We start from the raw sequence: 57671 nt of genomic DNA on the forward strand, positions 1-57671 counted from the left end.
TTAGAACTCAATCTGTACGAGTGCCCACACAGATGATTGCTTTATATTGTTAAAGAACGTTTTGAGTCGCTTTAGCGTCTCAAGGGATGCGAATAATACACCCTTTATTTTTCGAGTCAACACTTAGTTTTAAACTTTCTTTTTGGAAGATTTAAAACCGAAGTTTTACTTAACTCTCTGAGTAGTTCGTGCCTCGCTATGCGTTGGCGTTTCCTGCCTCAGTGGGGTCGCATTATAGGGAGATTCGAGCGGGGGTCAATGTTTTATTTCAGCTTTTTGACAATTAAATGAATTTAGTATGAAAGCTATACAAATAAAGGGCTGCAGGATACTTTTAGTTTAAAAAACACTCATAATTTATGTATCAATTGATGATGTATTAGTAAGGTTTAAACTAAGCTGTATGTTAAACAAACAACACACAGCTTTATTTAAAATTAAAGATTTATTTAGATGCTATTTCCCATACGGCAATAGAGCCTGATATTTCATTTCCAACAATTAAGAGTGGATTTCCTGTTGCACTTTGCTCTGCTGAAACGAATACCATTCCTTCAGGTGCTAAATCGCCTGTAATATTCGCTCCTTTAATTAAGCCTCTATTATAGAAGTAGTCTTCAAATTGCACATTGTATGGATTAGTAATGTCGTAAACCATAATACCGCCCATACGTTCTAATCCAACAAAAGCAAATGTACGATCGTCAATTTTACCAATAGTCAGCGCTTCAGGCTCTGCGCCTTTATCATCTGAACGTGAGTCACCTTTGTTTTCATCTTCATTATTGTTAAATGATTCACCATGCACCGATGCTGTTATACGTGCTATATCGTCACCTGAATCAAAAACCACCAGCCCATTGCTATCCCAAATAGTAAAAGAACGTGCGCCATAGCCGTAAAGCGATTCGTATTGTCCGTCGTTATTGGTATCGCCTTTTATTGTTGTTACTTTTAAGCGACCAATATCATCATCGTCATTATTTAAGTAATCAAAATTAGTAGCAAGAGTTAAGTCTTCAACGCGGCTTTCATCTATATAAGCTAAGCAGCCATCGTCTTTATCGTAATCAAGTCCGCCCTTTGCTATACAGTCTGCTTCATCCGTTGTATCAAAAAAGTATTCTCTTGCGTCACCTTCGTTGGCAGTGACTATAAAGTTAGCGCCTTTCCAACTAAAGCTTGAGATAGTGTCGGGCTGGTACATACCATAGAGCCCTGGGTATGATTTAAAATTCACGCCGCCGTCTTTATCTGAGGCATCAAGTTGTAAGCTTGACCAATCTTTAAAGCCTAAGCCCTTTAGCTCAAGACTGTTGTCTTGTAGGTTAACTATTGCAAGTGCGTTGTTTTCTTGAATAGATACATAAGCATATTTGTTATCTTTAGAAATGCTAACGTACTCGGGCTCTAAATCCATAGCTACGGTGGTATTTATTAGATTACCGTTAATAGTACGACCATTTGGGTTTGCAAAAACTACCCCTTGCGCTTCTAGTTCGGTTTGTTTGTTGTTATAGGCTTTAAAATCAATATTTATTGCTGTATCGGCTATTACATTATTTGTTATATCGATAATACTAATAGAACCTTCAGGATCTACGCTGTAGTCATCACTTGGTTCACCTTCGTTAGCAACCACTGCTTTTGCGCCATCATGGGTGAACGTCACCATGTCTGGTAAAAATCCGACTGTAACATTTTTAATAAATACAGGTGAGTCGCCGCTTATATCGTAAAAAGCAATTTGACCTGTATCACCCGTGCTTTCAGCAGCCATTGCCACTGCAAGTAGATTGTTATTTTCATCAATAGCAATGCTGTTTGCATCGCCTTGGGTGAACTCGTTTAAAGGCAACGTAATAACGGATGTTAAATTTGTGCCGTTTATAACCCCTTCGTTATCTTTAACGAGTGCGGCAGTATCAAAGGTGTCGGCGGGTAAAATATTAACAACAGCGTCATCACCTGAACTGTTAATAGCGTAAATCCATTTTTTAGACGCTTGATATGCAACTATTTCAGCTGCTCCTTCTGGGCTTTGTGCATTTAATACACCTCTTCCTACAAGGCTAATATTTAATGCTGAATTTTCATTTATACCATTTAGCCCATTAGCTCCATCTATGCCTTGTTCTCCCTGTAACCCTTGAGAGCCGTTTTGACCATCGTCACCATCAAATGAGCAGCCAGTAAGAACAGATATAAGTGACAGCGCAATAATTGATTTTTTAAACATGTGATTTTCCTTAGTATTGTATTTGCTAAATATCAACACACAGGCATGACAAGATTATGGCAATTTCAATACAGCCCCTTAGCCTAAGTAATTAGCTTATACGCTAGCGGCGTTATTAAAATTAAAGCGGCCGTATAGCCAATCGTTTTTACAGTCGAGGAATACTCTCGTTTAATTGCAACCCCTAGCAAAGGTCTAAGTACATCAATACGTGTAATACCCCATGTAATAACACCGCAAAAAGACCAAGTCCCTGTAATAATGATGAATGGTTCAGCAACAGGCCCTAAACTTAAAGGCTGTAGAAAAAAACACAAAATAATCAAAATGCTTTGATGCAATAAATAAAAGGGAAACACCCATACATTGAGCTGTTTTAAATAGTAAGTATTAAAATTTAAAAATCGGTGAGCGAACGCGAGTACAAAAAATACACCTACAACACGTTGAATATTGTAGCTAGCGCTTAAAATAAAATGAGGAAGAGTAAACACCTTCTGATAACTTAATATTATAAGTACAAACAAAACCGCAAAACTCAAAGCTAGTAATACCAAGTTTTTATTTAAGCAGTTCCAAAAGTAAGTGTTTTTGGCAAGTATGTATCCTGCGAGTAGCAGTATTAAGCCGTTAGTCTCTCTGATTGAATCACCAGTTAAGTAATGGCTTGTAAATAGTACGGCAATAGTGAGCAAGGTAATTAAAAGCCCAAATGACATATCCCCTTTAACAAATGTTTTTAAAGGCGTAATAAAAGGCAAGCGTGCAAAAAGAGTTAAAACAATAATGATCAGCATAAATTGCCACAACGAGCGCAAATACCATAAGTGATTTACATCCACATTCGGCCACACTCCAGACTGATAATTAATAAAAAGCGTATTGTTCGTCTCTATAAAAGCTAAATAAAATTGCCAATAGCTAATATCAATAACACCTTGCTGCGACATTTCTGCAAACAGCTGTAAAGGCACTATTAACCATAACCCCACCAGCAAGGGTAATAGTAAAAAAATAGAGCGGTATAAGGTGAAATGTAACCAAGACTTAAAGCTGCGTACTTTATCAATCATAAAACGCAGTGCTACGCCCGATATAAACCAAATGAGCAACATGCGCCAAGGTGAAAACACCAACATTAAATATTCAACATACTGTGATGTATAATTACTTTTAAAATGAAATCCCCAGTTTTCGCTATACAACATGCCAATGTGATAAAAAATTAGCGACGCAAATGCGATTACCCTAAGCCAATCAAGATAATATTTACGCGAATTAACTAATGAAGGTTGTTGTACTTGAGTGCTCATGCTTTTACTACTTTATGTATGTTATGCGTTATTCATACCTAAAGCTCTCGCTAAAACTATCTATAAGTGCTTATATTACAAGCAATAGTGATAAAAGGTGGTATACAGGGATAAGCGTGCCACGTCAGCAATAAGCATACATTTATGAACCTACAGCACTTTCAACGTTTTCAAAGCATTTACGCATCAGTATTACTGTGTGCTTACGTATTAATTAATAATACAGTAAACGCTACAACCCAAATAATGGAAGCCCAAAGAGAAGGGGCTTTAACTTTTTTAATGTGGGAGCCATTTGTTTGGGAGTATTCAAGTGCCTTGAGTACTTTGCTTATATTCCCTATTTTAATTTGGTTTTTAAGACACTTATCTTTTAATTGGCAAAATATTACGGCTTCATTAGGTATGTACTTTGGTGCCTCTATTATATTTAGCGTGTTACACGTTGGTATTATGGTAGGGGTTCGTAAATTCATATATTTGTTGAATGATGGGTCTTACAACTTTGGACTTAGCTGGTTTGAGCTTATTTATGAATACCAGAAAGACGCTATAAGCTTTGTCTTTTTCATCGTACTTATCAAAGTATATCAATATGTGGTGCAGCAGTTACTAGGTGAAGCCTCTTCAATTGAAGAAAGTGAGCAGCAAACAACATCGACCATAAACCGCCTATTAGTTAAAAAGCTCGGAAAAGAATTCATTATAAAAATAGAGGATGTTGATTGGCTTGAATCGTCGGGTAATTATGTAAACCTACATATAGGCTCACGCATATATCCTTTAAGGGCAACGCTTACAGCATTGAGCAAACAACTTGAAGTACAGGGATTTTGTAGAATTCACCGCAGCCATGGCGTAAAACTCGATAAAGTGGAGTCCATTACAGCACTCCCCAGTGGCGACAGTGAAATAAAACTAACAACAGGTAAAGTACTTAACTTGTCTAGACGCTATAAAGAGCAATTTAAACTTCAACTAAAATAAAAAAGGCTACCTAAGTAGCCTCTATTGTTATTTTTTAACTGGGCGTTTCCAACCCGTTAAATTACGCTGTTTAGAGCGTGCAATTGCTAATTGGTCATCTTCAACGGTACTGGTGATCACAGAGCCTGCACCAATTGTTGCAGTTGCGCCTATATTTACTGGGGCAACGAGTGATGAATTAGAACCAATAAAGGCATTATCGCCAATAATAGTTTTTGCTTTGTTAACACCATCGTAGTTACAGGTAATAGTGCCAGCGCCAATATTCACTTTTTCGCCAATTTCAGCATCACCTAAATAACTTAAGTGGTTGGCTTTAGAGCCTTTACCTAGTCGGGTTTTTTTCATCTCAACAAAGTTACCAATGTGTGAGTCTTCTTCCATTACAGCGCCTGGGCGAAGGCGAGCATAAGGACCAAGCGTACACTTATCTGCAACTGTCGCATCTTCAATCAGCGTATTAGCTTTAATAATAACGTTATCGCCAATGCTACAATTTTTAAGGACACAGTTAGGGCCAATTTGTACGTTGTTACCAAGCGTGACTGTGCCTTCAAAAATAACGTTTACGTCGATAAGTACATCTTCACCGGTGGTAACTGTTCCTCGCACATCAATACGCGCAGGATCAGCAAGTGTTGCACCATTTAACATTAACTCTTCTGCTTGCCATGCTTGATAAGCGCGCTCTAAGCCTGCAAGTTGTACGCGGTTATTTGCGCCTTCAACTTCCATTGCATGGTCTGGCTGAGCTGAAGTGATTTCTACGCCTTCACTGTGAGCCATTGCAACGATATCTGTTAAGTAGTACTCGCCTTGTGCATTATTGTTAGATAAGTTACCTAACCATGTTTTTAATAGCTTACCGTTAACAGCCATAATGCCTGTATTTACTTCGTTAATAAGTAACTGTTCTGGGCTTGAATCTTTTTGCTCAACAATACCAACTAACTTACCACCGGCACGAAGCATTCGACCATAGCCATTTGGGTTTACTAAATTTACCGTTAATACAGCTAAACCATTTTTAGGTGTTGCGGCTAATAAACGCTCTAGTGTTGATTGCTTTGTTAGTGGTACATCACCGTATAAAATTAATACCGTGTCTTCATCATTAACATGAGAGTTGGCTTGCGCTACTGCGTGGCCAGTACCAAGTTGTTCAGCTTGAAGTACCCAATTTACATTGTTATCGGCAAGTTGTTGTTGTAATAGTTCGCCGCCGTGTCCGTAAACTAGGTTTGTAGTCGTTGCACCTAATGCCATCGCATTATCAATAACGTGCTGCACCATTGGTTTACCTGCAACTTTGTGCAAAACTTTAGGTAAAGCAGAGCGCATACGAGTACCTTTACCCGCAGCAAGAATAATAGTTGTTAGAGCCATTAAAACAATTTCCTTTTTTCGTTGTTTTAGCTAAATAAGTCTTATGTTTGATCAGAAGATTACGTAAATCACTTCTTGTGCAAATACTCAGTAGGTTAGTTTATTAGTACTGAATCTTGACTGAAAAAACACACTTAATTGGATGACGTTATTGTAGCGAGGATTCCGGCAGGATATAAGTGTAAAAGTGTAGATAATAATCGGACTAAGGTATTTAGTGTAAATACAAAAGTAACAGGCACAAAAAAGCCCACTTACTAGTGGGCTTTTTACAAACCGGATAGGCTTACTTGTGACGTAATTGCTGAATTACGCGTAACTGAGCAACTGCTTCTGCCAGTCGCGTAGCCGCTTGCTGATAGTCAAACTCAACAGCTGACGAATTCGCCATATGTTCTTCAGCTTCACGTTTAGCCTTTTGTACAGAATCTTCATCTAAATCTTCACCACGAACCGCAGTATCTGCAAGAATCGTGATGTGATTTGGTTGAACTTCTAATGTACCGCCAGCAACATATATCACATCTTCGTGACCAAATTGCTTAACTAAACGTACCATACCAGGTTTAAGGGCAGTTAGTAGTGGAGCATGGCCTAGGTTTACACCCAGCTCGCCTTCACTACCAGATACTTGAATCGATTCAACAAGACCAGAGAACAAACTCTGCTCAGCGCTTACTACGTCAAGATGTACAGTCATAGCTGTCATACTACCCTCCTAGTTACATGCCTTTGGCTTTTTCTTGAGCTTCTTCGATAGAGCCAACCATGTAGAACGCTTGCTCTGGCATATCATCAAATTCACCGTTTAAGATGCCTTTAAAGCCAGAAATTGTATCTTTTAGTGATACGTATTTACCAGACGCGCCTGTAAACACCTCTGCCACGAAGAATGGCTGAGATAGGAAACGTTGGATTTTACGTGCACGAGATACAAGTTGCTTATCTTCGTCAGAAAGCTCGTCCATACCTAGGATTGCAATGATGTCTTTAAGTTCTTTATAACGCTGAAGAACTGTTTGAACGCCACGTGCTGTATCGTAGTGCTCTTGACCAATTACTTGTGGGTCAAGTTGACGTGAAGATGAATCAAGTGGGTCTACCGCTGGGTAAATACCAAGTGATGCGATATCACGTGAAAGTACTACTGTTGCGTCTAAGTGAGCAAAGGTAGTTGCTGGAGATGGATCCGTTAAATCATCCGCAGGTACGTATACCGCTTGGATTGATGTAATTGAACCCGTCTTAGTAGAAGCGATACGCTCTTGAAGCACACCCATTTCTTCAGCAAGTGTAGGCTGGTAACCTACCGCTGATGGCATACGACCAAGTAGTGCAGATACTTCTGTACCAGCAAGAGTATAACGGTAGATGTTATCTACGAAGAAAAGTACATCGCGACCTTCATCACGGAACTTTTCAGCCATAGTAAGACCTGTTAACGCTACGCGTAAACGGTTACCTGGAGGCTCGTTCATCTGACCGTATACAAGCGATACTTTATCAAGTACGTTTGAATCGTTCATCTCATGGTAGAAATCGTTACCCTCACGTGTACGCTCACCAACACCTGCGAATACTGAGTAGCCGCTGTGCTCGATTGCGATGTTACGGATAAGTTCCATCATGTTTACGGTTTTACCAACACCGGCACCACCGAATAAACCAACTTTACCACCTTTAGCAAACGGACATACAAGGTCGATAACCTTGATACCAGTTTCTAAAAGTTCAACTGAACTTGATTGCTCTTCGTATGAAGGTGCTGCACGGTGAATAGACATACGGTCTTCTTCGCCGATTGGACCCGCTTCATCGATTGGCTCACCAAGTACGTTCATGATACGACCAAGTGTTGCTTTACCAACTGGAACTTGAATCGATTCACCTGTATTCATAACTAAAGCACTACGACGTAAACCATCAGTAGTACCCATAGCGATAGTACGCACTACACCGCCACCTAGCTGCTGTTGAACTTCTAGAGTCAAACCAGCTAAATCGCCATCTGTTACTCTTAGTGCGTGGTATACCGCTGGCACGCTATCTTGTGGAAATTCAATATCCACAACGGCGCCGATAATTTGGACGACCTTACCTAAACTCATGTCTATTCCTCTCGTTAATCTTTACCCGAAGCATTAAACTGCTGCTGAGCCAGAACAAATCTCACTAATTTCTTGTGTGATTGCTGCTTGGCGAGCCTTGTTATAAACAAGCTGTAGCTCGTCCATAAGGTCACCTGCGTTATCAGTTGCAGCTTTCATTGCAACCATACGAGCAGCCTGTTCAGAGGCAGCATTTTCTACCACACCTTGGTATGCTTGAGACTCAATAAAGCGTACTAACAAAGACTCTAAAATAGCCTCTGGATTTGGCTCGTATAAGTAATCCCATGTGTGAGCAGATACTTCTTCTTCAGCTTTTGGCAAAGGGAGTAACTGATCTATAATTGGCTCTTGCCTCATGGTATTAACGAATTTGTTATATACCAAGAATAAACGGTCTATTTTGCCTTCAGAAAATGCATCAAGCATAACTTTTACAGGACCAATAACGTCTTGTACTGAAGGTTTATCTCCTAGGCCCGCTTTTTTAGCGAGTAGTTGACCACCAAAACGTTGAAAGAAGCCAGCTGCTTTACTACCTAAAGTAGCAAATTCAGCATCAACACCTTTTTCTTTCCACGCTTTGACATCAAGTGCAACTTTCTTAAACTCGTTTGAGTTTAGACCGCCACACAGACCACGGTCTGTAGAGATAACAATATAACCAACTCGTTTCACTTCACGATCTTTTAAGAACGGGTGAGTAAAATCAAGATTTGCTTGAGCAACACGACCTATTACTTCACGTAATTTGTCAGCGTATGGACGGCTTGAAGCAACGCGTTCTTGCGCCCTTTTCATTTTAGACGCAGCAACCATTTCCATTGCGCTAGTGATCTTTTGAGTATTTTTAATACTCCCGATCTTGCTTTTAATCTCTTTTCCGCTGGCCATGACTCTCTCTCCGAATCAAGGTGTGCTTTAGTTTCCTAAAGCGCACCATTAATAACTAAATTACCAAGTTTGCGTAGACTTGAACTTCGTTAGAAGTTCTTTAAGCTGCGCTTCGATCTCGGCATTCAAGTTACCAGTTTCATTGATTTGAGCCACAAGCTCTGCGTATGTGCTATTTGCATACGAAAGTAAAGCTGCTTCAAAGTCACCGATTTTCGCGATTTCGATGTCTTGAAGGAAGCCTTTTTCAGCAGCAAATAACGACAAAGACATATCAGCAACAGACATTGGCGCGTACTGTTTCTGCTTCATTAGCTCTGTTACACGCTCACCATGCTCAAGTTGAGCACGAGTTGCATCATCAAGGTCAGACGCGAACTGCGAAAACGCAGCTAATTCACGGTACTGAGCTAGGGCTAGACGAATACCGCCACCTAGTTTCTTAACGATTTTAGTTTGTGCAGCACCACCAACACGCGATACCGAGATACCAGCATTTACTGCCGGACGGATACCTGAGTTGAATAAGTCAGTTTCTAAGAAGATCTGACCATCGGTGATAGAGATAACGTTAGTCGGTACGAACGCAGAAACGTCGCCGCCTTGAGTTTCAATGATTGGCAATGCCGTCAATGAACCAGTTTTACCTTTCACTTCACCATTAGTGAACTTTTCAACGTAATCTGCGTTTACACGCGATGCACGTTCTAAAAGACGAGAGTGAAGGTAGAATACGTCACCTGGGTATGCTTCACGGCCTGGTGGACGCTTAAGTAGTAATGAAATTTGACGGTAAGCAACTGCTTGCTTAGACAAATCATCATATACGATTAATGCGTTTTCACCACGGTCACGGAAGTATTCACCCATAGTACAGCCCGCGAACGGTGCTAAGTACTGAAGTGCCGCAGATTCAGAAGCAGATGCAACAACTACGATAGTATTTGCTAGTGCACCATGCTCTTCTAATTTACGAACTACGTTTGCAATAGTAGATGCTTTTTGACCAATCGCAACGTACACACACTTAACGCCTGTGTCTTTTTGATTGATGATTGCATCGATTGCTAGTGCAGTTTTACCTGTTTGGCGATCCCCAATGATAAGTTCACGTTGACCACGACCAACTGGAATCATCGCATCAATAGATTTATAACCAGTTTGAACTGGCTCATCTACAGATTTACGCTCGATTACACCTGGTGCAATTTTTTCTACAGGTTCAAACCCGTCGTTATCTAGAGCGCCTTTACCATCGATTGGAGCACCTAGTGTGTTTACAACACGACCAAGTAAACCAGGACCAACAGGAACTTCTAAAATACGACCAGTTGTATATACTTTTACGCCTTCAGTAAGGTCAGCGTACGGACCCATTACTACTGCACCAATTGAGTCGCGCTCAAGGTTTAGTGCGATAGCATAACGGCTGCCAGGAAGCTCAATCATTTCACCTTGCATACAGTCAGCAAGACCGTGGATGCGGATGATACCGTCAGTAACAGATACAATAGTACCTTCGTTACGAGCTTCACTTACAACTTCGAACTTCTCAATACGTTGTTTGATCAGATCTGAAATTTCAGTGGAATTAAGTTGCATGCTCTTTTTCCCAATTACGATTGTAGTGTTGTAGCTAAGCGGTTTAATTTACCGCGAATAGTACCGTCGATTACAGTGTCGCCAGACCTAATAATAAGTCCACCAACCACTGACGCGTCTTCACTACAATTCAGCTTAACTTTGCGTGCGAAACGTTTTTCAAGTGCCGCTACCAATGACTCTTGTTGCGCAGCAACAAGAGGAGTTGCAGAAATCACATCTACTTCGATTTCTTTATCGTATTCTGCTTTAAATTCAGCAAATAACTGTGCAACTTCAGGTAGAGCTGTCAAACGTCCATTTTCAGCCATCACCTTAACTAGGTTCTGACCTTGTTCGTTGAGCTGCTCAGCACAAAGTTGAATAAATAATTCAGCTTGTGCAGTAGCTGTAGGCATACTCGCTAAAACAGACGAGGCTTGCTCATTGCTGGCTACATGGCCTGCAAAGAACAACATATCATTCCAGCTTTCTAGAGTGCCTTTCTCAACGGCAAGTTCAAAAGCCGCTTTAGCGTATGGGCGAGCGATAGTAGTCAAATTAGACATGCTCATACCCTCCTAATTACAGCTCAGCGACAAGTTTTTCAACGATGTCACTATGTGCGGCTTGATTAATTTCACGCTCTAAAATACGTTCTGCGCCAATCACTGCCAGAGTTGCTACTTGCTTACGTAGTTCTTCTGTTATGCGATTACGTTCAGACTCAACTTCAGAGTGCCCTTGAGCAATGATACTTTCACGCTCTTGCTGACCACGAAGTGTTTCTTCGTCAACAATTAGCACTGCACGCTTTTTAGCTTGATCAATGATATCAGCCGCTTGAGCTTTTGCATCTTTAAGCTGTTCAGCAGCTTTCTTTTGCGCAAGTTCTAAGTCTTTTTCGGCTCTATCAGAGGCAGCTAAACCATCTTCGATTTTTTTCTGGCGAGCTTCAATTGCACCGTTTAGTGGTGGCCATACGTATTTCATACAAAATAATACGAACACCGTAAACGCAATCAATTCACCGATAAGAGTGGCGTTTAAATTCACAACCGCTCCTCCTTAAATAGTAAGCTGTTCAAAGAATAAAATTAAAGTACGAACAACAATACCATAGCGATACCAACACCAATCATTGCTACAGCATCGATTAGACCAGCAAGGATAAACATTTTAACTTGTAGCGAAGGTGCAAGCTCAGGTTGACGCGCACATGCTTCAAGGAATTTACCGCCCATGTTACCAAAACCGATTGCTGTGCCGATTGCACCAAAACCGATTAGTAAAGCTACTGCGATGTATTTTAAGCCTGTTAATAATTCTAAAGCTTCCATTTATTTCTCCAAAGTTTCAATTGTAAAGTTAAAAGTAAAAGTAAAATTGTAAATCTAAAAATTAGTGATTATCTGAACTTGCCATGCTTAGGTATACAATCGTAAGCATCATGAATAAGAATGCTTGTAATGTAATAACTAGAATATGGAATACAGCCCAAACAAAGTGCAACGGTAGTTGCATAAAACCGATAGCGCCGATCAAGATGAAAATCAACTCACCAGCATATAAGTTACCAAACAAACGTAGTGCTAATGAAAACGGTTTAGAAACGAGTGCAATCAGTTCAAGTAATAAGTTAAATGGTATCAAAATAATTTGAACAAACATGTTATTTGAGCTGAACGGATGAAGCGTTAACTCTTTAATAAACCCGCCAATACCTTTTATTTTGATTGAAAAGCCAACCATTAGTATAAATACACCCAGCGCTAGCGCTGAAGTCATATTAATGTCAGTCGTTGGTACAATTTTCATGTACACATCGTGTGAATCCATACCAAATGCAGTCTCACCAACGAAACCTGCAAGTGCTGGAATGAAATCAACTGGTATTAAATCCATTAAGTTCATTAAGAACACCCAAACGAAAATCGTTAAGGCTAATGGTGCAATAAGCTTGCTTTTACCATGGAAAGTATCGCGTACGTTGTCGCCAACAAATTCTACGATTATTTCAATAAAACACTGAAATTTCCCAGGTACACCTAGTGTTGATTTTTTAGCGGCACTACGAAAGATCCATAAAAATATAAGACCTAAACCGATAGACCATGCAAGGGTATCTATATGCCATGTCCAGAATCCACTGTCCGTACATGCTTTATTGAAGGCGAGACCTGTATCGGTCGAACACATCTTAGCATTGGTCAAATGGTGCTGGATATGGCCAGATAGAGTAACTTCTTCTGCTGCCATGTTATATCCCAAAAGTTAATGTTTAAAAAAAACGGGTGCGAACAATCCAGTAAAGAGCGCCAGTATATAAGTACTAAAAAAGGGTAATAAAATTACCGGAAAATGCTTCAGTACTAGCGCAAACAATACAATTGTTAGCATAAACTTTAATCCGTTGCCGCGTTTCAACGAGGCATACGCTTGATTTGCTCGACTTGCACCCATATATCTGAATGCATAAAGTGCAAATACAAAGTGCGGAAGTACTGCTACAGCTCCACCAGCGAGTGATGAAAGCGAGGCATTGACTCCCGAACTAAAAAAAATAATTACAGCAGCAACTAATGCTACAACACCCTGAAGGCAAATTAACTTTAATACGGCAAGTCGATATGGACTCGCTAACTTATCAGTCACGTTTAGTTAACCTTTATTGCGTTCTAATTGTTAGGGTGTGAAAACTGGCGAAATTATACTTAATCCTGCCAGTTTTGCAACTTGAGTAGATGCTTTGTAACACGAAATAGCTACAAATGTCCCTTTTTAGACATGTAGAAAACTAATGGTGGGTATTGTCGTGATTGATACGATTTAAAATGCCGTCAAGTTCATCTAGGTTAGTATACGAAATAACCAGTTTACCTTTGCCTTTTTTATTGTAGTTAATCTCTACTTTAGCACCTAGATTTTCAGCGAGTTGTTGTTCTAATTGCTTAACATCTGGATCTTTTTCGGTTATTTCTTTAGCAGGTAAAGGTTCTAAAATTGAACGTACGAGCTTTTCAGTTTCTCGAACTGTTAATGCTTTAGCTACAGCTAAACGAGCAGCATCTGACTGCGCTTCACCTTCAAGGGCTAACAGGCAACGAGCATGCCCCATTTCAATATCGCCATGTTCTAACAGAATTTTTACATCACTATTTAAGTTATTTAAACGCAATAAGTTAGTTACAGTCGTACGTGATTTACCCACCGCATCTGCTACTTGCTGATGTGTTAATTCAAATTCTATTAGCAAACGATTAAGTGCAACTGCTTCTTCCATGGCATTTAAATCTTCACGCTGAATATTTTCTATCAGTGCAATAGCAACAGCTGCTTCATCAGGTACGTCTTTAATAATACAAGGTACTGTTTCAAGCTTAGCTATTTGCGCTGCGCGCCAACGACGCTCACCAGCAATAATTTCAAAGCTATTATGTGCAATAGGGCGCACAACAATGGGTTGAATAATACCTTGTGAGCGAATAGAACTAGCAAGCTCTTCTAGCGCCTCTTCAGACATGTCTTTACGAGGTTGGTATTTACCAGAGTGTAAAAACTCTATTGGGAGTTTTTGTAATTCACTATTATTAGCCGCGGCATTTTGCACAGCCTCAGAAACGTTTGATGTGTCTTGTTCCTTGCTTGCGCTCGGTGCAGGCTTTGACGAACTTAAAAGTGCATCGAGTCCTCGGCCTAAACCTCGTTTTTTAGCAGACATGTTATTTTTTTACCTCAAAGTTAGGCGACAACGGACGCTGTTTTTTCTTTTCTGCGTAACATTTCACCAGCGAGTGCTAAATATGCTTTAGCGCCACTTGATGCCCGGTCATAGTACATAGCAGGAGTACCAAAACTAGGTGCTTCAGCTAAACGAACATTACGCGGGATCACCGTACGGTATACTTTATCGCCAAAATGTTGTTTTAATTGTTCTGATACATCATTTGCCAAACGGTTACGCGGGTCGTACATAGTACGAAGTATGCCTTCAATTTGTAAGCTAGGATTCACTAACTTAGCAAGCTGCGTAATCGTATCCATTAATGCGGTTAACCCTTCAAGTGCATAATACTCACACTGCATTGGCACTAAAATAGAATCAGCTGCGGCCATTGCATTAACAGTTAACATATTTAGAGAGGGTGGACAGTCAATAAAAATAAATTCGTACTGGTCCTGAATTTTTTCAAGTGCATTACGTAAACGCACTTCACGGGCAAATAATTCCATCAATTTAACTTCTGCAGCGGTTACATCACCGTTTGCAGCAATCATATGGTATTCACCAGACGTTTCTTTAATGATAACGTCTTCTATAGGTTTATCTTCAATAAGTAGGTCGTAAATAGTTGGCACGTCGCCATATTTATCTACGCCACTACCCATAGTCGCATTACCTTGCGGATCGAGATCAATTAACAGCACTTTACGTTTCGTTGCAGCCATAGACGCAGCGAGGTTAACAGCGGTTGTAGTTTTACCCACTCCACCTTTTTGATTTGCTAATGCGATGACTTTTGCCACGGTGTCTCTGATCCCTAGTCTTTAGAAAGAATAATTAAATGTCGTTGTGCATCTAAATTAGGTACTTCTAATGCAATTTTTTGCTCAAACTTAACGCCTGCAGGTAGTGACTCTAGCTCTTCGCTAGGGAACACGCCTTTAAGTGCTATAAATTTACCCGAATGATCGATTAAGTGCGAACACCAGTCAACCATATCTTGTAATGAAGCAAAAGCACGACTTAGTACGCCGTCTAATTTAACACTTGGTTGATATTCTTCAACTCTTGACTGAACCGGGGTTACATTATCAAGACCAAGCTCATGTTTAACATGCATTAAAAATCGTACACGTTTACCTAAGCTATCTAATAACACAAAATGTGTATTAGGTAATGCAATTGCTAATACGATACCCGGTAATCCAGGACCCGTTCCAACATCAATATAATGATGACCGGGTAAGTGAGGCGCAACAACTAAGCTATCCATAATATGCTTAATCATCATTTCTTCAGGTAAGCGTACTGAGGTTAAGTTATAAGCCTTATTCCACTTATTCAATAACTCGACGTAACGAACTAGCTGTTGCTGTTGTTTTTCTGTTAGCGCAATATCAGTTTGCGTTAACAATGTAGTTAATTGTTGCTGTAACACTATGTACCCTTACCGTTACGCGGATTTGCGTAATAAGCCTTGCTTCTTCAGATACACTAATAATAGCGAAATCGCCGCTGGGGTGATACCAGAAATACGCGATGCTTGACCAATAGTGTCAGGACGCGACTCAATAAGCTTGGCAACTACCTCATTTGACAAACCAGATACGGTTTTATAATCAAACTCTTTTGGTAAAATTGTTTGCTCATGACGAAGCTGTTTGTTGATCTCATCTTGTTGACGCGCAATATAACCTGCGTACTTAGTATGGATCTCAACTTGTTCAAGTGCCGCTTTGTTTGTAAATTCAGATCCTAATCCTTCTATAGCCATAAGATCGTTATAACGAATCTCTGGGCGACGAAGTAATTCTTCTAAACTTGCTTCACGTGTAAGCGGTGTTTTCAGTAATGCATTTACTTGTTCTACAACGGCGTGATCTTTATGAATCCACGTATCTTTAATGCGTTGCTTCTCTTTTTCGATTACTTCCATTTTTTCGTTAAATGCCTGCCAGCGTTCGTCATTAACTAAACCTAGTTCACGGCCTTTTTCAGTTAAACGAATATCAGCATTATCTTCACGAAGTAATAAACGGTATTCGGCACGACTGGTAAACATGCGGTATGGTTCTTTTGTACCCAGTGTTGCTAAGTCGTCGATTAATACACCAACGTAAGCTTCATCACGACGTGGTGTCCAAGAATCTTTGCCTTGTACTTTTAGTGCAGCATTCATCCCTGCAATTAAGCCTTGTGCACCCGCTTCTTCATAGCCGGTAGTACCGTTAATTTGACCCGCAAAAAATAAACCTTCAATAAATTTAGTTTCTAAAGATTGTTTTAAATCACGTGGATCAAAGTAATCATATTCAATTGCGTAACCAGGTCGACAAATATGTGCATTTTCAAAACCTGTAATCGATTGCACAATTTCAAGTTGTACATCAAACGGTAAACTAGTCGAAATACCATTTGGGTATAATTCGTATGATGTTAAACCTTCAGGCTCAACAAATATTTGATGTTTATCTTTATCTGCAAAACGAACAATTTTATCTTCAATTGAAGGGCAGTATCGTGGACCAATACCTTCAATAACACCTGAGTACATAGGTGAGCGATGTAAGTTTTTACGAATAACATCATGTGTTTTTTCGTTTGTGTAAGTTATGTAACACGGTATCTGTTGTGGGTGATCTGATTGTTTACCCATAAATGAAAACACAGGAGTTGGTGTATCACCTGGCTGTGCTTCCATTTTTGTAAAATCAACAGTACGTGCATCAATACGTGGAGGTGTACCTGTTTTTAAACGATCAACTCTAAATGGATGTTCACGTAAGCGATCAGCTAAAGCGATTGAAGGAGGATCGCCTGCACGACCGCCTTTATAATTTTCTAAACCAATATGAATTAAGCCGCCTAAAAAAGTACCCACGGTTAAAACAACACTTGGTGCACTAAAACGTAAACCCATTTGAGTTACTACGCCAGTAACACGATCGTTTTCAACAATAAGATCATCACATGATTGTTGAAAAATCTTAAGGTTATCTTGGTTTTGTAATGTTGTTTGAATAGCCGCTTTGTACAAAGCGCGATCTGCTTGTGCTCGAGTAGCACGAACAGCAGGTCCTTTTGAAGAATTTAGTGTACGAAATTGGATCCCGCCTTTATCAATGGCCTGTGCCATTGCACCACCAAGAGCGTCGATCTCTTTTACCAAATGACCTTTGCCAATCCCACCAATTGCTGGGTTGCAAGACATTTGACCAAGGGTATCCATATTGTGAGTCAGTAGCAGGGTATTCATCCCCATACGGGCAGCTGCTAATGCGGCTTCAGTGCCAGCATGTCCACCACCTACTACGATAACGTCAAAATTTTCGTGAAAAATCATTAATGGGATCCTACTTAAATCAAACCGGTAAACTTCAAAAGGGAGCGTATTCTACCTAGAAATTGGCAGAAGATAAATGATTAAACAAAGGGCAAGATCTAAGTATGTGATCTCTAATAATATAAAGGATCTTTTAAAGAGATCTTTTATTACTATTACTACTACTGATCGACTTTTCTGTTGATAAGGTTTAGATCTTCATTTAAAACATGAAATTAGATCAGATCTAAAGGTGTTAATATGATCGGATCATCCAGCAAATAAGCTCTGATCAAAAAGGCACTTTATACACAGGGTTGAATCAGTTGGATCTTATCCAATGGATAAGCATGCTTTAAAACGCAGTTTATTCAATCTTTATCCACAAAACCTATTAAATTATTAGTAAATTGTGGGTAACTTTATATATAACTTTTTACTTGATCTATCTATTTTATGCCTGTTTGAGCTATCCAAGAGTCTAACCATGTTAATGCAGTGTCTTCTGGTAGTGCTTCATCGAGAATATTAAGCTCTAAACGTTCTGCTACTTTTATAGCGCCTTTTTGAGTTAATAAGGCATCTATATTACGTCCTGCTAGGTTATAAGTGTCATAACTAGTGTCGCCTAAAGCGATTACTGAATATTTTAATTCAGATAAATCATCTGCTTGAGTTACATCTTCAACAAAACTAATAAGATTTTCAGGGTAATCACCTGCACCATAAGTTGATGTGCAGATTAACCAAATGGTATTTTGCTGATCAATATCGCTAAATTCAGGTTGATCATGTAGTTGCGTAGTAATACCAAGGTTATTAAGCGCGTCGCTTAATTGCTCTGCAACATACTCGGCTGATCCCATTTGGCTGCCGACAATAAGATTTACTGAACTCATGAATATTAGTGATCACATTGGTTTTAATTGCCGCCTATGATAACTGAGTGAGGGTAACAGTAAAGTTAAGAGTGCTTTTTTGTATAACTATTTTTGCGGTAATTTTACACTCATTCAAAATTGTGTCTTTAAGTTGTTGATAATATAGTGTTTAACAAATTATCTTTAAATGTAATCTTCTGATCAAGTTGTTGATAACAGTGGGGAAAGCTCTGCTTAAACTGTTTTTTTAGGTTGTTTTATATTCGCTAAGTTATTGATATTACTTGTCAGTAAGGAATTAAATTGTAAATATCTCAATTAAAAATACATGTTGATCATAATGTGGATATAAAGCCTGTTGATAACCTTAAATTTAGATCGAAAATAATTTTTAAAAATGATCTAATAAAGCAGATCTAATGAAATTAATTAAAAATAAGTTCATAAATAGATAAATTACAATTGATCATGAGGTTTTTGCAGCTGATTTACCTAGTTTTGGTATTTATTTGAGCTGAAAATTAGGTATTGTGGATAAGTGATCTCGGTATTTTTAATTTTATGCGAATTTAGAGCTGCTATTTTTATTAATTTTGCTGGTGGAGTAAGCAGATCAAAAGTTTTGAATACTTAGCAGTTGAGTTATTTTATTTAAAAATCACAGTGATCATCAAATTATATGTTGTCAAAAGTAAGCTTTTTAGAGTACTAATCAGTGTTTTTTAGCTCTTTAATTGAGCGAATAGCATCATCTTTTGCGTGTATGAGGTGTGTTTTAGTGCATTTTTGTGAGCTAAAGTAAGTATAAGGAAGCCATTTATAACTACTTTTTGTATGACATATAACGCTATTAAAGCGCGCGGTTGTTTGAAAAGGCATTGGTTTTAGTCTTAATAATAGGTGTAATTTGTGCTATTAATTCCCCCAATAAGCACTCTCAGTATTGCCTACTCTATATAATCTGACCTCTCTTAGCACGTAACAAAGGTAGTTTTGGATATGATTTTATTGGCAGTAATTTGCAGGCATCAGGTGTATAAATATATATTTTACAGCTGAATATTTTACATAAAAAAAGAGCACCTAAGTGCTCTTATAATAAAAATATATCTGTAATAGGGTGTTTATTTACCAATACAAAACGAGCTAAATATTTTGCCAAGTAGGTCGTCTGAGGTAAATTCACCTGTAATTTCATTTAAATGCTGTTGTGTTAAACGCAGTTCTTCAGCGAGTATTTCACCAGCAATGTGCATTTCTAATTGTGTTTTACCCGTTTCTAAATGATACGCAGCACTTTCTAGTGCATCTAAATGACGACGGCGCGCCATAAAGCCACCTTCTGTTGCGCCTTGAAAACCTATACACGCTTTTAAATGCTCGCGAACAAGTTCAATACCGTCAGCATTTTTAGCACTTAAGCTGATTACCGGGTATTGTTGCTCTTGCTCCATTCCGACTATGTCGCCCGATAAATCAGCTTTATTTCTGATGACCGTAACCCCCATACCTTCTGGTAATTTTGCCATAAATTCAGGCCAAATTTTGTGCGGGTCAGTATCTATAGTATCAGTGCCATCAAGCATAAATAAAACGCGGTCGGCTTGGTTTATTTCATCCCATGCACGCTCAATACCTATTTGTTCTACTCTGTCTGGGCTTTCGCGTAGGCCTGCTGTATCTATAATATGCAGTGGCATACCATCTATATGTATATGCTCTCTTAGTACGTCGCGAGTGGTACCGGCTATTTCTGTTACGATTGCGGCTTCACGACCGGCTAGGGCGTTAAGCAGGCTTGATTTACCCGCATTAGGGCGACCTGCAATAACAACACGCATACCTTCGCGCATGATGCTGCCTTGCTTCGCTTGGTTGGTTACAGTGTTAAGCTGAGTAATAATCGCGTCTAAGTCTCCTGACACTTTACCATCGGATAAAAAATCAATTTCTTCATCAGGAAAATCTATTGCCGCTTCTACATACATACGTAAGTGAATTACTTTTTCTACGAGTGTTTCTATGTGTTTAGAAAATTCACCTTGGAGAGACTGTAGGGCGCTTTTAGCGGCTTGCTCGCTGGTAGCATTAATTAAGTCGGCGATGGCTTCTGCTTGTGTTAAATCAAGCTTGTCATTCATAAATGCGCGCTCTGAGAACTCACCAGGCTTTGCTAAACGAACGCCCTCTATTTTACTAATTTCTTTAAGTAACATATCCAGTACTACAGGACCGCCGTGGCCTTGTAATTCAAGTACGTCTTCACCAGTAAATGAGTTAGGACCTGCAAAGTAAATGGCAATACCTTGATCAAGTTGCTCGCCAGCAAGGCTTTTAAATGGCACATAATCGGCGTAGCGAACTTTAGGTATTTTACCTACTACTTTTTCAGCGACACTTTTAGCAAGGCTACCTGAAACGCGAATAATACCAACACCACCACGTCCAGGTGCTGTTGCTTGTGCTGCAATTGTATCTTGATTGATCATGCTATTAATTTGCCAACGATGAGTAACTTTATGCCCGTATTGTAACCTATCGATTTATTTGTAGCGAATAGCTGTGGTGAAAAACAGGCAATAAAAAAGGCGACCGAAGTCGCCTTTATATAAGTAGGAGCTTAGTTAGCCTCTTACTTTAATTCCTTTCTTTTCCATGCCACGGTAGATGATTAACATCTGGACAATAGAAATAAGGTTAGACACTAACCAGTAAAGAACTAAACCAGATGGGAACCATAAGAAGAATACAGAGAAGATAACCGGCATAAAGGTCATCATTTTTTGCTGCATTGGATCAGTAACCGTCATAGGTTGTAGCTTTTGCGTCACAAACATACTCGCACCAAATAATATTGGTAGTACGTAGTACGGGTCTTGTGCAGAAAGGTCAGTTAACCAAAAAATGAATTCAGCATGGCGAAGTTCAGTAGACTCTAAGAATACGTAGAACAAGGCTAAGAAAATTGGCATTTGTAGCAAAATAGGGAAACAGCCACCCATTGGGTTAACTTTTTCTTTTTTGTACATTTCCATTGTTGCTTGGCCGAACTTTTGACGGTCATCACCAAACTTTTCTTTAAGGGCTGCCATTTTAGGCTGTAGGGCACGCATTTTTGCCATTGAAGTGTATTGCGCTTTAGTAAGTGGGTACATTAACGATTTTACGATAATAGTGATGGCAATAATTGCTACACCCCAGTTACCTAAAATGCTGTGTAGCCATTTTAGCAATACAAATAAAGGTTGCGAAATAAACCATAACCAACCGTAATCTACAGTTAGGTCTAGGTCTGGGTGAATAGCTTCAAGAATATCTGACTCTTTCGGGCCCATATAATAAGTAGCAGTTAGTATTTGCTCACTACCAGCTTGAATATTTACAGCAGGGTCTTTAGCACCAATAATAGCGGCATTACTTTTTGTAATTAAGCTATAAATTGTATTTGATTGATCTTGCATTGGAACCCAAGCACTTACAAAGTAATGCTGAATAAAGGCAACATAACCACCTTGTGTACTTTTATTTAGGTTTTTGTCAGCCATATCTGAAAAACTATACTTTTCGTAAGGTTCTTCATCAGTACCGTATGCAGCACCTAAATAGTTTTGATCAACCATGCTGCCTTTTTCTTGTACGGTACGCTTAATTTGCGTGTATAGCTGTACTTGAAGTGGTGTGCTTGTTGTATTGTTAACTTTGTATTCTAAACCAACATCATATTGACCTTTTTTGAATACGTACGTCTTAGTAAAGTTAACACCATTACTATCAGTAAACTGAAGTGGAACGCGAAGCTCATCACCCGTTAAGGTATATGTTTTTTGTTCGGTACTATAAGTAGGGCGACCATTAGCTGATGCATCAGGGCCATTTAAGCCAATTAAGCCACTTTGTGAAAAGTATTGTCTACCTTCAATAAGCTCACCAAGAAGCATATAAGGTGTGTCGCTACCTTTGGTATCTTCATACTGAAGAAGATCTGCTTCAACAATATCACCGCCTTTGGTGTCAATTTTAACTTTAAAAACGTCAGTAGTGATATTAATTACAGAACGTTTAGCTAAAGTTGCTGAAGCGGGTAAACCTGAATCTGACGATGAAGGGATATAATCATCCGACTCTGGTGAATTTGCTTGTAGTGTTTGTGTTGTGGCACTTGGATCGACTTTAGGCTTGTTGTAATCATTATCCCATTCTTGGAACAATAAAAACGACACTAGCATTAGGCCAATTAATAAAAACGTGCGTTGCGATTCCATAACAGCTCTTATTTCTCGTGTTGGTGGTTAATATGGGTTAATTTTTCAGGGACGGGGTCTTCTCCACCTGAATGTAAAGGATGGCATTTTAATATGCGTTTTAAAGCTAACCAACTACCTTTTATAAATCCATGCAAATTAATTGCTTGAATTGCATAATGTGAGCAGCTTGGATTAAAACGACAATGCGGACCTAACAGCGGGCTAATCCACTTTTGATAACCGCGGATAAATAACACTAAACAAAACCTCGGTAAAGCAACAAGTGGTTTAAGTAACCTCATGATGTTTATGCCCCTACTTAAGTTTAGTGAGATAGATATCATGTATTTAAAGACTCAATTAGAAAATTTAAATGCATGATTAAAAGGTGAGCTAAAGATACATTAATTAACCCTGCAATTCTATTGCAATTAGGTTTGTTTATTAGATTTAGCTGATTTGTTTGGGCGTTTCTTAAAAGGTGGCGGTTTAGGTGCACCTGGTTTACAGCGTTCGTTAATTTTTCGCCATAATTTAGTAAGTTGTTTGGTTATTTCTTCATTAGACTGTTCATCAATACCATTTTTAACCATAAGCACAATATCAATATTATCGATGCTGTGTTGATTTAAACGAAAACTTTCGCGAGCAAGACGTTTAATACGGTTTCGTTGGCATGCCTTTTTTACACGTTTTTTAGCAACAGTAAGACCTAACCGAGGTTTATCTTGGTCATTTGGTTTAGCTAATAGAGTAAAGAAAGGAGTTGCAGCCCGAGCGGGTTCATTAAATATGCGAGAGTAATGCGAGGGAGTTAACAGACGTAACTCCCTGCCAAAGCTAAAGTCTTCCACTTATAAATTAAGCAGAAAGAACTTTGCGGCCTTTAGCGCGGCGACGTGCTAATACTTTACGGCCATTTACAGTTGCCATGCGAGCACGGAAGCCGTGTGCACGTTTGCGTTTTAAAACGCTAGGTTGAAAAGTTCTTTTCATAACAATCTCATCCGATCGGTTAAAGTTAAAACATCCTATACAGGTCGCGATCCTGGCATAGGTGCCATTGCGAGCGCGAGATATTATAGAGTAAGTAATGTAAAGTCAATCATAATTACGTTAAGGGTATATAACCCACCTACTACTATATAAGAGATCATATAAGGCGATCGGTTAGGATCATCATAAATAAGAAGTTTTCCACAGCCCCTGTATAAAAAGTGAATAAAAGCGGGGGAAAAGTAAATTGGATCGTAAATTTGGTTCGCGATCTTGGTGTTATTTTGTTATGATCTCCTCTCAGGATCTAAAATAAAAACTGTTTTAAATCAGTTTGTTAATGATTTTATACATCGATATCAACAATTTTACAAAAATCAATCTTTTACTTGTGGATAAAGTGCCTTCATAATACGCGGTCTTGGGTCGCTTATTGGACCATTTGAACGCAATAAATGTATGATTTATAATCATTAATGATGTGCGGGAATAAAAATTATATCTCTGGGAGTTTAACTGTGTATCTGTCGGTTTGGCAAAGTTGTTTATATGTATTGCAAGATGAGCTGCCTTCGCAGCAATTCAGTATGTGGGTAAGACCGCTACAAGCAGAAAGTACCGAAGATACCTTGACGATTTATGCACCTAATCGCTTTGTGCTTGATTGGGTGAGAGAAAAGTACCTAAATAGAATTAACGAATTACTAGTAGAAATTTGTGGTGTTGAAGCCCCAAAACTACGTTTTGATGTAGGTAGTAAACCTTTATTAAATGCACAAGCTGCACCGGTTATAGAAACTCAATCGGCACCAAGTGCACACGCTTCAGCAAAACAACAGCCTCGCGAGCAAAAGCCAGTTGTTGAACCTGCACCTAAGTCAGGTTACAAATCTAACATTAAAGAAAACTATACTTTTGATAGCTTTGTTGAAGGTAAATCAAACCAATTAGCAAAAGCTGCGGCCACACAGGTTGCCGACAATCCTGGCTCTGCTTTTAACCCTGTATTTATATACGGTGGCACAGGTTTAGGTAAAACTCACTTATTACATGCGGTAGGTAATGGCATTATGGCAAATAAGCCAGATGCTAAAATTGTTTACATGCATTCAGAACGCTTTGTTCAAGACATGGTAAAGGCACTTCAAAATAATGCGATAGAAGAATTTAAGCGTTATTACCGCAGTGTTGATGCATTAATGATTGATGATATTCAATTTTTTGCTAACAAAGAGCGTTCACAAGAAGAATTTTTTCATACCTTTAATGCATTGCTCGAAGGTAACCAACAAATTATTTTAACCTCTGACCGTTACCCTAAAGAGATTGAAGGCGTTGAAGATAGGCTTAAATCACGTTTTGGTTGGGGATTAACAATTGCGATAGAGCCACCAGAGCTTGAAACGCGCGTTGCTATTTTGATGAAAAAAGCCCAGCAAAGTAAGATTAACTTACCACACGAAGTTGCCTTTTTTATTGCCAAAAAATTACGTTCGAACGTACGTGAATTAGAAGGTGCACTTAACCGTGTAATTGCTAATGCTAACTTTACGGGTCGTCCAATTTCTATTGATTTTGTAAAAGAAGCGCTACGCGATTTACTTGCCTTGCAAGATAAACTGGTTACCATAGACAATATTCAGCGCACCGTTGCTGAGTACTATCGAATTCGTATATCAGATCTGTTATCTAAGCGCCGCAGCCGCTCTATAGCGAGGCCGCGCCAAGTAGCTATGGCATTATCTAAAGAATTAACTAATCACAGCTTACCTGAGATTGGTGACGCATTTGGTGGACGCGATCATACGACCGTATTACATGCATGTCGTAAGATAAAATCACTACGTGACGAAAGCCACGAAATTAAAGAAGATTACCAAAACTTAATAAGAACATTGTCATCTTAGGGCTGACTTTATTATGCAAATAACAATATCAAGACAACAATTTTTAAAGCCATTGGTGCAAGTGTCTGGCGCAATAGAGCGCAAACACACGTTGCCAATTTTATCTAACGTTTTGTTAGTGGTAGAAAACGGACAACTTTCAATGACGGGTACTGACCTTGAAATTGAATTAGTTTCTGGCGTATTTGTAGGTGATGATATTGCCGATACAAAACTAACGTTACCCGCTAAAAAGTTACTCGATATTTGTAAAAGTCTACCAGACGGTTCGGACATTACTTTAAGCTTGCAAGAGCATCAATTACTTTTGACCAGTGGTAAAAGCCGTTTTTCATTAACGACTTTATCGGCTGATGATTTTCCTAATTTAGAAGAGTGGGACGGAGAAGTTGAATTTCAACTTACTCGTTTAGAGTTACGTAAGTTACTCGAAAGCACGCATTTTTCAATGGCAAATCAAGACGTACGTTATTACTTAAATGGTATGTCGTTTGAAGTAGATAATACCGATATAAAAACAGTAGCAACAGATGGTCACCGTTTAGCTATAGCGCAAAAGCAATTAACGCAATCGCTTAATACTCAACGCCAATTAATTATACCTCGCAAAGGTGTGCAAGAAATTATGCGCCTTATGGTAGCAGATGACGAATTGGTAACAATTCAGTTTGGTGCCAACCATATTCGTATTATCGATCTTGAGTTTACATTTACAAGTAAACTAGTTGATGGACGCTTTCCTGATTACCGTCGTGTATTACCACGTGGTGGCGACAAAGTAATTACAGCTAACCGAGAATGGTTACGTAATGCGTTTCAACGTGTGTCTATTTTATCTAATGAAAAGTTTCGTGGCGTACGCTTAAACTTATCAAATGGTTTATTAAAAATTACGGCCAATAACCCAGAGCAAGAACAAGCTGAAGAAGTTGTTGAAGTAAGTTACGAAGGCGCAGACCTAGAAATAGGGTTTAACGTGTCTTACGTATTAGACGTACTTAACACATTAAAAACAGAAGACGTACTATTTACATTAGCCGACTCAAACAGCAGTGCATTAATTGAAGGTGCAGGCGATGAAGAAGCAATGTACGTTGTTATGCCTATGCGTTTATAAGACTATAAATACATAATGAGCTTAAGTCATTTGAGCCTCAAATATTTTCGTAATATTGAGGCGCTGACGCTAGAACCAGTTAACGGCGTTAATATAATATATGGTGAAAATGGCAGCGGAAAAACCAGCCTTTTAGAGGCTATCTATTACCTTTCTCACGGCAAATCTTTTCGCACTCCAAAACACAAAAGTATTATTGCGCATCAGCAAGAGCAGTTTGTAATTCACGGGCGCAAAACAATACACGACTTATCTATTCCAATTGGTATTAGTAAAACCCAAACGGGTGAAACCAATTTAAAAATTCAAGGTAAGGCGAGCCGTAAAATATCCGAACTAGCTCAACTCATGCCAGTGCAAATTATTACACCAGAGAGCTATTCTTTATTTTTTGGTGGGCCTAAAGAGCGCAGAAAGTTTTTAGATTTAGGTTTGTTCCACGTGGAACATGAGTTCTTTTTTTTATGGCAATCGTTCAATAAAGTACTTAAACAACGTAATGCATTGTTAAAAACTAAGCCCAAGAATTATTTTGACCAAATTAAGTTTTGGGACAAAGAATTTGTTAGACTGGCTGAAGAAATAAATAAATTAAGATTGGCGTATATAAGTAGGTTTAAGCAGCAATTTTTTGATAAAATGTGTGCAGAATTAACGCTTGTACGTGATTTAGAAATGACCTTTAACGCAGGTTGGAAAGAGACCGAATCTCTTGCAGATGCGTTAGAGCAAAACTTTGAGCGAGATGCTCGCCAAGGGTTTACAAGTAAAGGCCCTCATAAGGCTGATTTTAGTTTTAGTGTCGCTGGCAACAGTGTAGAGAATACGTTCTCACGCGGTCAATTAAAGTTACTATTGTATGCGTTAAAAGTTACGCAAAATAGCTTAATTGAGTCAGAGACAGATAAGCAATCTATATTGCTAATAGATGATCTACCTTCAGAGTTAGGCGAAGATACAAAAGAGAAAGTGGGTCAATTACTTGCTCACTGTAGTTCTCAAATTTTTATCTCTTCAATTTTGTCTGAAAGTATTTCTGCTGTGGTGGAACCCATGCAACGAGAACTACAAATGTTCCACGTGAAACATGGCAACCTAATAACAAGATAAGTGGGATTAACCATGTCTGAGAATTATGACTCGTCGAGTATTAAAGTACTTAAAGGATTAGACGCAGTAAGAAAGCGTCCTGGAATGTATATTGGGGACACCGATGATGGCACAGGCTTACACCACATGGTGTTTGAGGTCGTTGATAACTCGATCGATGAAGCCTTAGCAGGTCATTGTGATGATATTTATGTAACGATTCACTTAGATGGTTCTGTCTCAGTACGAGATAACGGTCGTGGTATCCCAACTTCTATTCATGAAGAAGAAGGCGTATCAGCAGCCGAAGTTATTATGACGGTACTTCATGCCGGTGGTAAGTTTGATGATAACTCTTATAAAGTATCAGGTGGCTTGCACGGTGTTGGTGTTTCTGTTGTAAATGCACTTTCAGAAAAACTAAAACTTACAGTTCGCCGTGAAGGTAAACTTCATGAGCAGTTTTACACTATGGGTGTTCCAGATGCACCTTTAGCTGTTATTGGTGAATCGGACACGACTGGTACAGAACTGCGTTTTTGGCCAAGTGGTGAAACATTTACAAACTTAGATTTTCATTACGAAATTTTAGCTAAGCGTTTACGCGAGCTTTCATTCCTAAATTCAGGTGTGAGCATCATTTTAAATGATGAACGTGAAGAAAATAAATCTGACCACTTTAAATACGAAGGCGGTATTCAAGCTTTCGTTGAATACTTAAACCGTAATAAAACACCTATACATAAAGGTGTATTCCATTTTACTCACGAACGTGAAGAAGATGGTATTAGCGTTGAAGTATCAATGCAGTGGAATGATGCATACCAAGAAAATATTTACTGTTTCACAAATAATATTCCACAACGTGATGGTGGTACTCACTTAGCCGGTTTTAGATCAGCGCTAACACGTACACTTAATAACTACATGGAAAAAGAAGGCTTTAACAAAAAAGCTAAAACAACCAGCAATGCTACCGGTGATGATGCCCGTGAAGGCTTAACGGCTGTTGTTAGTGTTAAAGTTCCGGATCCTAAGTTCTCATCGCAAACTAAAGACAAGCTTGTTTCAAGTGAAGTTAAGTCTGCAGTTGAACAAGCAATGGCTGAAAAATTCACTGAGTTTTTATTAGAAAACCCAACTGATGCCAAAATTGTTGTAGGTAAGATTATTGATGCCTCACGTGCTCGTGAAGCGGCGCGTAAAGCCCGTGAAATGACACGTCGTAAAGGTGCAATGGACTTAGCAGGCTTACCTGGTAAGCTAGCTGATTGCCAAGAAAAAGATCCTGCCCAATCTGAACTATATATAGTGGAAGGGGACTCTGCTGGCGGATCAGCCAAGCAGGGGCGTAACCGTAAAAACCAAGCTATTCTTCCGCTTAAAGGTAAAATCTTAAACGTAGAAAAAGCACGTTTTGATAAAATGTTATCTTCGCAAGAAGTAGCAACACTAATTACTGCATTAGGGTGTGGTATTGGTCGTGACGAATATAACCCTGAGAAATTACGTTACCACCGTATCATCATCATGACCGATGCGGACGTGGATGGTTCTCACATTCGTACGTTACTATTAACATTCTTCTATCGCCAAATGCCTGAAATTGTAGAACGCGGCTATATTTACATTGCTCAACCACCACTTTATAAAGTGAAAAAAGGTAAGCAGGAGCGTTATATTAAAGATGACCCTGCATTAGTTGAATACCTAACATCGCTTGCTCTTAATGGTGCAGCGTTGTATGCAAGTACAGATGCACCAGCTCTTGAAGGTGAGGCACTAGAGTCAATAGTTCACGATTATCAAAACACAGTTAAAGTAATTGAGCGTTTAAAGCGTAAATACCCTAACACGGTAATGGAACGCTTAATTTATCAAACAGAATTGAAAACTGATGACCTTTCAGATGAAGCTAAAGTAATTGCTTGGACTAAAGTGTTGGTTGACGACCTGATTGCACGTGATGAAGATGCGACTATTTTCCATGCTGGTACAGAGCATGATGCTGAGCGTAATATGTATTACCCGGTTGTGAATATTCGTCAGCACGGTGTAGATAAAGCACACGTACTTCATTATGACTTTATTGCGTCACGTGACTACCAACGCATTGCTGTGACTGGTACTAACATCGCAAACATCCTTAGCGAAGGTGCATATATTCAACGTGGTGAGAAAACAAAACCTGTTGATAACTTTGTGGATGCTTTGGAATGGTTGATCACAGAATCGAAGCGCGGGATCTATATTCAACGCTATAAAGGACTGGGCGAAATGAACCCAAGCCAGCTTTGGGAGACCACAATGGATCCTAGTGCTCGCCGTATGTTACAAGTAACGATCGAAGATGCTGTTGGCGCGGATCAATTATTTGCGACCTTAATGGGTGACCAAGTAGAGCCTCGTCGTGAGTTTATTGAAAAGAACGCACTACGTGTAGTTAACTTAGACGTGTAAAAAATATTGCTTACATAGAAAAAGGAGCCTAATGGCTCCTTTTTTATTTTCTTCAATTACACAAACTGCTTAAAACCTGAGTGTACACACGGTATACTAAGGGTAATTTTCACGCTACTTCTTAGATAGTAAAAAGCCAAATATGCAAAAATATGACGTAAAAACCTTTCAAGGTTTGATCCTGGCTTTACAGGATTATTGGGCGCAGCAAGGCTGTGTCATTATTCAACCACTTGATATGGAAGTGGGCGCAGGGACATTTCACCCGCAAACTTTTTTAAAGTCTATTGGTCCAGAGCCAATGGCGAGTGCATACGTGCAACCGTGTCGTCGTCCTACCGATGGTCGCTACGGTGAAAATCCAAATCGCTTACAACACTACTACCAATTTCAGGTGGTTTTAAAGCCATCGCCAGATAACATCCAAGAGCTTTATTTAGGCTCTTTAGCGGCTATGGGTATCGATACACTAACTCACGAAGTTCGCTTTGTAGAAGACAACTGGGAATCACCTACGTTAGGTGCGTGGGGCCTAGGTTGGGAAATTTGGTTAAACGGCATGGAAGTAACGCAGTTTACCTACTTCCAACAAGTTGGTGGTATTGAGTGTTCACCAGTAACGGGTGAGATCACTTACGGCCTAGAGCGTTTAGCAATGTACATTCAAGGCGTAGATAGTATTTACGACTTAGTATGGGCAGACGGTCCACTAGGGCGCGTAACCTACGGCGACGTGTTCCATCAAAATGAAGTAGAGCAGTCTACTTACAATTTTGAACACGCAAACGTAGAAGACTTATTTGCTCAGTTCGATAAATGTGAAGCAGAGAGCCAAAAGTTAATTGAAGCAAACTTACCACTACCGGCTTACGAGCAAGTAATGAAAGCATCGCACGCATTTAACTTACTAGACGCACGCCACGCAATTTCGGTAACCGAACGTCAACGTTATATTTTACGCGTTCGTGCGTTATCAAAAGCGTGTGCACAAAGTTACTATGACAAACGCGAAGCGCTTGGTTTCCCGCTGTGTAAGGATAAGTAAGTATGTCAGCACAAAATTTATTAGTAGAAATTGGCACAGAAGAGTTACCACCAAAAGCACTGCGTAAATTAGCAGAAGCGTTTGCTGCAAACTTAACTGCAGAGCTAGAAACATTAGAGTTAGCACACCAAGGCGTAAGCTGGTATGCATCGCCTCGTCGTTTAGGTTTACAAGTAAAAGCGCTTGAAGCTAAGCAACAAGACAAAGAAGTTGAAAAACGTGGTCCAGCTACTAAAGCCGCATTTGACGGTGACGGTAATCCAACAAAAGCAGCAATGGGTTGGGCACGTGGTTGTGGTATTGAAGTAAAAGATGCACAAACACTTGAGACTGATAAAGGCGCATGGTTATTGCACATTGCTAAAGTAGCAGGGCAAGAAACCAAATCGCTAATGACAGGTGCAATTACTAAAGCGTTAGCTAAATTACCAATTCCTAAGCCAATGCGTTGGGGCGCGAATAAAACACAATTTATTCGTCCTGTGCATACAGTCACTATTTTATTTGGTGATGAGCTACTTGAAGGCGAGATCCTTGGTAAGAAAATAACTAACCAGCTTCAAGGTCATCGTTTTCATCACCCAGAAAAAATTAGTATTAACCATGCAGACGACGTTTTTGACGTACTTAAATCGGCTTACGTTATTGCCGATTACGAACAGCGTAAAGCACAAATTCGTACGCAAATAGAAGAGGCTGCAAAAGCAGTTAACGCTGTTGTTGCAATGGATGAAGATTTACTAGAAGAAGTAACATCACTTGTAGAGTGGCCAGTTACTTTAACGGCAACATTTGAAGAAGCATTTTTAGATGTACCAGCCGAAGCGTTAATTTACACCATGAAAGACGATCAAAAATATTTCCCGTTATTAGATCAAAACGGCAAACTTTTAAATAAGTTTTTGTTTGTATCTAACATCGAAAGTAAAGATCCAAGCGTCGTTATTTCTGGTAACGAAAAAGTAGTACGCCCACGTTTAGCTGATGCACAGTTTTTCTTTGAAACAGATAAAAAGAAAACTCTAGAAAGCCGACTAGAATCGCTTGATAGCGTATTGTTCCAAAAGCAACTTGGTACGCTTAAAGATAAGTCTGCGCGTATTAGTGAGCTTGCAGGTTATATTGCTGAGCAATTAGGTGCTGATAAAGTACTAGCAGAGCGCGCTGGTCTATTAAGTAAAACAGACTTAATGACTGAAATGGTAATGGAATTTACCGACGTGCAAGGTGTAATGGGAATGCATTACGCTCGCCATGACGGTGAAGCCGAGGATGTAGCCATAGCGCAAAACGAGCAGTACATGCCACGCTTTGCAGGCGACAACTTACCTACAAATTTAATTAGCTGCGCAGTAGCGATTGCTGATAAGTTTGACACGCTGGTGGGTATTTTTGGTATAGGCCAAGCACCTAAAGGTGACAAAGACCCATTTGCTCTTCGTCGTGCTGCTATTGGTGCACTTCGCATTATGGTAGAAAAAGAACTACCACTTGATATTTTAGACCTAGTAGCTAAATCGCAAACATTGTTTGGCGACAAGTTAACTAACTTAAATGTATCAGCTGATGTATTTGAATTTATGCTAGGGCGCTTCCGTGCTTGGTATCAAGACGAAGGTATTGAAGTAGACGTAATTCAAGCAGTGCTTGCACGTCGTCCGACTAAACCTGTTGATTTTGATCGCCGTGTTAAAGCTGTGAGCCACTTCCGTACATTAGACGCAGCAGAAGCGCTTGCAGCAGCTAATAAGCGTGTAGGTAATATTCTGGCTAAAAACGACATTACCAGCCAAGGTAGTGTTGATGAGAGCTTATTAAGCGACGACGCTGAAAAAGTATTAGCATCACAAGTAGCAAAATTTGCCACTGACCTTGCACCACTTTACGCAGATGGAAACTACCAAGAAGCATTAAGCCAATTGGCAGGTATTCGCGAAAGTGTTGATAACTTTTTTGACAACGTAATGGTTATGGCCGACGATGAAGCTGTTAAGCAAAATCGTCTTGCGCTGCTAAGCCAGTTAAGCGGATTGTTTTTAGGTATTGCAGATATTTCTGTTTTACAAAAATAACACCGATTAGCAATTTTAAAAGCCAGCGTTTTGCTGGCTTTTTAGTTTTCACTGTATGCAAAGGAAACCCCATTGATGATTTCTATGAAACGAATTTTAACCTTAGCAATTGCTGGTTTACTTACTGCCTGTACAAGCCAAATTTCGATTAACGATGTATTACCACAGCAAGAGCTTGACCGCACAATTTACTTACGTGGCGACTTTACACTGTGGGATGCAGAACCCCAGTATCAGTTTGCACCAGTTGGCCCTGCGCTTTATCAAGCAGAAGTGAAATTTTCGACGCCTGGTAAAGTGTACGAATTTAAAATAGCCGATGCCGATTTTAGTGAAGGTTACAACTGTGGTTACAGCGACGCACAACCAGCAGGGCAAAAACTAACACTCGGCCAGCCAGCTATTGCAGACTGTAATACTATTTATAACTACTTTAGCTACACGCCAGCGATAAAAGGCACCTACATAGTAAGCATTGATTACAGTGACTATGATGAGCCGAAAGTGACGATAACTAAAAAATAGCTAAGCTAAAAGTCGTCAGTTTTTAGCTGCCCGAGTGAGCTTATAGATTTGCGACAAGGACGTTGAATGAAGAATAGTAATAACAAAACAGTGAATAGATATAGCAAGCTATTACTAATTGAAACCGCTGGTTTATCAATAGCATTGCTAATATTCTTAATTATTTTGATTTGGTTGCTACTTAATGAGTATAGCTTAGGTAATATTATGAATAATGTTTTAAACTTCTTAGCAAGTTTAGGGAGTATAGCAGGCGGTTGTGCTGCCCTTTATGCATTTTACTCAATTCCAAAATGGAAAAAAGATTATGATAATAAGCTTTTTAGAGAAAAGTTATATAAAGCTTTAGCGAATATAGACGCTTTAGAAGAGTTAGTTAAACTGCAAGTTGATGCAAGAAAATATTACTGTAATTATAAAATAAATTTTAATATTGACGATGACAATACTAAAAAATATGGTATTCAAATGAATAAATGGGAGCGAGAAATATCCTACCTATTTAACTTAACTAGAGACCGCTTACTGATACTAAGTGAATATAGTTATTATTTTTCGCATATAAAAAATAATGAAATAAAAGGTAACTTAGATCTTCTAAGCCGTCATATAAAAATGATTCACAATATGCCCCGTGATACTGATATGGGTATTGACGTCAGCGCAATTCATATTGATAAGGAAAATAAAGAACATATTTTAGATACAGAAATATTTAAAAAGACTAAGGATTGTTTAAAAATACAACTTGAGAATAGTTAAATATAACTTAAAGCCCTTTCTTCACCACATACCTATAAGGTGCTTCTTCTGCATCTTTAGCCACCAGCGTGTGATCCATAAACGTACAAAAGCTCGGAATGTCGCGAGTTGTTGATGGGTCATCAGCAGTTATTAATAACGTTTCACCATCACTCATTTTACGAATAGCAGCGCGTACCATCATTACTGGCTCTGGACAGCGAAGGCCTATGGCATCTAATTGGTGATCGGGGTTATCAAAGCTCATAATAAATTGACCTGTTTAATTAAAGTGATTGCTGTGTACGCGAGTGCTTAGGTATAGCAATTAATAAGTTTGGGAGTTTAACGCAATTTTAAGTGTAATTTAACTATTTTACTTATCTTAATATGCCCATATTATTTGAAACTTTATTGCTGCAAAAGACTTTATTTAATAATACGCCCGATCACATAATTACGCTGTTACATGCTTGTTTGATAAAGGGTCGTTTTCACTTAATTAAAGCTAATAAAAAAGGCGAACTGAATAAAATCAGTCCGCCTTTTTAATCACCAAGATGGTTTTACATGTTTAAAACTAATTAGTCTTGAACACGTTCAAATACAGTGGCAATGCCTTGGCCTAAACCAATACACATAGTTGCTAAACCGTATCGTACATTTTTGTCTTCCATTAAGTGAATAAGCGATGTGCTAATACGCGAACCCGAACAACCCAGAGGGTGACCAAGTGCGATTGCGCCGCCATTTAAATTCACTTTTTCGTCAACAACATCCATTAACCCTAAATCTTTCATTACAGGTAATGATTGTGCTGCAAAGGCTTCGTTAAGTTCTACTACGCCTAGGTCATCAATTGTAATACCGGCTTGAGCAAGTGCTTTTTTACTTGCTGGTACTGGGCCGTAACCCATAATTGATGGATCGCAACCAGCGACTGCCATTGCTTTAATACGCGCACGAATTGGTAAGCCAAGTTCTTTAGCTTTTTCTTCGCTCATTACTAACATTGCAGATGCGCCGTCAGAAAGTGCAGAAGACGTACCGGCTGTTACCGTACCCGATGCAGGATTAAATACAGGGCGAAGTTTTGATAGGCCTTCTACTGTTGTTTCTGGGCGAATTACTTCGTCGTCTTCAACTAATATAAGCGAACCATCTGCTGCGTGACCTTCCATTGCTAAAATTTCGCGACGAAAACGGCCTTCAACAGTTGCCGCTTGTGCACGTTGATGTGAACGGTAAGCAAATTCATCTTGTTGCTCACGGCTAATGCCATGAAGCGTTGCAAGGTATTCTGCTGTTAAACCCATTGAGCCCGATGCTTGTGCAATCGTTGTTGCTAAGCCTGGGTGAAAGTCGTTGCCGTGAGTCATAGGTACGTGACCCATGTGCTCAACACCACCAATTAGGTAAGTGTCGCCAGCGCCGGTCATTATTGCGCGTGCAGCGTCATGCAATGCTTGCATTGACGAGCCACATAAACGGTTAACCGTTACAGCAGGTACGCTGTGTGGGATACCGGCAAGTAATGCTGCGTTACGTGCTACGTTAAAGCCTTGCTCTAATGTTTGTTGTACACAACCCCAATAAATATCGTCAATTGATGCTGGATCAACTGCTGGGTTGCGATCAAGTAAGCCTTTCATTAAATGTGCGCTTAAGTCTTCAGCACGTTTATGTTTGAATACGCCACTTTTAGAGCGACCCATTGGTGTGCGGATACAATCTACAATTACTGGATTATTCATGATATTAACCTTCCACCTTATAGAAAACACGACCTTCTTCGGCCCACTTGCGAGTTTGCTCAGATACTTGGTAAATCGCACCTAGGTGAGCGTATTTGTCTGCTGCTGCAACAAAGTTAGCTAAACCAGTTTGATCTAAGTAACGGAACGCGCCGCCTCTAAATGGAGGGAAACCAACACCATAAACTAATGCCATATCTGCTTCTTGCGGAGAGGCAACAATGCCTTCTTGCAAACACAGTAGCACTTCGTTAATCATTGGAATCATACAACGGTCGATGATTTCTTGTTTATCAAATTCTTTTGGTGCGTCTGTAATTGGGCTTAATAGCTCAACTGCTGTCTCGTCATGAGACTTTTTAAGACGACCGCGACGATCTGTTTCGTATTTGTAAAAACCGGCTTTGTTCTTTTGACCAAAACGTTTTTCGTTGGCAAAAATAGTCACAGGGTCTTTATCAGCACGAGCCATACGCTCAGGGAAACCGTCAGCCATTACGCCAGTACAATGGAACGCTGTATCAATACCTACAACATCAAGTAAGTAAGCCGGACCCATAGGCCAGCCAAATACGTTTTCCATTACTTTATCTACTTTTGCAAAGTTAGCGCCTTCAACCACTAATTTGCTAAAACCTGCAAAGTAAGGGAATAAAACACGGTTTACAAAAAAGCCTGGGCAATCGTTAACAACAATTGGTGATTTACCTAATTTAAGCGCGTAATCAACTACTGCATTAATTGTTTTATCTGAGGTCTTAGCACCACGAATAATTTCTACTAATGGCATTTTTGGCACTGGATTGAAAAAGTGCATACCACAGAAGTTTTCTGGCTTATCTAGCGCTTGTGCTAGTAAATCAATACAAATAGTCGATGTGTTTGAAGTAAGTACAGTGCCTTCTGGCATGTTCTTTTCAAGATCAGCGAGTACTGCTTGCTTAACTTTAGGGTTTTCTACAACGGCTTCAACAATAATGTTGGCGCTTTGTAGGTCTGAATCGTTAAGTGTTGGTTTGATTTTGCTAAGAGTTGCCAACATTTTTTCCATTGGCATGTGGCCACGCTTAACTTTTGCACCTAATAACTTAGACGCTTCACCCATACCTAAATCAAGCGCATCTTGTTGGATGTCTTTCATTATAATAGGTGTGCCTTTATAAGCAGACTGGTATGCAATACCGCCGCCCATAATACCTGCACCTAATACAGCTGCTTGTTTAATTTCTACATCGCTGTGCTTAGCAAATTTACGTGCTTTACCTTTAATGTATTGGTCAGCTAGGAATATACCTGTTTGAGCTGCTGCTTCTGGTGTACGTGCTAATTTAGCAAAGTTGGCATTTTCGATTGCCATTGCTTCATCGCGAGTACAGTTTGCCGCTGCTTTAATAGTACGTACAGCCATAACCGGTGCAGGATAGTGGCCTTTGGTTTTACCCATTACCATACCTTCTGCCATAGCGAAGCTCATGCCTTGCTCAACACGGTTTAATTTAAGTGGCTGTAGTTTTACGTTACGTTTTGCTTGCCAATCTAGCTTGCCAGCAATCGCAAGTTCAAGCGTTGATACACTTGACTCTAAAAGTTTGTCAGTACTAACTACCGCGTCAAACGCACCTACTTTAAGGGCATCTGCTGCGCGATTTTCTGCGCCAGAGGTAATCCACATCATTGCGTTATCGGCGCCAATGATACGTGGTAAGCGCACTGTGCCACCGAACCCTGGCATTATGCCAAGCTTAACTTCTGGTAGGCCCATTTTAGCTGTTTCGCTTGCTATACGATAATCGGTAGCAAGTGCCCACTCACAACCACCGCCAAGTGCCATACCGTTTATAGCGGTTAGGGTTGGGAATGGTAAATCTTCGATTGCATCAAAAACGTCTGTTGCATTTTTGATCCACGTTACTAATTCTGCTTCTGGTTTAGTAAACGTTGGTAAAAATTCGAAGATATCGGCACCAATAATAAAGTGCTCTTTATCACTGGTAAAAATCATGCCTTTGATATCAGTATTAGCGGCTAATTCTTTTAATGCTGCCGCGCAATCTGAAAGAGTTTTTTGAGATAATGTGTTTACAGAACCTGCAACACAAAACTTAAACTCGGCGATGCTTTCCTTTAGGAAGCTAACTTCAAAGGAATCGCTTTTATATAACATTATTATTCTCCCTAGTTGACGAACTAAGACTGGTACGATGAGTTTGCATTTCAATCAGTGTGCTTGCTTTAAATTAAAAATGCAACGAAAAATTTAACTCGGTTACAATCGACTGGTTAAAATATAGCTGGTTTGGTGCTAAGGTGGTTGAAAAGTTTTTATTCACTACTTTAATTTTTTATTAAAGGACATTATGAAAAAATATTTATTAAGTGTTGCGGCAGCTGCATTCATTTTCCCTCTTTATTCTGCCGAGGCAAGTATCGATAACGAGGCATTTTTAGATGCCGAAAAAAAAGTAAGGTACGGAAGCTACCAAGACTTTAAAGAAGCGGTTAGTGGCTTAAATCATCCGTTGAAACCTTACGTTGAAAAAACATATTGGCAGCGCCATCCAAATATTAAGTATCAAGCAGAGATAGAAGACTATTTAAACATATATCAACATACTCCGCTTGAGTGGCCGGTACGTAAAGCATGGTTAGAGTATTTAAAAAAGAAAAATAAAAAAGCAGCTTATATTCGTAATTACCGTGAAACGTCTAATACTGGGCTTACCTGTACTTATTTAGATTTTCAGCTTGATTTGGGCGCACCTGAAAAAGCAATATTTAATCAGGTAACCGACCTATGGGCTGTGGGTAAGTCGCAGCCAAATGAGTGCGATAGTTTATTTTCACAGTGGCGTAAAAAAGGCTACATGAAAGAAGAAACCGTTTGGAAGCGCGTTACACTTGCTGCTGATGGCGGTACGCAAAGCTTACTACCTTATTTAAAAACGCTGTTACCTAAAAATGAAAGCTACTTAGCAGATTTATATTTAAAAGTACGTAAAGATCCAAGCGCTGCAGCTGGATTATATAGATATAAAAATAAGTCAGCTAAAGAAGGCCAAATAGCACTTTATGGTGTTAAGCGTTTAATATGGCGCGATAAAGAGCTTGCTTTGAAGGCGTGGGAAAAGTTAGAAAAAATATTTAAGTACAGTGATGAGGAAAAAGCGGGTGTGTATTACACTTTTGCATTGTCGCTTGCTTCAAGCGGGCATAAACAAGCGAGCTTTTGGCTAAATAAAGTGCCAAAAGAGCGACTAGACAGCAAGCTTATTCAATGGCAACTGGGCAATATGCTCAAAACCCAAGATTGGGAAGGTATCGCTGCGTTTTTTACAGGTAAAGAAAACTTAAGCCTTGGCCAACAATATTGGTTAGCTTACAGCTATGCAAAACGTGGTGAGCAACAAAAAGCCGACGACATTTGGAAAACCGTAGCGGCTAATCGTGATTATTACGGCTTTTTAGCAGCTGCGCGTTTGGGTTTACCTGTTGATTTAAATAATCAACCTTTAGCTGTTGATAAGGTACTTGTAGATAAAGTAAGGAATGCACCAGGTTATAAGCGCGCAAAAGCACTTTACGATATTGAGCGCTTTACGTCGGCGCGCCGTGAGTGGAATTATTTAACGGATACGTCTAGCGATGAAGAAAAGCTAGCAGCATCACAGTTATCTACCGATTTAGGTTGGCACGACAGCACTATTTTTACTTTAGCAAAAATTAAAGCGTGGGATAACGTAGAGCAACGCTTTCCGTTTGCTTTCCAAGATGTATTTGAGCGCTACAGTAAACGTAGCAAAATAGATGTTGCCTGGAGTATTGCTATTGCAAGGCGCGAAAGCTCTTTTGCGCCAGATGCACGCTCGCATGCTAATGCACGTGGTTTAATGCAGTTATTACCTAGTACTGCTGAGTATGTAAATAAAGGCAGTGTGACAAGTAGTCGTTTATATCAACCTAAAACAAATATTAGGTTGGGTACGAGTTACTTACAATACTTAAAAAAGAAAAACCATGGCAATGAAGTGCTGGCAACAGCTTCTTATAATGCGGGTTATCACCGTATAAAGCGTTGGTTACCTGATGACGCTATTCCGGCTGAGTTATGGGTAGAGCTTATTCCGTATCGCGAAACCCGTGATTACGTAAAAAATGTATTTGCGTACAGACAGGTTTACCATACAAGAATGGGCCGAGAAGGTAATGTATTAGCGCCGCTACTCGAAATGAAAATGGGCGGTTGAATATATGATACCAATCGACCAATAACTTAACACGATAGGTATAGGTATTAATAAGGGGGATGTTTACATGTTAAATATCCCCCTTTTTTGAGCGCTTAGTGTTTAAGTGGTAGACTCAGAGCAAGTTAAATTTAACAGATGGATTAACAATGGATAAATTAGCCGTTTTATACGCCGAACATATTGCAACACTGCAACAGCGTACTCGTACAATTTGTAATAGCGAAGGGTTAGAAGGATTAGTAATTCATTCAGGCCAAGCTAAGCGCCAGTTTTTAGATGATATGTATTATCCATTTAAAGTTAATCCACAGTTTAAAGCGTGGTTACCGGTTATTGATAATCCTCATTGCTGGATTGTGGTAAATGGCAGCGACAAACCAAAACTAATATTTTATCGTCCAGTAGATTTTTGGCATAAAGTACCAGACGAGCCTCGCGACTTTTGGGCTGAGTACTTTGATATAGAGCTATTACTTCAGCCTGATCAAGTTGAAAAGTTATTACCATACGACAAAGCTAAATACGCTTACATGGGCGAATATATTGAAGTAGCGCAAGCACTTGGTTTTAGTATTATGAACCCTGAGCCTGTACTTAACTATTTTCATTACCACCGCGCTTATAAAACGCAGTACGAGCTTGAATGTTTACGCAACGCTAACCGCATTGCAGTAGATGGGCATAAAGCTGCGCGCGATACATTTTTTAATGGCGGCAGTGAGTTCGATATTCAACAAGCGTACTTAATGGCTACACGTCAAAGCGAAAATGAAATGCCGTACGGCAACATTGTTGCGCTTAACGAAAACTGCGCTATTTTGCATTACACGCATTTTGATCCAAAAGCGCCACACACGCATAACTCATTTTTAATTGACGCCGGTGCAAACTTTAATGGTTACGCTGCTGATATTACCCGAACTTATGATTTTAAAAAGCAGGGTGAGTTTGCTGAGCTTGTGCAAGCTATGACGGTTCAACAAATTGAATTAGGTAAAGGTTTAAAGCCGGGTATGCTTTATGGTGATTTACACGTTGAATGCCATAACCGTATAGCACAAATTCTAAGTGATTTTAAAATTGTTAATTTACCTGCTGAGGAAATTGTTGAGCGTAAAATTACCTCTACTTTCTTCCCGCATGGTCTAGGGCATCACCTTGGTTTACAAGTGCATGATATGGGCGGCTTTATGAGTGACGAAAAAGGCACTCATCAGCCATCGCCAGAAGGGCATCCGTTCTTGCGTTGTACTCGTCGAATAGAGAAAAACCAAGTGTTTACCATTGAGCCAGGCTTATATTTTATTGATTCACTGCTTGGTGATTTAGCGCAAACCGATAATAAGCAATTTATTAATTGGGAAAAGGTTGAGTCATTTAAACCATTTGGCGGTATTCGTATTGAAGATAACATTATTGTTCACGAAGATAGCTTAGAGAATATGACACGAGATTTAGCGCTCGATTAATTCTAGTTAACACTAATTAGTTTATACACGTTAAAATACGTACATTATTTAAAGGGGCCTTTTGGCCCCCTTTTTACAAGTTTAAAATATGTCTGAATATAAATATCCCGCTACTGACGTTTTTCATCAAGAAGAAATTAAAAAAAGTACGTTTATAGTTCACATTGCACATACCCCCGATTTAAATTCAGCTAAAGCATTTATTAAAAGCATTGAAGAAAAGTATAGCGATGCGCGTCATAACTGCTGGGCACATGTGGCAGGCAACCCCGGTGGCAGCCATGTTTATGGTTTTTCGGACGATGGTGAACCAAATGGCACTGCAGGAAAACCTATGTTAAATGTGCTGGTGGGTTCAGGCCTTGGCGAAATCACAGCTGTTGTTACACGTTACTTTGGCGGCATAAAATTAGGCACGGGCGGGTTAGTACGTGCTTATGGTGGCTCATTAAATAATGCATTAGTAAAATTGCAAACGGTACTTAAAGTTCCCAGTGTTGAAATTACAGGGAGTAGCGAGTACAGCATGCAAGGTGCGATTGAGCAGTTATTAAAAACAAAGTATCAAGTGCTTAATATTGATAAGCAATTTACTGCTAATATTGAATGGGTGATTACAATAGATAGCCGCGAAGCTCAGCAAGCAATCAAAGATATTTTTGATTTAAGTCACGGCGCAGTTGAGTTAACTATTAAAGAGTAATAACCTACACAAATTGCATGTAATGCATACTGACCCTATTTAATTTGGTTGATACTACTCAGCCTGAATTTACTAATAATAAAAGCGACAAGCTAAATGCAATTTCGTACCATCATAAAAATTCTTGGCCAACTTGTTGCGCTGTTTAGTATTACCATGGTGCCTCCGGCACTGGTGTCTTTAATATATAAAGACGGTGGTGGTGTTCCTTTTGTTTTAGCATTTATCTTTAGTGTTGTTATTGGCATGATGGCTTACTACCCAAACCGCCATGAAAACGGTGACTTAAAAGCACGTGAAGGCTTTTTAATTGTTGTTTTGTTTTGGCTGGTACTTGGGGCGTTTGCGTCCTTGCCGCTTATATTTTTACAAGAACCTAATTTATCGCTCGCCGATGCGGTGTTTGAAGCATTCTCTGGCTTAACAACCACCGGCGCTACAGTACTTACCGGTATTGAGTACTTACCTAAGTCGGTGTTGTTTTATCGCCAGCAACTCCAGTGGTTTGGCGGTATGGGTATAATCGTACTCGCTGTCGCTATACTCCCCATGCTAGGTGTTGGTGGTATGCAGTTATATCGCGCTGAAATACCTGGGCCTGTAAAAGATTCCAAAATGACCCCGCGAATTGCCGATACAGCAAAGCACCTTTGGTATATTTATGTGTCACTGACTATTGCTTGTATGCTGGCTTATTGGGCAGCCGGGATGGAGTGGTTTGATGCGATATGTCATGCATTCTCAACGGTCGCGATAGGTGGTTTTTCTACTTATGATGCTTCTATGGGGCACTTTGACAGCCCTGTAATTAACTTTATTTGTGTGTTCTTTTTAATTATTGCCGCTGTTAACTTCTCCCTGCATTACGCCGCAGTGGCCAGTCGTAACATACAAGTTTATATTCGAGACCCTGAGTTTAAGGTGTTTTTGTGTATTCAATTAGCGCTGGTGGTTATTTGTTTTACCGTACTTTCCTCTAATGAAATATTTGCTAATGGCGATGAAACCCTCGATCAGGCATTATTTCAAGCTGTTTCTATGAGTACAACAGCAGGCTTTGCTACGGATAACTTTTCAACATGGCCTTTGTTTTTACCTATTTTACTTATATTTTCGAGCTTTATTGGTGGTTGTGCAGGCTCTACCGGTGGTGGTATGAAAGTAGTGCGCGTGTTCTTACTTTACTTGCAGGGTGTGCGTGAGCTTAATCGTTTGGTGCACCCACGGGCTATATATTCAATCAAGCTGGGTCGAAAGGCGTTGCCAGACAAAGTAGTAGAAGCCGTGTGGGGATTTTTCTCTGCGTATGCGTTGGTGTTTATTATTATTATGTTAGCGCTTATGGGCACGGGTATGGATAACATAACTGCGTTCTCAGCCACTGCGGCTTGTTTAAATAACTTAGGTCCAGGTCTGGGTGATGTAGCATCGCATTATGGCGCTATAACCGATGGTGCTAAATGGTTGCTTACCATTGCAATGGTGTTTGGTCGTTTAGAAATATTTACTTTATTAGTGCTATTTACGCCTACTTTTTGGCGTGGATAAACGAGCGGCTTAAGTTTTAAATTACGAACTATTGGGAAAGGGATATGCCAACAAATTTAGAAAAGCTAAAGCATATAAGTGTAGGCAGCTTAGTCGACCTAGAAATATTAACACCTACAAGCAGTAAGCGTGTTAAAACTGAATTAGTTGGTTTACTCGATAAACAGTTTATTATTTTAAATTATCCCAATGCAAAGCGTTTACCTGCGGCGAGTGACTATTTACGTGATGGCGTAATGGTTGTTGTAAGAGCGCTTATTGAAGGTAGTGGTGGGCAAGTTATTGCGTTTCGCCAGCAAATTATGTCGGTAGCCTCTCATCCCGCTAAACTCGTGTTTATAAACTTTCCAAAGCAAGTGCAGTTATTTGCGCTACGCTCACAAACACGCATACCTACCTTATTACCTGCAAAGCTAAAGCTAAGTGACGATAGGGTACTTGAAGGCCTTATTAAAGACATTTCACTCACTGGTGTAATGTTTGATATTAGAGGCGATCAGCAAGTTGAAAGTATTAAAGATATGCAATGCACTGTCGTACTTAATAGCAGTGATAAAGATTTTGAAGGTGAAATTTGCAGTGTTAAAGAGCATGCCGCAGGCGTGCACTGTGGAATTAAGCTACTAGCAAGCGAGGATGAAATGAAAGCCTTTATGAAAGAGCATTTTATAGACCCTTCTGCGCTTGAGCCTACCGTTGAATAAATAGGTTTTCGCTTATTTGCAACAAAAAGGCATTTTATGTCAGTATTTATAAAATGTTTTTTCTCTCTTTCACAATTAAAATTATTATTTAAATAAAACAATTGATTACGTATTGTTTTTTACAGCTTGTTTTTTGTTATTAAAGCTACCTCGTTAAAATTTATCTCAATTATTATTTTAAATCCCTCCTTTTAAAACCGTACATTTAAAAATGTATCTTTTTATATAAACATAACTATATGTTTTTAATGACTTTAATATCATCTCTTTAAAACGTGTTGCTAAAGGGCAACAATAACTATTCTAAAAACGCCTTCTTGTTGTACGTTTTATATTTAACTTATTGAAAATTAATAGCTTTTAAATGTTGGCATCTAAGTTGTAATAGTCTAAGTGTACTGAACGAAATCGTGATTCAAAGTGAAATACTTAATCGCACACACATAAATTTGAAGGATACATATTATGAAAAGCATTAATAAAACTTTAGCACTTATCGCTATTGCATCTTCTTCAGCCGCTTTTGCTGCAACAGATTTTGACACACTGGATGTAGACGGCAGTGGCACAATTAGCCAAGCAGAAGCATCAGTAGATGCAAAGCTAATGAGCATGTTTTCTGAGCTTGATACTGACCAAAATGGTGAGTTATCAAAAGAAGAATTTTCAGAAGCTTAATTAAAAAGTATTTATCCTGAGTTGCCAAAGACACCTAAGTAGGCAAGGGAGCTTACGAAAGAGGATAACAAGGAAGTGAAAAATTACGTTTTAAGTTAAACGAAGCAATTTTTTTGATAGAACATTGAAGGATTAAGTTATGAAACATTTAAATAAAGCATTAGCACTTATAGTACTAGCATCTTCTTCCGCTGCATTTGCAGCATCAGATTTTGACAGCCTTGATATCGATGGTAGCGGCACAATTAGCCCAAGCGAAGCGGCAGTCGATACAGATTTAATGGCTGAATTTATTGAGCTAGATACCGACGGTAGCGGCGAGCTTTCTAAAGAAGAATTCGCTAATTACTAATTAATCTTTTCAGATTAAACATTTTTCACAGTCAGGGATCTTTGAAAAGGACTTCCCATATTACTAGGAATATTATTATGAAAACATTAAATACAACACTTGCAGTTATCGTTTTAGCATCTTCATCAGCAGCATATGCCGCAGTAGATTTTGCCTCTTTTGATGCAGATGGTAACGGTGCTATTACAATGGAAGAAGCGAAGGTTAACCCTCAGCTTGTAAAGATTTTTGATGATTTGGATACTGATGGTAATGGTGAAATCTCTAAAGAAGAGTTTTCAAAAGTACAGTAATCAATATTTAAGCATACTCCATTAAAGCCGCCTTAATCAGCGGCTTTTTTGTGTATTAAATTAACTAATTAGAGTAACTAGTTAAAGGAATATAGCACTTACTTGGAATAGTTTTTCTACAACGGTAATATGTTTTTTGTCGATTAAAAACATGATGACATGATCGCCCGACATAATAATTGTATCATCGTGAGCTATCAACACATCGTCATTACGTACTATTGCCCCAATGGTTGTACCTGCAGGAAGTTTTATGTCGGCAATCGCACGACCAACCACTTTAGATGTGTTTTCATCACCATGAGCAACCGCTTCAATGGCTTCTGCTGCGCCTTTACGCAGTGAATACACGTTAACAATATCACCACGGCGTACGTGCGTTAATAACGCTGATATAGTTGCTTGTTGTGGCGATATGGCAATATCTATTTCGCCGCCTTGTACCAAATCAACGTAAGCTCCACGTTGAATAAGTACCATGGTTTTTTGTGCGCCCATACGTTTTGCAAGCATGGCCGACATAATGTTTGCTTCATCGTCGTTGGTTACGGCAATAAATACATCGACTTGTTCAATATGCTCTTCTGAGAGCAGTTCTTGATCAGATGCGTCACCACAAAAAACGACCGTGTTATCGAGCATTTCTGAGAGTTGCTCGGCACGTTCTTTACTGCGTTCAATTAGTTTAACGGTGTGATTTTTTTCAAGTGAGCGGGCAAGGCCTGCTCCAATGTTACCGCCACCAGCTATCATAATTTTTTTGTACGAACGCTCAAGTTTTTGTAGCTCGTTCATTACTGCGCGTATATGTTTTGTAGCGGCAATAAAGAATACTTCGTCATCGGCTTCAATAACGGTGGTACCCAGTGGTTTTATTGCTTTACCTTGACGATAAATAGCAGCAACACGAGTCTCTACATTAGGAATATGTTCTTTAAGTGCAGATAACGCATAACCTACTAATAAACCCCCATAGTAAGCTTTTACGGCTACTAACGAGAGCATGCCATCAGCAAACTGCAATACTTGCAGAGCACCAGGGTAGTCAATTAGACGGCGAATATACTTAGTGACCAGTGCTTCGGGAGCAATGTAATGGTCGATAGGTAAATCATCGTTTTGAAATAGTTTTTCACGGTATTTTAAATATTGCTCCGAGCGAATACGGGCAATTTTAGTGGGCGTTTTAAAAATACTGTACGCCACTTGGCATGCAACCATATTCACTTCATCTGAACTGGTTACCGCTATAATCATATCGGCATCTTCAGCGCCTGCACGGCGTAATACATCAGGATGCGCACTGTGGCCCATAACCCCTTGTAAGTCGTACTTATCTTGAAGTTCACGTAATCGGTTACCGTCTATATCAACAACGGTAATTTCGTTTTGTTCGCCAACTAAGTTTTCAGCAAGCGTAGCACCAACTTGCCCGGCACCGAGTATAATTATTTTCATTATTTACCCGTGGTATTGATCATAATTTAATTAAAAAAATAGCCATTTAATGTTTCATAAATGGCTAACTATTTAGTGTACGGCTATTAGGCTTTTTTAACTAGCTTAGCGTAATAAAATCCATCACTTTCACCGGGCAGTAACTGCAAACCAGGAGTTGTTACGGTATCATTTTCGTGTAGAGGTATATGTTCTACATCATCGTTATTAGCTAAAAACTTAGCAACTTGCTGTTGGTTTTCTTGTGGAAGAACCGAACACGTAGCATATACCAATGTGCCACCTGGTTTTAACAGTGGCCAAATGCTATCAAGAATATCGTTTTGTAACTTAGATAAGTCTTCGATATCTGATGCGCGACGTAACCATTTTATATCAGGGTGACGGCGAATTACGCCAGTGGCTGAACAAGGCACATCAAGCAAAATACGATCAAATAATTTTTCGTCCCACCAAGTATGTGGTTGTGAGGCATCGCCACATTGAAGGTCTGCACCTAAGCCAATACGCGTTAAGTTTTGTTTAACGCGTTCAAGGCGAGTTGAGTCGCTATCAAGTGCAAGTACATCAGCATCAGCAAGCTCTAATATATGACACGTTTTTCCGCCAGGTGCTGCACAGGCATCTAAAATATAGTCATCTGCTTTAGGTTCTAAAAAGCGGGCTGCCAACTGTGCTGCAGCATCTTGTACTGAACATGCACCTGTATCAAACTCAGGCAACGAAAATACATCACGTGGTTTGGCAAGCTTAATCCCATCAATAAAGTCAGGGTTTAAGGTGTGTTCAATATCATTAGCGCTAAGCATGTCGCTGTACTCTTGCGTGCTAAATTGTGCTTGGTTTACACGAAGCCACATTGGTGCTTGTTGCTGGTTTTCTTCAAGTAGTGCTTCCCAGCTATCTGGGTAGGCTGTTTGCACCTGTTTAATAAACCAATTTGGATGGTTGTATAAACATACCGGAATAAGCTTCGCTTTTTCTTCAAGCTCTGCTTGTTGGCGCTGAAAACTACGTAAAATGGCGTTTATCAGCCCTTTTAATCCTAAAGCGCGCAGTTGAGCCAGTGCGTTTACAGTTTCTGAAATTGCAGCATGTGGTGGTACGCGCATATGCTGCAGTTGATAAATACCTACGTATAATAAAAACTGAAATATTCTACGTTTACCTTTTAATGGCTGCTCTACTAAGTGTTGGCAGTAATTTTCAAGGCTAGGTAAGTAGCGTAAAACGCCATAACAAATTTGCTGTAGCAACGCTTTATCTTTAGGCGGCAAGCCTTGGCTTGCAAATGGAAGTTCTTGATTAAGCGATGCGCCTTTATCAACTACGTTATATAAAGTTTCAGCGGCCAGCGCTCGTACGTTTGGAACATTACTCATTGTTTTCGCCTAATATTGTGCCAGGGGTAACCCAGTCACTACGACCATTTAAAAAGTCGTTAATTGCCATTGGTTTTTTACCTTGCGGCTGTAATTGCGTAATACATAAGGCATGTTCGCCACACGCCACTACTACGCCATTTTTGTCGCTTGATAAAATTTGCCCAGGATCACCTGATTGCAGCACAACCTGCGCTTGATAAATCTTTACTGTTTGCCCACCCATTTGGGTAAAGCACACTGGCCATGGATTAAAAGAGCGAATGTTTCGCTCAATTTGCAGTGCACTCATTGACCAATCGATATTAGCTTCCTCTTTAGAAAGCTTTTTAGCGTAGTTAGCAAGTTCATCATTTTGAGGCTCAGGGGTGATCTCGCCATTAGCTAATTTATTAATGGTTTCAATTAACGCGTCTGGACCTAGCTCAGCAAGCTTTGTATATAAACTAGCGCTAGTTTCTGTCGTGCTAATAGGGCAGCGACTTATATGTAACATATCGCCGGTATCTAGCCCTTCATCCATTTGCATTATTGTTACGCCGGTTTGTTCATCACCTGCCCAAATTGCGCGTTGAATAGGTGCAGCGCCGCGCCAGCGCGGTAATATAGAGCCATGCACATTTAAACAACCCAAACGTGGGGCTTCTAATATAGCTTTAGGTAAGATTAAGCCATACGCTACAACAATCATAATGTCGGCATTTAAGCTTGTTAGCTCTGCTAGTGCTTCATCATTTTTTAATGACTGTGGCTGAAAAACCGGTAAGTTGTGCTCAAGCGCTAGCGCTTTCACTTCACTGGCTTTTAATTTTTTACCACGACCTGCAGGGCGATCTGGCTGGCTATATACACCCACTATTTGGTGTTCGCTTTGTATCAGCGCTTGTAAATGACGTGCTGCAAAGTCCGGCGTACCGGCAAATATAATGCGTAATGGTTGAGTCACTGAGTTTTCCTAAGGTACTTATTACTAATCTGCAAATTTAGCTTCTTTTTCAAGCTTTTTACGAATACGTTGGCGCTTTAATGGAGATAAGTAATCAATAAACAGCTTACCTTGAAGGTGATCTAGTTCGTGTTGAATACAAATAGCCAGTAATTCATCTGCATCTAGTACAAACTCTTCACCGTTTTCGTTAAGTGCAGCGACTGTTACTGTTTCAGCGCGGTCTACTTTTGCATACGAGTTAGGTACTGATAAACAGCCTTCTTCGCTAACGGTAGAGCCGTCTTTTTTAATGATTTGTGGATTAATTAATACCAGTGGCTCGTCGCGCTCTTCTGATACATCAATAACAACGATTCGTTGATGAATATCTACTTGCGTGGCCGCAAGTCCAATGCCATTTTCATCGTACATTGTCTCTAGCATGTCTTTTACAATTTGGCGTACTGTGTCGTCAACTTGTGCAACATCTTTTGCTATAGTACGTAAACGTTCATCTGGAAATCTTAAAACTTCTAACCTAGCCATAGTTACCTTTTTCACTTGTGCTTAATTTAGGGTATTGTATGCTCTTATTTTAGCCATTCGCGTTCACCTTTAACAGGTTTTGGGCAATAATAATGAAAAAACAATACAAGGAAGCTCAATGAAATCTCCATTACTTGCAATCATGCTTACGTTAAGCGCTGCGTTCCCCGCAGTTGCTGACGTACTTAAAATAAAAAAAGATGCACCAAAACAGTATGTTGTAAAAAAAGGCGATACACTTTGGGATATTTCTGGCATCTATTTAGATGAGCCTTGGCTATGGCCTGAACTTTGGCAAATGAATCCACAAATTGACAACCCGCACCTAATTTACCCCGGTGATGCATTAGCGCTGATATACGATGCAGATGGAAACCCACGTTTAGTGATTAATAAAGGATATAGAAAGCTATCTCCTCAGGGTCGTATTACACCAAAAGGGCGTAATGCTATTACTACTTTGCCGCTTGAAATGATCAAACCGTATATCAGTTACGAGCAAGCAATGAATAGTGACGATATTAAAGGCAAACCTTATATTTTAGGTGCTAACGAAAATACTAAAACACAAACGTTAGGCCATATTTTATATGTTAAAGGCGACTTACAAGTACATAAAGCATATGCCATTTACCATAAAGGTGACCCTTACACCGATTTAACTGGTGAAGTGTTAGCAACGCGTGCATCTTACGTGGGTATCGCACGTGCGTTTAGAGCGGGTGATGAACACAATGGCGTGCCTTCGTCATTACGTGTTGAATCTGTTAAACGAGAAATTCAGCAAGGCGATTTTTTAATGCCGGCAATGGAAGGTCAAATGCTTCCTGCGTACTTTAATATTCACCGTCCTTCTGAGCCTGTAACAGGGAATATTATTGCTTCCCCACGACAAGTTAGAGAATTCAGCACAATGGATGTTGTAGTGCTAAACTTAGGCAGTGAACAAAACATAGAAGCGGGTCATGTATTAGATCTAGAACGTCAATCGCCAACGGTTATTGATGGTCCTCGTGGCCCTCGTTACCCAGAAGATTCTAGTAAATACGAGAAGCTTTTATCTGATGTGAGCCAATTATTTGGTGATGAGTCTGACGAAGAGAGCACAACGTGGACTATGCCTAAAGAAAAAGTTGGCGAGCTAATTGTCTTTAAAGTGTATGACAAAATAAGTTATGCATTAATAACTAAAAACCAGCACCCAATTCGCATTGGAGATATTGCAGTTATTCATTAAGAAGTAGCGAGTCGGTGCTCTAGGAGAGAGCATGGATCAGTCATCTGGCAAGCTAGCCCACTGGCTTGCCTTTTATATGTGTAAAGGGTTGGGTATAAAAACCCTTTTAGCATTATCTACACATTATTCCCTTGGGTCGTTATTCGACCTACCCCATGACAAGCTTTTACAGCTTGGATTAACTGCTAATCAAGCGAGTAATTTACTTAACACTAATTGGCAGCAAGTAAATCATTATGAGCAATTAATTGCGCAGCAGGGCATTACCGTAGTCTGTATTTTTGATGCGCTCTATCCTGAGGATCTCCGACAGATTGCCAGTGCGCCTTTATTACTATTTTGTAGGGGAGATGTCTCGTTATTATCTACTCCACAAATTGCAATTGTAGGAAGTCGTAATGCCACACCTACCGGGCTTGAAATAGCATCAGAATTTGCATACGAGTTAACTTTAGCGGGTATTACAGTTACCTCAGGTATGGCACGGGGAATAGATGGAGCAGCACATAAGGGCTCTCTTGCTGGTACGGGTAAAACCATAGCGGTGCTTGGTACTGGGGTTGATATTTACTACCCTAAACGCCATAAACTATTAACAGACCAAGTTTTAGAAAGCGGCCTGTTGGTGAGTGAGTTTTTACCAGGGGCAGCTGCTCATGCGCATAACTTTCCGCGCCGAAATCGTATTATTTCTGGGTTATCGTTGGGAGTGCTTATTGTTGAGGCTGAAATTAAAAGCGGTTCGTTAATTACAGTACGTTATGCGCTTGAACAAAATAAAGAGGTGTTTGCAGTACCGGGTTCTATTAAAAACCCGTTAGCGCAGGCAAGTCACTTTTTAATAAAGCAAGGTGCTAAGCTGGTAGAAAACGTGGCTGACATTCTTGATGAGGTGAGTTTTACTTACGACAATAATGTATGTAACAAAGAGCAGCCTATTCAGGCAAATTCTCAATGCGAAGTGTTAAATAGTATTGGCTTTGAAGTCACCAGCGTAGACGACATTGTACGTCGCGCACAGTGGCCAGTAGACAAAGTGCTCGCGAGGTTGCTCGATTTAGAATTAGACGATCAGATTGAGCGAGTGTTAGATGGTTATATTAAGTTGAGCGCAGGAAGGTAATATGTTTGATATTCTTTTATATCTTTTTGAAAATTACATTCATAGCGAAGCGGATATATTTGCAGAGCAAAATGAATTAACCGATGAGCTACTGCGCGCGGGCTTTAATAAGCCTGAGATATTTAAAGCACTCGATTGGTTAGAGCAACTCGCCGATTTACAACACAGTGACGAGTCTCCTTATCTTATTACTAACCCTAAAGATGCTGTGCGTATATTTACCGATAGTGAATGCCAAAGGCTCAGTGCTGAGTGTCGTGGCTTTTTAATGTTTATTGAGCAAATAGGCGTAATTAACAATGTAACTCGTGAGATGGTAATGGACTGTTTAGCCTCACTAGATAAACCAACCATAAGCCTAGAAGATTTAAAATGGATTGTACTTATGATTTTGTTTAATGTTCCTGGCTCTGAAGAGGCATATGAGCAAATGGAAGATTTGATTTTTGATGAACCCAGCGAACTTCTTCATTAGAGATAATTATCTTAATTGTACTCAAATTACTTAAACGGATAAGCACGGCATTGCTTGTATCTTTAAGTGGTTTGGGTATATTAGGCGAAAATTCACTAACCTATTAGGATCACCATGAGTAAAATCGACCATTCGCTTTTCTCGGCGAACAAGCACGCCCTCGAAAAAGAATACGAGATATGCCCACAGTGTGGTTCAGAGTTAGTGATCCGCAATAGTAAATCAGGCCCTTTTTTAGGATGCGCAAGTTATCCCAAATGCGATTTTATTAGGCCGTTGGCACATCACGATAGTAACGAAATTAAAGTTCTTGAAGATTCAGCATGCCCTGAGTGTAGCAAACCGCTGGTGGTTAAAAATGGGCGCTACGGTATGTTTATTGGGTGTACGGGATATCCAGAGTGCCATTACATTGCTAACGAAAATGAAGAAAAACAAAGCGAAGACACTTTGCCAAGTTGCCCTAAATGCAAAAAAGGTCATTTAGTCGCGCGCAGTAATAAATTTGGTAAAGTATTTTATTCTTGTGATTGCTATCCAAGTTGTAAATACACACTTAATAATAAACCGGTTGAACACCCGTGTCCTGAATGTAACTGGCCCATAGTCATAGAGAGAAATATGGCAAACGGCACATTATTGCAATGCCCACAAAAAAGCTGCATGCATAAGCTCACCCCAACTGAATAACGTTTAATTATATCTGGAGACTACTTTGTCAGACCTTTCAAATACGCCCACTGCAATAACATGCTTAACGCAAGGCGAAGTTATTTTATACCCAACAGAAGCTGTATATGGTTTAGGTTGTGATCCAGATAATCAACAAGCCGTTGAGGCACTATTAGCTATTAAGCAGCGCCCGGTTGAAAAAGGACTTATTTTAATTGCTGATAACTACGGACAATTATTAAAATACGTAGATGATGCAAAAATACCAATGGATAAACGCGCTGATATTTTTTCGAGTTGGCCTGCTGCAATTACATGGGTTATGCCTGTATCTAAAAATACGCCTAAATGGCTCACAGGGCAGTTTGATACCATTGCAGTAAGAGTAACAAACCATCCAACAGTAAAACGTTTGTGCCAAGAGTTTGGTAAGCCACTAGTATCAACCAGTGCAAACTTAACCGGTCAAGAAACAGTAATTAGTATTGAGCAAGCCAAAGCGCAATTTGCAGAACAAGTTGGCTTTTACGTTGACGAGCCGTTAGGTGGTAATACTCAACCAAGCACAATAAAAGACGCCATGACTGGCAAAATATTTAGAGGTTAATATGCAAAGCGAATTATTAGATCAAGTAAAAGCATACTTTATGGCTTTGCAAGACACTATTTGCCAAGGTTTGGAGGCTGCAGATGGCAGTGCTAAATTTATAGAAGATAACTGGCAGCGAGCAGAAGGTGGTGGTGGTCGCACACGTGTAACCACAAATGGTACTGTAATAGAGCAAGGCGGAGTTAATTACTCACACGTATTTGGCGCTTCAATGCCAGGTTCGGCAACAGCACATAGACCAGAGCTTGCAGGGCGCAGCTTTCATGCGTGTGGTGTGTCGTTAGTTATTCACCCTAAAAACCCTCATGTACCAACAAGTCATGCCAATGTGCGCTTTTTTATAGCCGAAAAAGAAGGCGAAGAGCCAATATGGTGGTTTGGTGGCGGGTTTGATCTCACTCCTTTTTATCCAGTATTAGAAGACGTACAACATTGGCATCAAGTTGCTCACGACATTTGTGCGCCTTTTGGCAGCGACGTTTATCCAAAATACAAAACCTGGTGCGACGAGTACTTTTATTTAAAGCACAGAGATGAGACTCGCGGAGTGGGCGGTTTGTTCTTTGACGATTTAAACGAACTTGGTTTTGAAAAGAGCTTTGCGTTTATGCAATCGGTTGGTAACGGCTTTTTAGATGCTTATATACCTATTATTGAACGTCGTAAAAATGATGAATACACAGAGCAACAACGTGATTTTCAGCTTTATCGTCGCGGACGCTACGTTGAGTTTAATTTAGTATGGGATAGAGGCACTTTATTTGGATTACAAAGTGGCGGACGCACAGAGTCTATATTAATGTCTATGCCACCACTCGCACGCTGGGAATATAATTATAAACCAGAGCCAAGTAGCCCAGAAGCTAACCTATATCAGTACTACTTACGCCCGCAAGAGTGGCTAACTAGTCAACCAAGTGAGCTGATAGCCAGAGAATGGCAATTATAATAATTATACAGTAATCAAAATGGCGCTAATTAGCGCCTTTTTGCATTGTGGCTAAATACAAATTTAATGCTGGTTAATCATGTGCGTTGCTAGTTGAGAGAATGATTGCTTTAAGCCTTCACGTAACAACGGGTTGTCTATTTCTATATCCAGCGTTTTATTCATGCAATACATCCACTGATCGCGCAATGCTTTATCTACAGTAAAAGGCATATGGCGTTTACGTAGCATTGGCTGGCCATGTTTTTCTGTAAATAGGTTTGGCCCGCCTAACCAACCAGATAAAAATTCAAAAAATACTTGGCGAATTCGATCTAATGGCAGAGGATGCATATCATATAACGGTTTAGCGTATTCATCTGACTCCATTATGTCGTAGAATCGATTGGCAATAGCGCGCGCTCCTTTTTCTCCACCTATTATTTCGTACGGTGTTTTTTCAGGAGTAGGAGCCTGTTGTTCGGGAGCTGGCTTAGATTTAGAAAAAAGTCGTTTAATCATATTACTTATCATCGTTAATAGGCAGTATATAGCTGCAAAGAGGTTGCTTTAAAATGGACAAATATGCGGTTTTTGGAAATCCAATTAAACATTCAAAATCCCCCGCGATACATAAACAATTTGCTGTATCACTGGGTGAGCAAATCGACTATCGCGCAATATTAGCACCTATCGATAACTTTGAAAAAACAGTATCGTCTTTTTTTGAGCAAGGTGGTGTTGGCGCTAACGTTACAATGCCATTTAAAGAGCAAGCCTATGCAATGGCTGATGAGCTTACGCCATTAGCTAAAATTGTAGGGGCTGTTAATACATTAAAAAAACGAGATGATGGCACATTACTCGGTGATAACACAGATGGTGTCGGTTTTGTTAACGATTTACTTGCTAATAAAGTAGCTATTACTAACAAGCGTATTTTAATTATTGGCGCGGGCGGTGCAGCTCGAGGCGTTATTTTACCTTTGCTAGAGCATAACCCTCAGGAAATAATAATCGTTAATCGCACAGCACAAAAAGCTAAAGAACTCGCAGAGCTATTTACTCAATACGGACCTGTATCTGGCTTTGGCTTTAATGATTTACCAGTAAGCGATTACTCACTAATTATAAACTCTACATCTAGCAGTATGAATGATGAGCTTCCAGCACTTGATGAAAAACATATAACTAATTGTGAAGTTGCTTATGACATGTTTTATTCACTGCAAAATACTATTTTTATGAACTGGATTGCACAGCACAATATTAACGCTAAGCTTTTAGATGGCAGCGGTATGTTAGTGGGCCAGGCTGCTCAAGCCTATTATGTATGGCGCAATAAAATGCCAAAAATACTTCCTGTAGTTGATGCACTAAAACAAGGGGCGCTTAAATGAACCAAGCAATACAATTTATAGATAGGCTAGAATTTAGAGAGCCCGATCATCAGTTAGTATTCTTTGCACAAGTTAGTGGCATGCTGGTGGAGTGTGTAATAGAAGTAAATAAACTTAAATTAACAGACGAAAGCCATGCAACAGAGTATTTTGAAAAGTACCGTTTTGATTACGAAGAGCGTGCCGAGGAGCTTATCGAAGAAGAAAGTTACAACTCGGCAGGTCAGATAGAAGTAAGCTTATTGCTCTAAGTTAGCTATTTCAGCTAAATACTCATCTTTAAGCGATACGTAGTTATCGGCAGATATTTTTAAAAAGGCAAGTTCTTGGTCTGTAAGAGGGCGAGCTTGCTTAGCTGGGCTTCCTACATATAAATAGCCAGACTCTAAACGCTTGTTTGGAGGCACTAAAGAACCTCCTCCAATAATAACATCGTCTTCAACAACAACGTTGTCCATAATAATAGCGCTCATACCCACAAGTATACGATCTCCTAGTACGCATCCGTGTAGCATTACCTTATGACCAACAGT

The 57671-nt window shown here is 39.6% G+C and carries 56 protein-coding genes (1 of these 56 running past the window's edge); 25 read left to right on the top strand and 31 right to left on the bottom strand.

All coding sequences use genetic code 11. The features are described from left to right. Positions 1-445: 445 nt before the first annotated feature. Both I6F50_RS16990 and I6F50_RS16995 read right to left on the bottom strand, forming a co-directional pair. On the bottom strand, positions 446-2239 hold the full coding sequence (locus tag I6F50_RS16990; protein ID WP_197142522.1) for a choice-of-anchor I family protein: 1794 nt from the start codon (positions 2237-2239) through the stop codon (positions 446-448). 83 nt (positions 2240-2322) lie between these two features. Further along, positions 2323-3552 carry an acyltransferase family protein gene (locus I6F50_RS16995; RefSeq protein WP_197142520.1) on the bottom strand — a complete coding sequence of 410 codons (1230 nt, stop codon included), beginning with the start codon at positions 3550-3552 and terminating at the stop codon, positions 2323-2325. A gap of 144 nt (positions 3553-3696) precedes the next feature. Between I6F50_RS16995 and I6F50_RS17000 the strand changes: the two genes are divergently transcribed. Then, positions 3697-4539, top strand: coding sequence for a LytTR family DNA-binding domain-containing protein (locus I6F50_RS17000; RefSeq protein ID WP_165722850.1), 843 nt, complete (start codon positions 3697-3699; stop codon positions 4537-4539). A gap of 27 nt (positions 4540-4566) precedes the next feature. On the opposite strand, the gene glmU is transcribed toward I6F50_RS17000, so the two are convergent. The 20 genes from glmU to rpmH form a co-directional block, all read right to left on the bottom strand. Further along, positions 4567-5925 carry a bifunctional UDP-N-acetylglucosamine diphosphorylase/glucosamine-1-phosphate N-acetyltransferase GlmU gene (gene glmU / locus I6F50_RS17005; protein ID WP_101163105.1) on the bottom strand — a complete coding sequence of 453 codons (1359 nt, stop codon included), beginning with the start codon at positions 5923-5925 and terminating at the stop codon, positions 4567-4569. Between the two features lie 286 nt (positions 5926-6211). Next, the gene (locus tag I6F50_RS17010) at positions 6212-6634 is read right to left on the bottom strand and encodes a F0F1 ATP synthase subunit epsilon (protein WP_007377666.1); all 423 of its coding nucleotides are present in this window, start codon (positions 6632-6634) and stop codon (positions 6212-6214) included. A gap of 13 nt (positions 6635-6647) precedes the next feature. Further along, complete coding sequence (atpD, locus tag I6F50_RS17015; RefSeq protein ID WP_007585971.1) at positions 6648-8033, bottom strand: F0F1 ATP synthase subunit beta; 1386 nt, start codon at positions 8031-8033, stop codon at positions 6648-6650. Between the two features lie 33 nt (positions 8034-8066). Further along, entirely contained in the window at positions 8067-8927 is an 861-nt protein-coding gene (atpG, locus tag I6F50_RS17020; RefSeq protein ID WP_007585974.1) for a F0F1 ATP synthase subunit gamma, read from the bottom strand. Between the two features lie 60 nt (positions 8928-8987). Further along, complete coding sequence (gene atpA / locus I6F50_RS17025; RefSeq protein ID WP_007585976.1) at positions 8988-10529, bottom strand: F0F1 ATP synthase subunit alpha; 1542 nt, start codon at positions 10527-10529, stop codon at positions 8988-8990. 14 nt (positions 10530-10543) lie between these two features. After that, positions 10544-11077, bottom strand: coding sequence for a F0F1 ATP synthase subunit delta (atpH, locus tag I6F50_RS17030; protein WP_007585978.1), 534 nt, complete (start codon positions 11075-11077; stop codon positions 10544-10546). Between the two features lie 16 nt (positions 11078-11093). Beyond that, positions 11094-11564, bottom strand: coding sequence for a F0F1 ATP synthase subunit B (gene atpF, locus I6F50_RS17035; RefSeq protein WP_004335264.1), 471 nt, complete (start codon positions 11562-11564; stop codon positions 11094-11096). A gap of 41 nt (positions 11565-11605) precedes the next feature. Beyond that, positions 11606-11848 (bottom strand): F0F1 ATP synthase subunit C, encoded by a 243-nt coding sequence (gene atpE / locus I6F50_RS17040; protein ID WP_007585980.1) that lies wholly within the window; start codon positions 11846-11848, stop codon positions 11606-11608. A 61-nt stretch (positions 11849-11909) separates the two neighbouring features. Beyond that, positions 11910-12767, bottom strand: coding sequence for a F0F1 ATP synthase subunit A (gene atpB / locus I6F50_RS17045; RefSeq protein WP_010555143.1), 858 nt, complete (start codon positions 12765-12767; stop codon positions 11910-11912). Between the two features lie 15 nt (positions 12768-12782). Beyond that, the gene (locus tag I6F50_RS17050; RefSeq protein WP_007585983.1) at positions 12783-13163 is read right to left on the bottom strand and encodes an ATP synthase subunit I; all 381 of its coding nucleotides are present in this window, start codon (positions 13161-13163) and stop codon (positions 12783-12785) included. 142 nt (positions 13164-13305) lie between these two features. Next, on the bottom strand, positions 13306-14229 hold the full coding sequence (locus I6F50_RS17055) for a ParB/RepB/Spo0J family partition protein (protein WP_197176781.1): 924 nt from the start codon (positions 14227-14229) through the stop codon (positions 13306-13308). Positions 14230-14249: 20 nt separating this feature from the next. Next, positions 14250-15035: a ParA family protein gene (locus I6F50_RS17060; RefSeq protein WP_004335235.1), complete on the bottom strand. Its 786-nt coding sequence runs from the start codon at positions 15033-15035 to the stop codon at positions 14250-14252. 14 nt (positions 15036-15049) lie between these two features. Continuing rightward, positions 15050-15670 carry a 16S rRNA (guanine(527)-N(7))-methyltransferase RsmG gene (gene rsmG, locus I6F50_RS17065; protein ID WP_165729269.1) on the bottom strand — a complete coding sequence of 207 codons (621 nt, stop codon included), beginning with the start codon at positions 15668-15670 and terminating at the stop codon, positions 15050-15052. A gap of 15 nt (positions 15671-15685) precedes the next feature. Beyond that, positions 15686-17575 carry a tRNA uridine-5-carboxymethylaminomethyl(34) synthesis enzyme MnmG gene (gene mnmG, locus I6F50_RS17070; protein ID WP_010555145.1) on the bottom strand — a complete coding sequence of 630 codons (1890 nt, stop codon included), beginning with the start codon at positions 17573-17575 and terminating at the stop codon, positions 15686-15688. 428 nt (positions 17576-18003) lie between these two features. Further along, positions 18004-18453 carry an FMN-binding protein MioC gene (mioC, locus tag I6F50_RS17075; protein WP_024591277.1) on the bottom strand — a complete coding sequence of 150 codons (450 nt, stop codon included), beginning with the start codon at positions 18451-18453 and terminating at the stop codon, positions 18004-18006. A gap of 1106 nt (positions 18454-19559) precedes the next feature. Then, a complete protein-coding gene (gene mnmE / locus I6F50_RS17080) occupies positions 19560-20924 on the bottom strand; it encodes a tRNA uridine-5-carboxymethylaminomethyl(34) synthesis GTPase MnmE (protein ID WP_165729271.1) in 1365 nt (454 codons plus the stop codon). A gap of 135 nt (positions 20925-21059) precedes the next feature. Next, a complete protein-coding gene (yidC, locus tag I6F50_RS17085) occupies positions 21060-22697 on the bottom strand; it encodes a membrane protein insertase YidC (RefSeq protein WP_165729273.1) in 1638 nt (545 codons plus the stop codon). An 8-nt stretch (positions 22698-22705) separates the two neighbouring features. Next, complete coding sequence (gene yidD, locus I6F50_RS17090) at positions 22706-22981, bottom strand: membrane protein insertion efficiency factor YidD (RefSeq protein WP_165729274.1); 276 nt, start codon at positions 22979-22981, stop codon at positions 22706-22708. A 129-nt stretch (positions 22982-23110) separates the two neighbouring features. After that, positions 23111-23533, bottom strand: coding sequence for a ribonuclease P protein component (gene rnpA / locus I6F50_RS17095; RefSeq protein WP_007377653.1), 423 nt, complete (start codon positions 23531-23533; stop codon positions 23111-23113). A 7-nt stretch (positions 23534-23540) separates the two neighbouring features. Beyond that, positions 23541-23675: a 50S ribosomal protein L34 gene (rpmH, locus tag I6F50_RS17100; protein ID WP_004335215.1), complete on the bottom strand. Its 135-nt coding sequence runs from the start codon at positions 23673-23675 to the stop codon at positions 23541-23543. A 518-nt stretch (positions 23676-24193) separates the two neighbouring features. Here rpmH and dnaA point away from each other — a divergent pair. From dnaA to I6F50_RS17140, 8 genes are all read left to right on the top strand, one after another. Then, positions 24194-25582 carry a chromosomal replication initiator protein DnaA gene (gene dnaA / locus I6F50_RS17105; RefSeq protein ID WP_010555148.1) on the top strand — a complete coding sequence of 463 codons (1389 nt, stop codon included), beginning with the start codon at positions 24194-24196 and terminating at the stop codon, positions 25580-25582. A 13-nt stretch (positions 25583-25595) separates the two neighbouring features. Then, positions 25596-26699 (top strand): DNA polymerase III subunit beta, encoded by a 1104-nt coding sequence (dnaN, locus tag I6F50_RS17110; RefSeq protein ID WP_024599960.1) that lies wholly within the window; start codon positions 25596-25598, stop codon positions 26697-26699. Between the two features lie 15 nt (positions 26700-26714). Further along, complete coding sequence (gene recF / locus I6F50_RS17115; RefSeq protein WP_008138030.1) at positions 26715-27809, top strand: DNA replication/repair protein RecF; 1095 nt, start codon at positions 26715-26717, stop codon at positions 27807-27809. A 12-nt stretch (positions 27810-27821) separates the two neighbouring features. Beyond that, positions 27822-30248 (top strand): DNA topoisomerase (ATP-hydrolyzing) subunit B, encoded by a 2427-nt coding sequence (gene gyrB, locus I6F50_RS17120; protein ID WP_165729275.1) that lies wholly within the window; start codon positions 27822-27824, stop codon positions 30246-30248. 142 nt (positions 30249-30390) lie between these two features. Further along, positions 30391-31293, top strand: a complete 903-nt coding sequence (glyQ, locus tag I6F50_RS17125) for a glycine--tRNA ligase subunit alpha (RefSeq protein ID WP_007584197.1) — start codon at positions 30391-30393, stop codon at positions 31291-31293. Positions 31294-31295: 2 nt separating this feature from the next. Further along, positions 31296-33365, top strand: a complete 2070-nt coding sequence (gene glyS / locus I6F50_RS17130) for a glycine--tRNA ligase subunit beta (protein ID WP_197161615.1) — start codon at positions 31296-31298, stop codon at positions 33363-33365. Positions 33366-33440: 75 nt separating this feature from the next. Then, the gene (locus tag I6F50_RS17135; protein ID WP_197142510.1) at positions 33441-33890 is read left to right on the top strand and encodes a hypothetical protein; all 450 of its coding nucleotides are present in this window, start codon (positions 33441-33443) and stop codon (positions 33888-33890) included. A gap of 66 nt (positions 33891-33956) precedes the next feature. Continuing rightward, on the top strand, positions 33957-34652 hold the full coding sequence (locus I6F50_RS17140; RefSeq protein WP_197142508.1) for a hypothetical protein: 696 nt from the start codon (positions 33957-33959) through the stop codon (positions 34650-34652). A gap of 7 nt (positions 34653-34659) precedes the next feature. Here I6F50_RS17140 and tusA read toward each other — a convergent pair whose 3' ends face one another. The 3 genes from tusA to fadB all read right to left on the bottom strand — a co-directional run bounded on the left by tusA (position 34660) and on the right by fadB (position 38549). Next, complete coding sequence (gene tusA / locus I6F50_RS17145) at positions 34660-34899, bottom strand: sulfurtransferase TusA (RefSeq protein WP_007377644.1); 240 nt, start codon at positions 34897-34899, stop codon at positions 34660-34662. Positions 34900-35215: 316 nt separating this feature from the next. Next, positions 35216-36385, bottom strand: a complete 1170-nt coding sequence (gene fadA / locus I6F50_RS17150; RefSeq protein WP_007584192.1) for an acetyl-CoA C-acyltransferase FadA — start codon at positions 36383-36385, stop codon at positions 35216-35218. Between the two features lie 4 nt (positions 36386-36389). Then, positions 36390-38549 carry a fatty acid oxidation complex subunit alpha FadB gene (gene fadB / locus I6F50_RS17155; protein WP_165729279.1) on the bottom strand — a complete coding sequence of 720 codons (2160 nt, stop codon included), beginning with the start codon at positions 38547-38549 and terminating at the stop codon, positions 36390-36392. Positions 38550-38742: 193 nt separating this feature from the next. On the opposite strand from fadB, the gene I6F50_RS17160 reads away from it, so the two are divergent. The 8 genes from I6F50_RS17160 to I6F50_RS17195 all read left to right on the top strand — a co-directional run bounded on the left by I6F50_RS17160 (position 38743) and on the right by I6F50_RS17195 (position 46379). Then, entirely contained in the window at positions 38743-40629 is a 1887-nt protein-coding gene (locus tag I6F50_RS17160) for a transglycosylase SLT domain-containing protein (protein WP_165729280.1), read from the top strand. Positions 40630-40778: 149 nt separating this feature from the next. Next, positions 40779-42101: a Xaa-Pro dipeptidase gene (gene pepQ, locus I6F50_RS17165; RefSeq protein WP_197161599.1), complete on the top strand. Its 1323-nt coding sequence runs from the start codon at positions 40779-40781 to the stop codon at positions 42099-42101. An 88-nt stretch (positions 42102-42189) separates the two neighbouring features. Then, on the top strand, positions 42190-42804 hold the full coding sequence (locus tag I6F50_RS17170; protein ID WP_008171987.1) for a YigZ family protein: 615 nt from the start codon (positions 42190-42192) through the stop codon (positions 42802-42804). Between the two features lie 96 nt (positions 42805-42900). After that, a complete protein-coding gene (locus I6F50_RS17175) occupies positions 42901-44352 on the top strand; it encodes a TrkH family potassium uptake protein (protein WP_007584186.1) in 1452 nt (483 codons plus the stop codon). Positions 44353-44396: 44 nt separating this feature from the next. Then, entirely contained in the window at positions 44397-45056 is a 660-nt protein-coding gene (locus I6F50_RS17180; RefSeq protein WP_007584185.1) for a flagellar brake protein, read from the top strand. Positions 45057-45521: 465 nt separating this feature from the next. Beyond that, entirely contained in the window at positions 45522-45734 is a 213-nt protein-coding gene (locus tag I6F50_RS17185; protein WP_004335175.1) for an EF-hand domain-containing protein, read from the top strand. 139 nt (positions 45735-45873) lie between these two features. Further along, positions 45874-46086 (top strand): calmodulin, encoded by a 213-nt coding sequence (locus I6F50_RS17190; RefSeq protein ID WP_004335174.1) that lies wholly within the window; start codon positions 45874-45876, stop codon positions 46084-46086. Positions 46087-46163: 77 nt separating this feature from the next. Next, positions 46164-46379, top strand: a complete 216-nt coding sequence (locus tag I6F50_RS17195; RefSeq protein WP_007584177.1) for an EF-hand domain-containing protein — start codon at positions 46164-46166, stop codon at positions 46377-46379. Positions 46380-46460: 81 nt separating this feature from the next. Here the strand turns inward: I6F50_RS17195 and trkA are convergent, their stop codons facing one another. From trkA to def, 4 genes are all read right to left on the bottom strand, one after another. Beyond that, the gene (gene trkA, locus I6F50_RS17200; RefSeq protein ID WP_004335170.1) at positions 46461-47837 is read right to left on the bottom strand and encodes a Trk system potassium transporter TrkA; all 1377 of its coding nucleotides are present in this window, start codon (positions 47835-47837) and stop codon (positions 46461-46463) included. Between the two features lie 86 nt (positions 47838-47923). Next, positions 47924-49219 (bottom strand): 16S rRNA (cytosine(967)-C(5))-methyltransferase RsmB, encoded by a 1296-nt coding sequence (gene rsmB, locus I6F50_RS17205; protein WP_024593219.1) that lies wholly within the window; start codon positions 49217-49219, stop codon positions 47924-47926. Next, positions 49212-50165, bottom strand: coding sequence for a methionyl-tRNA formyltransferase (gene fmt / locus I6F50_RS17210; RefSeq protein WP_010555158.1), 954 nt, complete (start codon positions 50163-50165; stop codon positions 49212-49214). Before fmt ends, rsmB begins: the two co-directional genes overlap by 8 nt. Positions 50166-50189: 24 nt before the next feature. Further along, positions 50190-50693 carry a peptide deformylase gene (gene def, locus I6F50_RS17215; RefSeq protein WP_007584168.1) on the bottom strand — a complete coding sequence of 168 codons (504 nt, stop codon included), beginning with the start codon at positions 50691-50693 and terminating at the stop codon, positions 50190-50192. A 118-nt stretch (positions 50694-50811) separates the two neighbouring features. On the opposite strand from def, the gene I6F50_RS17220 reads away from it, so the two are divergent. From I6F50_RS17220 to hemF, 6 genes are all read left to right on the top strand, one after another. Beyond that, entirely contained in the window at positions 50812-51930 is a 1119-nt protein-coding gene (locus tag I6F50_RS17220) for a LysM peptidoglycan-binding domain-containing protein (protein ID WP_197176784.1), read from the top strand. A gap of 31 nt (positions 51931-51961) precedes the next feature. Next, positions 51962-53053 (top strand): DNA-processing protein DprA, encoded by a 1092-nt coding sequence (gene dprA / locus I6F50_RS17225; RefSeq protein WP_197176795.1) that lies wholly within the window; start codon positions 51962-51964, stop codon positions 53051-53053. A gap of 1 nt (position 53054) precedes the next feature. After that, positions 53055-53528 carry a DUF494 family protein gene (locus I6F50_RS17230; RefSeq protein ID WP_010555161.1) on the top strand — a complete coding sequence of 158 codons (474 nt, stop codon included), beginning with the start codon at positions 53055-53057 and terminating at the stop codon, positions 53526-53528. Between the two features lie 114 nt (positions 53529-53642). Continuing rightward, positions 53643-54218 (top strand): type I DNA topoisomerase, encoded by a 576-nt coding sequence (locus I6F50_RS17235; protein ID WP_197142489.1) that lies wholly within the window; start codon positions 53643-53645, stop codon positions 54216-54218. A 25-nt stretch (positions 54219-54243) separates the two neighbouring features. Next, positions 54244-54807 carry an L-threonylcarbamoyladenylate synthase gene (locus tag I6F50_RS17240; protein WP_197176798.1) on the top strand — a complete coding sequence of 188 codons (564 nt, stop codon included), beginning with the start codon at positions 54244-54246 and terminating at the stop codon, positions 54805-54807. A gap of 1 nt (position 54808) precedes the next feature. After that, positions 54809-55759: an oxygen-dependent coproporphyrinogen oxidase gene (hemF, locus tag I6F50_RS17245; protein WP_197176799.1), complete on the top strand. Its 951-nt coding sequence runs from the start codon at positions 54809-54811 to the stop codon at positions 55757-55759. A 63-nt stretch (positions 55760-55822) separates the two neighbouring features. On the opposite strand, the gene I6F50_RS17250 is transcribed toward hemF, so the two are convergent. Further along, on the bottom strand, positions 55823-56260 hold the full coding sequence (locus tag I6F50_RS17250) for a group II truncated hemoglobin (RefSeq protein WP_166421949.1): 438 nt from the start codon (positions 56258-56260) through the stop codon (positions 55823-55825). A gap of 53 nt (positions 56261-56313) precedes the next feature. Here I6F50_RS17250 and aroE point away from each other — a divergent pair, with 53 nt between their 5' ends. Continuing rightward, complete coding sequence (gene aroE, locus I6F50_RS17255; RefSeq protein WP_197176801.1) at positions 56314-57138, top strand: shikimate dehydrogenase; 825 nt, start codon at positions 56314-56316, stop codon at positions 57136-57138. Then, a complete protein-coding gene (locus I6F50_RS17260; protein WP_197176803.1) occupies positions 57135-57389 on the top strand; it encodes a DUF1488 family protein in 255 nt (84 codons plus the stop codon). Before aroE ends, I6F50_RS17260 begins: the two co-directional genes overlap by 4 nt. Here I6F50_RS17260 and I6F50_RS17265 read toward each other — a convergent pair. Next, positions 57378-57671 carry the 3' portion of a gamma carbonic anhydrase family protein gene (locus tag I6F50_RS17265; RefSeq protein ID WP_197176812.1) on the bottom strand. It continues 255 nt past the right edge of the window, so only the last 294 of its 549 coding nucleotides appear in the window; the start codon falls outside the window, past its right edge — the gene reads right to left on this strand; the stop codon is at positions 57378-57380. The genes I6F50_RS17260 and I6F50_RS17265 overlap by 12 nt on opposite strands.

The sequence above is a fragment of the Pseudoalteromonas sp. NZS127_1 genome (assembly GCF_015864295.1).
Classification (GTDB): domain Bacteria; phylum Pseudomonadota; class Gammaproteobacteria; order Enterobacterales; family Alteromonadaceae; genus Pseudoalteromonas; species Pseudoalteromonas arctica.

Coding starts and splice junctions, on each gene's coding strand:
- dnaN (WP_024599960.1), top strand. CDS start 25,596: ATGCAAATAACAATATCAAGACAACAATTTTTAAAGCCATTGGTGCAA.
- yidC (WP_165729273.1), bottom strand. CDS start 22,697: ATGGAATCGCAACGCACGTTTTTATTAATTGGCCTAATGCTAGTGTCG.
- I6F50_RS17135 (WP_197142510.1), top strand. CDS start 33,441: ATGATTTCTATGAAACGAATTTTAACCTTAGCAATTGCTGGTTTACTT.
- I6F50_RS17055 (WP_197176781.1), bottom strand. CDS start 14,229: ATGTCTGCTAAAAAACGAGGTTTAGGCCGAGGACTCGATGCACTTTTA.
- atpA (WP_007585976.1), bottom strand. CDS start 10,529: ATGCAACTTAATTCCACTGAAATTTCAGATCTGATCAAACAACGTATT.
- hemF (WP_197176799.1), top strand. CDS start 54,809: ATGCAAAGCGAATTATTAGATCAAGTAAAAGCATACTTTATGGCTTTG.
- rsmB (WP_024593219.1), bottom strand. CDS start 49,219: ATGAGTAATGTTCCAAACGTACGAGCGCTGGCCGCTGAAACTTTATAT.
- I6F50_RS17000 (WP_165722850.1), top strand. CDS start 3,697: ATGAACCTACAGCACTTTCAACGTTTTCAAAGCATTTACGCATCAGTA.
- I6F50_RS17190 (WP_004335174.1), top strand. CDS start 45,874: ATGAAACATTTAAATAAAGCATTAGCACTTATAGTACTAGCATCTTCT.
- I6F50_RS17220 (WP_197176784.1), top strand. CDS start 50,812: ATGAAATCTCCATTACTTGCAATCATGCTTACGTTAAGCGCTGCGTTC.
- I6F50_RS17160 (WP_165729280.1), top strand. CDS start 38,743: ATGAAAAAATATTTATTAAGTGTTGCGGCAGCTGCATTCATTTTCCCT.
- I6F50_RS17195 (WP_007584177.1), top strand. CDS start 46,164: ATGAAAACATTAAATACAACACTTGCAGTTATCGTTTTAGCATCTTCA.
- I6F50_RS17250 (WP_166421949.1), bottom strand. CDS start 56,260: ATGATTAAACGACTTTTTTCTAAATCTAAGCCAGCTCCCGAACAACAG.
- I6F50_RS16995 (WP_197142520.1), bottom strand. CDS start 3,552: ATGAGCACTCAAGTACAACAACCTTCATTAGTTAATTCGCGTAAATAT.
- fadB (WP_165729279.1), bottom strand. CDS start 38,549: ATGTTATATAAAAGCGATTCCTTTGAAGTTAGCTTCCTAAAGGAAAGC.
- I6F50_RS17260 (WP_197176803.1), top strand. CDS start 57,135: ATGAACCAAGCAATACAATTTATAGATAGGCTAGAATTTAGAGAGCCC.
- glmU (WP_101163105.1), bottom strand. CDS start 5,925: ATGGCTCTAACAACTATTATTCTTGCTGCGGGTAAAGGTACTCGTATG.
- atpG (WP_007585974.1), bottom strand. CDS start 8,927: ATGGCCAGCGGAAAAGAGATTAAAAGCAAGATCGGGAGTATTAAAAAT.
- recF (WP_008138030.1), top strand. CDS start 26,715: ATGAGCTTAAGTCATTTGAGCCTCAAATATTTTCGTAATATTGAGGCG.
- mnmG (WP_010555145.1), bottom strand. CDS start 17,575: ATGATTTTTCACGAAAATTTTGACGTTATCGTAGTAGGTGGTGGACAT.
- I6F50_RS17185 (WP_004335175.1), top strand. CDS start 45,522: ATGAAAAGCATTAATAAAACTTTAGCACTTATCGCTATTGCATCTTCT.
- gyrB (WP_165729275.1), top strand. CDS start 27,822: ATGTCTGAGAATTATGACTCGTCGAGTATTAAAGTACTTAAAGGATTA.
- trkA (WP_004335170.1), bottom strand. CDS start 47,837: ATGAAAATAATTATACTCGGTGCCGGGCAAGTTGGTGCTACGCTTGCT.
- I6F50_RS17235 (WP_197142489.1), top strand. CDS start 53,643: ATGAGTAAAATCGACCATTCGCTTTTCTCGGCGAACAAGCACGCCCTC.
- tusA (WP_007377644.1), bottom strand. CDS start 34,899: ATGAGCTTTGATAACCCCGATCACCAATTAGATGCCATAGGCCTTCGC.
- atpH (WP_007585978.1), bottom strand. CDS start 11,077: ATGTCTAATTTGACTACTATCGCTCGCCCATACGCTAAAGCGGCTTTT.
- rpmH (WP_004335215.1), bottom strand. CDS start 23,675: ATGAAAAGAACTTTTCAACCTAGCGTTTTAAAACGCAAACGTGCACAC.
- yidD (WP_165729274.1), bottom strand. CDS start 22,981: ATGAGGTTACTTAAACCACTTGTTGCTTTACCGAGGTTTTGTTTAGTG.
- atpD (WP_007585971.1), bottom strand. CDS start 8,033: ATGAGTTTAGGTAAGGTCGTCCAAATTATCGGCGCCGTTGTGGATATT.
- mnmE (WP_165729271.1), bottom strand. CDS start 20,924: ATGATCAATCAAGATACAATTGCAGCACAAGCAACAGCACCTGGACGT.
- pepQ (WP_197161599.1), top strand. CDS start 40,779: ATGGATAAATTAGCCGTTTTATACGCCGAACATATTGCAACACTGCAA.
- glyQ (WP_007584197.1), top strand. CDS start 30,391: ATGCAAAAATATGACGTAAAAACCTTTCAAGGTTTGATCCTGGCTTTA.
- I6F50_RS17140 (WP_197142508.1), top strand. CDS start 33,957: ATGAAGAATAGTAATAACAAAACAGTGAATAGATATAGCAAGCTATTA.
- I6F50_RS17010 (WP_007377666.1), bottom strand. CDS start 6,634: ATGACAGCTATGACTGTACATCTTGACGTAGTAAGCGCTGAGCAGAGT.
- glyS (WP_197161615.1), top strand. CDS start 31,296: ATGTCAGCACAAAATTTATTAGTAGAAATTGGCACAGAAGAGTTACCA.
- aroE (WP_197176801.1), top strand. CDS start 56,314: ATGGACAAATATGCGGTTTTTGGAAATCCAATTAAACATTCAAAATCC.
- def (WP_007584168.1), bottom strand. CDS start 50,693: ATGGCTAGGTTAGAAGTTTTAAGATTTCCAGATGAACGTTTACGTACT.
- mioC (WP_024591277.1), bottom strand. CDS start 18,453: ATGAGTTCAGTAAATCTTATTGTCGGCAGCCAAATGGGATCAGCCGAG.
- I6F50_RS17170 (WP_008171987.1), top strand. CDS start 42,190: ATGTCTGAATATAAATATCCCGCTACTGACGTTTTTCATCAAGAAGAA.
- I6F50_RS17180 (WP_007584185.1), top strand. CDS start 44,397: ATGCCAACAAATTTAGAAAAGCTAAAGCATATAAGTGTAGGCAGCTTA.
- dprA (WP_197176795.1), top strand. CDS start 51,962: ATGGATCAGTCATCTGGCAAGCTAGCCCACTGGCTTGCCTTTTATATG.
- atpE (WP_007585980.1), bottom strand. CDS start 11,848: ATGGAAGCTTTAGAATTATTAACAGGCTTAAAATACATCGCAGTAGCT.
- atpB (WP_010555143.1), bottom strand. CDS start 12,767: ATGGCAGCAGAAGAAGTTACTCTATCTGGCCATATCCAGCACCATTTG.
- fadA (WP_007584192.1), bottom strand. CDS start 36,385: ATGAATAATCCAGTAATTGTAGATTGTATCCGCACACCAATGGGTCGC.
- I6F50_RS16990 (WP_197142522.1), bottom strand. CDS start 2,239: ATGTTTAAAAAATCAATTATTGCGCTGTCACTTATATCTGTTCTTACT.
- I6F50_RS17230 (WP_010555161.1), top strand. CDS start 53,055: ATGTTTGATATTCTTTTATATCTTTTTGAAAATTACATTCATAGCGAA.
- I6F50_RS17175 (WP_007584186.1), top strand. CDS start 42,901: ATGCAATTTCGTACCATCATAAAAATTCTTGGCCAACTTGTTGCGCTG.